Source organism: Micromonospora andamanensis (assembly GCF_016863495.1).
Classification (GTDB): Bacteria; Actinomycetota; Actinomycetes; order Mycobacteriales; family Micromonosporaceae; genus Micromonospora; species Micromonospora andamanensis.
Genome location: NZ_BOOZ01000011.1, coordinates 170,640 through 227,180, shown reverse-complemented (window position 1 = coordinate 227,180; position 56,541 = coordinate 170,640). Strand labels below are relative to the sequence as shown.

The 56,541-nt window shown below is 72.4% G+C and carries 54 protein-coding genes, 1 pseudogene and 1 riboswitch (2 of these 56 running past the window's edge); of the genes and pseudogenes, 31 read left to right on the top strand and 24 right to left on the bottom strand.

The genetic code is table 11. The features are described from left to right. Positions 1–1,278, bottom strand: the 5' portion of a protein-coding gene (locus Van01_RS12355; protein ID WP_204006018.1) for a glycoside hydrolase family 3 protein. 456 nt of this gene lie to the left of the window's left edge; 1,278 of the gene's 1,734 nt are visible here — the first part of the coding sequence; its start codon is at positions 1,276–1,278; the stop codon falls past the left edge of the window. Between the two features lie 62 nt (positions 1,279–1,340). Beyond that, on the bottom strand, positions 1,341–1,832 hold the full coding sequence (locus Van01_RS12350) for a DUF3145 domain-containing protein (RefSeq protein WP_204006016.1): 492 nt from the start codon (positions 1,830–1,832) through the stop codon (positions 1,341–1,343). A 305-nt stretch (positions 1,833–2,137) separates the two neighbouring features. On the opposite strand from Van01_RS12350, the gene Van01_RS12345 reads away from it, so the two are divergent. Next, positions 2,138–2,467 (top strand): hypothetical protein, encoded by a 330-nt coding sequence (locus tag Van01_RS12345; RefSeq protein WP_204006014.1) that lies wholly within the window; start codon positions 2,138–2,140, stop codon positions 2,465–2,467. A 91-nt stretch (positions 2,468–2,558) separates the two neighbouring features. On the opposite strand, the gene Van01_RS12340 is transcribed toward Van01_RS12345, so the two are convergent. After that, a complete protein-coding gene (locus Van01_RS12340; RefSeq protein WP_204006012.1) occupies positions 2,559–3,212 on the bottom strand; it encodes a carbonic anhydrase in 654 nt (217 codons plus the stop codon). A 148-nt stretch (positions 3,213–3,360) separates the two neighbouring features. On the opposite strand from Van01_RS12340, the gene Van01_RS12335 reads away from it, so the two are divergent. From Van01_RS12335 to surE, 6 genes are all read left to right on the top strand, one after another. Further along, positions 3,361–4,284, top strand: a complete 924-nt coding sequence (locus Van01_RS12335; protein WP_204006010.1) for an alpha/beta fold hydrolase — start codon at positions 3,361–3,363, stop codon at positions 4,282–4,284. A 122-nt stretch (positions 4,285–4,406) separates the two neighbouring features. Beyond that, a complete protein-coding gene (locus Van01_RS12330) occupies positions 4,407–6,515 on the top strand; it encodes a HelD family protein (protein WP_204006008.1) in 2,109 nt (702 codons plus the stop codon). 81 nt (positions 6,516–6,596) lie between these two features. Beyond that, positions 6,597–7,514: a cation diffusion facilitator family transporter gene (locus Van01_RS12325; RefSeq protein WP_204006006.1), complete on the top strand. Its 918-nt coding sequence runs from the start codon at positions 6,597–6,599 to the stop codon at positions 7,512–7,514. A 151-nt stretch (positions 7,515–7,665) separates the two neighbouring features. Further along, positions 7,666–7,797, top strand: a riboswitch (cyclic di-AMP (ydaO/yuaA leader). A gap of 4 nt (positions 7,798–7,801) precedes the next feature. Beyond that, positions 7,802–8,902, top strand: a complete 1,101-nt coding sequence (locus tag Van01_RS12320; RefSeq protein ID WP_204006004.1) for a coiled-coil domain-containing protein — start codon at positions 7,802–7,804, stop codon at positions 8,900–8,902. A gap of 218 nt (positions 8,903–9,120) precedes the next feature. Next, positions 9,121–10,101, top strand: a complete 981-nt coding sequence (locus Van01_RS12315; RefSeq protein WP_204006002.1) for a 1-phosphofructokinase family hexose kinase — start codon at positions 9,121–9,123, stop codon at positions 10,099–10,101. After that, positions 10,098–10,922: a 5'/3'-nucleotidase SurE gene (gene surE, locus Van01_RS12310; protein WP_204005993.1), complete on the top strand. Its 825-nt coding sequence runs from the start codon at positions 10,098–10,100 to the stop codon at positions 10,920–10,922. The genes Van01_RS12315 and surE overlap by 4 nt, the downstream gene beginning before the upstream one ends. A 15-nt stretch (positions 10,923–10,937) precedes the next feature. Here surE and Van01_RS12305 read toward each other — a convergent pair whose 3' ends face one another. Continuing rightward, positions 10,938–11,303, bottom strand: a complete 366-nt coding sequence (locus tag Van01_RS12305; RefSeq protein ID WP_099850669.1) for an STAS domain-containing protein — start codon at positions 11,301–11,303, stop codon at positions 10,938–10,940. A 336-nt stretch (positions 11,304–11,639) separates the two neighbouring features. On the opposite strand from Van01_RS12305, the gene Van01_RS12300 reads away from it, so the two are divergent. The 4 genes from Van01_RS12300 to Van01_RS12285 all read left to right on the top strand — a co-directional run bounded on the left by Van01_RS12300 (position 11,640) and on the right by Van01_RS12285 (position 13,954). After that, entirely contained in the window at positions 11,640–11,783 is a 144-nt protein-coding gene (locus tag Van01_RS12300) for a hypothetical protein (RefSeq protein ID WP_204005991.1), read from the top strand. Between the two features lie 200 nt (positions 11,784–11,983). Beyond that, a complete protein-coding gene (locus tag Van01_RS12295) occupies positions 11,984–12,397 on the top strand; it encodes a hypothetical protein (protein WP_204005989.1) in 414 nt (137 codons plus the stop codon). Positions 12,398–12,641: 244 nt separating this feature from the next. Then, positions 12,642–13,331 carry a BON domain-containing protein gene (locus Van01_RS12290; RefSeq protein ID WP_204005987.1) on the top strand — a complete coding sequence of 230 codons (690 nt, stop codon included), beginning with the start codon at positions 12,642–12,644 and terminating at the stop codon, positions 13,329–13,331. A gap of 77 nt (positions 13,332–13,408) precedes the next feature. Next, positions 13,409–13,954, top strand: coding sequence for a DsbA family protein (locus Van01_RS12285; RefSeq protein ID WP_204006192.1), 546 nt, complete (start codon positions 13,409–13,411; stop codon positions 13,952–13,954). An 85-nt stretch (positions 13,955–14,039) separates the two neighbouring features. On the opposite strand, the gene Van01_RS12280 is transcribed toward Van01_RS12285, so the two are convergent. After that, the gene (locus Van01_RS12280) at positions 14,040–16,853 is read right to left on the bottom strand and encodes a helix-turn-helix transcriptional regulator (RefSeq protein ID WP_373306242.1); all 2,814 of its coding nucleotides are present in this window, start codon (positions 16,851–16,853) and stop codon (positions 14,040–14,042) included. Positions 16,854–16,998: 145 nt separating this feature from the next. On the opposite strand from Van01_RS12280, the gene Van01_RS32995 reads away from it, so the two are divergent. From Van01_RS32995 to serS, 5 genes are all read left to right on the top strand, one after another. Then, positions 16,999–17,433, top strand: coding sequence for a hypothetical protein (locus tag Van01_RS32995; RefSeq protein ID WP_373306241.1), 435 nt, complete (start codon positions 16,999–17,001; stop codon positions 17,431–17,433). Next, positions 17,430–18,584: an alcohol dehydrogenase catalytic domain-containing protein gene (locus Van01_RS12270; protein WP_204005981.1), complete on the top strand. Its 1,155-nt coding sequence runs from the start codon at positions 17,430–17,432 to the stop codon at positions 18,582–18,584. Before Van01_RS32995 ends, Van01_RS12270 begins: the two co-directional genes overlap by 4 nt. Positions 18,585–18,626: 42 nt before the next feature. After that, positions 18,627–19,814: a saccharopine dehydrogenase family protein gene (locus Van01_RS12265; protein WP_204005972.1), complete on the top strand. Its 1,188-nt coding sequence runs from the start codon at positions 18,627–18,629 to the stop codon at positions 19,812–19,814. Between the two features lie 45 nt (positions 19,815–19,859). Further along, positions 19,860–20,939, top strand: coding sequence for a DNA polymerase III subunit beta family protein (locus tag Van01_RS12260; RefSeq protein ID WP_204006190.1), 1,080 nt, complete (start codon positions 19,860–19,862; stop codon positions 20,937–20,939). Positions 20,940–21,042: 103 nt separating this feature from the next. Then, positions 21,043–22,323: a serine--tRNA ligase gene (gene serS / locus Van01_RS12255; protein ID WP_204005960.1), complete on the top strand. Its 1,281-nt coding sequence runs from the start codon at positions 21,043–21,045 to the stop codon at positions 22,321–22,323. Here the strand turns inward: serS and Van01_RS12250 are convergent. The 4 genes from Van01_RS12250 to Van01_RS12235 form a co-directional block, all read right to left on the bottom strand. Beyond that, entirely contained in the window at positions 22,320–23,273 is a 954-nt protein-coding gene (locus tag Van01_RS12250) for a cytochrome c biogenesis CcdA family protein (protein ID WP_204005958.1), read from the bottom strand. The genes serS and Van01_RS12250 overlap by 4 nt on opposite strands. Then, on the bottom strand, positions 23,273–23,851 hold the full coding sequence (locus Van01_RS12245) for a TlpA family protein disulfide reductase (protein ID WP_204005956.1): 579 nt from the start codon (positions 23,849–23,851) through the stop codon (positions 23,273–23,275). The genes Van01_RS12250 and Van01_RS12245 overlap by 1 nt, the downstream gene beginning before the upstream one ends. 62 nt (positions 23,852–23,913) lie before the next feature. Then, on the bottom strand, positions 23,914–25,374 hold the full coding sequence (locus tag Van01_RS12240; protein ID WP_204006188.1) for an NADH-quinone oxidoreductase subunit NuoF family protein: 1,461 nt from the start codon (positions 25,372–25,374) through the stop codon (positions 23,914–23,916). A gap of 2 nt (positions 25,375–25,376) precedes the next feature. Continuing rightward, on the bottom strand, positions 25,377–27,188 hold the full coding sequence (locus tag Van01_RS12235) for a ferric reductase-like transmembrane domain-containing protein (RefSeq protein ID WP_239099018.1): 1,812 nt from the start codon (positions 27,186–27,188) through the stop codon (positions 25,377–25,379). A gap of 232 nt (positions 27,189–27,420) precedes the next feature. On the opposite strand from Van01_RS12235, the gene Van01_RS12230 reads away from it, so the two are divergent. Both Van01_RS12230 and Van01_RS12225 read left to right on the top strand, forming a co-directional pair. Continuing rightward, positions 27,421–28,869 carry an alpha-amylase gene (locus Van01_RS12230; RefSeq protein ID WP_204005953.1) on the top strand — a complete coding sequence of 483 codons (1,449 nt, stop codon included), beginning with the start codon at positions 27,421–27,423 and terminating at the stop codon, positions 28,867–28,869. Positions 28,870–29,015: 146 nt separating this feature from the next. Beyond that, positions 29,016–29,930 (top strand): L,D-transpeptidase family protein, encoded by a 915-nt coding sequence (locus tag Van01_RS12225; protein WP_239099017.1) that lies wholly within the window; start codon positions 29,016–29,018, stop codon positions 29,928–29,930. A gap of 38 nt (positions 29,931–29,968) precedes the next feature. Here Van01_RS12225 and Van01_RS12220 read toward each other — a convergent pair. Continuing rightward, a pseudogene (locus Van01_RS12220) lies at positions 29,969–31,981 on the bottom strand (prolyl oligopeptidase family serine peptidase); the annotation flags it as partial. 68 nt (positions 31,982–32,049) lie between these two features. Next, entirely contained in the window at positions 32,050–32,853 is an 804-nt protein-coding gene (locus Van01_RS12215) for a hypothetical protein (protein ID WP_204005952.1), read from the bottom strand. Positions 32,854–32,988: 135 nt separating this feature from the next. Between Van01_RS12215 and Van01_RS12210 the strand changes: the two genes are divergently transcribed. Further along, a complete protein-coding gene (locus tag Van01_RS12210; protein ID WP_204005950.1) occupies positions 32,989–34,128 on the top strand; it encodes a site-2 protease family protein in 1,140 nt (379 codons plus the stop codon). A gap of 41 nt (positions 34,129–34,169) precedes the next feature. On the opposite strand, the gene Van01_RS12205 is transcribed toward Van01_RS12210, so the two are convergent. Continuing rightward, positions 34,170–35,405 (bottom strand): FAD-binding protein, encoded by a 1,236-nt coding sequence (locus Van01_RS12205; protein WP_204005948.1) that lies wholly within the window; start codon positions 35,403–35,405, stop codon positions 34,170–34,172. A gap of 59 nt (positions 35,406–35,464) precedes the next feature. Between Van01_RS12205 and Van01_RS12200 the strand changes: the two genes are divergently transcribed. Continuing rightward, positions 35,465–35,893 (top strand): hypothetical protein, encoded by a 429-nt coding sequence (locus Van01_RS12200; protein ID WP_204005939.1) that lies wholly within the window; start codon positions 35,465–35,467, stop codon positions 35,891–35,893. An 86-nt stretch (positions 35,894–35,979) separates the two neighbouring features. Here the strand turns inward: Van01_RS12200 and Van01_RS12195 are convergent, their stop codons facing one another. Further along, positions 35,980–36,909: an LLM class F420-dependent oxidoreductase gene (locus Van01_RS12195; protein WP_204005937.1), complete on the bottom strand. Its 930-nt coding sequence runs from the start codon at positions 36,907–36,909 to the stop codon at positions 35,980–35,982. Between the two features lie 246 nt (positions 36,910–37,155). Here Van01_RS12195 and Van01_RS12190 point away from each other — a divergent pair, with 246 nt between their 5' ends. Next, positions 37,156–39,318 (top strand): carbohydrate-binding module family 20 domain-containing protein, encoded by a 2,163-nt coding sequence (locus Van01_RS12190; protein WP_204005935.1) that lies wholly within the window; start codon positions 37,156–37,158, stop codon positions 39,316–39,318. A gap of 131 nt (positions 39,319–39,449) precedes the next feature. Here Van01_RS12190 and Van01_RS12185 read toward each other — a convergent pair whose 3' ends face one another. The 3 genes from Van01_RS12185 to Van01_RS12175 are packed head-to-tail and all read right to left on the bottom strand — an operon-like array spanning position 39,450 to position 41,421. Beyond that, positions 39,450–40,145 (bottom strand): ABC transporter permease, encoded by a 696-nt coding sequence (locus tag Van01_RS12185; protein WP_204005927.1) that lies wholly within the window; start codon positions 40,143–40,145, stop codon positions 39,450–39,452. After that, positions 40,142–41,065, bottom strand: a complete 924-nt coding sequence (locus Van01_RS12180) for an ABC transporter ATP-binding protein (RefSeq protein ID WP_204005925.1) — start codon at positions 41,063–41,065, stop codon at positions 40,142–40,144. Before Van01_RS12180 ends, Van01_RS12185 begins: the two co-directional genes overlap by 4 nt. Then, positions 41,062–41,421 carry a GntR family transcriptional regulator gene (locus Van01_RS12175; protein ID WP_204005923.1) on the bottom strand — a complete coding sequence of 120 codons (360 nt, stop codon included), beginning with the start codon at positions 41,419–41,421 and terminating at the stop codon, positions 41,062–41,064. The genes Van01_RS12180 and Van01_RS12175 overlap by 4 nt, the downstream gene beginning before the upstream one ends. Positions 41,422–41,573: 152 nt before the next feature. Between Van01_RS12175 and Van01_RS12170 the strand changes: the two genes are divergently transcribed. After that, entirely contained in the window at positions 41,574–42,101 is a 528-nt protein-coding gene (locus Van01_RS12170) for a SigE family RNA polymerase sigma factor (protein ID WP_204005921.1), read from the top strand. Beyond that, a complete protein-coding gene (locus Van01_RS12165; RefSeq protein WP_204005919.1) occupies positions 42,098–43,249 on the top strand; it encodes a hypothetical protein in 1,152 nt (383 codons plus the stop codon). The genes Van01_RS12170 and Van01_RS12165 overlap by 4 nt, the downstream gene beginning before the upstream one ends. A gap of 91 nt (positions 43,250–43,340) precedes the next feature. On the opposite strand, the gene Van01_RS12160 is transcribed toward Van01_RS12165, so the two are convergent. Further along, positions 43,341–44,378, bottom strand: coding sequence for a hypothetical protein (locus tag Van01_RS12160; RefSeq protein ID WP_204005917.1), 1,038 nt, complete (start codon positions 44,376–44,378; stop codon positions 43,341–43,343). After that, on the bottom strand, positions 44,378–44,647 hold the full coding sequence (locus Van01_RS12155) for a hypothetical protein (protein ID WP_099850638.1): 270 nt from the start codon (positions 44,645–44,647) through the stop codon (positions 44,378–44,380). Before Van01_RS12155 ends, Van01_RS12160 begins: the two co-directional genes overlap by 1 nt. Before the next feature lie 269 nt (positions 44,648–44,916). On the opposite strand from Van01_RS12155, the gene Van01_RS12150 reads away from it, so the two are divergent. From Van01_RS12150 to Van01_RS12140, 3 genes are all read left to right on the top strand, one after another. Beyond that, on the top strand, positions 44,917–45,285 hold the full coding sequence (locus Van01_RS12150; protein WP_204005915.1) for a YciI family protein: 369 nt from the start codon (positions 44,917–44,919) through the stop codon (positions 45,283–45,285). Beyond that, positions 45,282–46,535: an RNA polymerase sigma factor gene (locus Van01_RS12145; protein ID WP_204006175.1), complete on the top strand. Its 1,254-nt coding sequence runs from the start codon at positions 45,282–45,284 to the stop codon at positions 46,533–46,535. The genes Van01_RS12150 and Van01_RS12145 overlap by 4 nt, the downstream gene beginning before the upstream one ends. 101 nt (positions 46,536–46,636) lie before the next feature. After that, a complete protein-coding gene (locus Van01_RS12140) occupies positions 46,637–47,440 on the top strand; it encodes a dihydrofolate reductase family protein (protein ID WP_204005913.1) in 804 nt (267 codons plus the stop codon). Here Van01_RS12140 and Van01_RS12135 read toward each other — a convergent pair. After that, positions 47,335–48,573 carry an acyl-CoA thioesterase/bile acid-CoA:amino acid N-acyltransferase family protein gene (locus Van01_RS12135; RefSeq protein WP_204005911.1) on the bottom strand — a complete coding sequence of 413 codons (1,239 nt, stop codon included), beginning with the start codon at positions 48,571–48,573 and terminating at the stop codon, positions 47,335–47,337. The genes Van01_RS12140 and Van01_RS12135 overlap by 106 nt on opposite strands. A 68-nt stretch (positions 48,574–48,641) precedes the next feature. Beyond that, positions 48,642–49,550, bottom strand: a complete 909-nt coding sequence (locus Van01_RS12130) for an aminoglycoside phosphotransferase family protein (protein ID WP_204006173.1) — start codon at positions 49,548–49,550, stop codon at positions 48,642–48,644. 295 nt (positions 49,551–49,845) lie between these two features. On the opposite strand from Van01_RS12130, the gene Van01_RS12125 reads away from it, so the two are divergent. Then, positions 49,846–50,934: a hypothetical protein gene (locus Van01_RS12125; RefSeq protein WP_204005904.1), complete on the top strand. Its 1,089-nt coding sequence runs from the start codon at positions 49,846–49,848 to the stop codon at positions 50,932–50,934. Positions 50,935–51,024: 90 nt separating this feature from the next. On the opposite strand, the gene Van01_RS12120 is transcribed toward Van01_RS12125, so the two are convergent. Further along, complete coding sequence (locus Van01_RS12120) at positions 51,025–51,933, bottom strand: LysR family transcriptional regulator (protein WP_204005902.1); 909 nt, start codon at positions 51,931–51,933, stop codon at positions 51,025–51,027. A 70-nt stretch (positions 51,934–52,003) separates the two neighbouring features. Here Van01_RS12120 and Van01_RS12115 point away from each other — a divergent pair, with 70 nt between their 5' ends. From Van01_RS12115 to Van01_RS12105, 3 genes are all read left to right on the top strand, one after another. Further along, the gene (locus tag Van01_RS12115) at positions 52,004–52,882 is read left to right on the top strand and encodes a dihydrodipicolinate synthase family protein (RefSeq protein ID WP_204005893.1); all 879 of its coding nucleotides are present in this window, start codon (positions 52,004–52,006) and stop codon (positions 52,880–52,882) included. 124 nt (positions 52,883–53,006) lie between these two features. After that, positions 53,007–53,414 carry a YciI family protein gene (locus tag Van01_RS12110; protein WP_204005885.1) on the top strand — a complete coding sequence of 136 codons (408 nt, stop codon included), beginning with the start codon at positions 53,007–53,009 and terminating at the stop codon, positions 53,412–53,414. A gap of 6 nt (positions 53,415–53,420) precedes the next feature. After that, on the top strand, positions 53,421–54,566 hold the full coding sequence (locus Van01_RS12105) for an RNA polymerase sigma factor (protein WP_204005883.1): 1,146 nt from the start codon (positions 53,421–53,423) through the stop codon (positions 54,564–54,566). Positions 54,567–54,604: 38 nt separating this feature from the next. On the opposite strand, the gene Van01_RS12100 is transcribed toward Van01_RS12105, so the two are convergent. The 3 genes from Van01_RS12100 to Van01_RS12090 are packed head-to-tail and all read right to left on the bottom strand — an operon-like array spanning position 54,605 to position 55,769. Continuing rightward, complete coding sequence (locus Van01_RS12100; protein WP_204005881.1) at positions 54,605–54,961, bottom strand: nuclear transport factor 2 family protein; 357 nt, start codon at positions 54,959–54,961, stop codon at positions 54,605–54,607. After that, positions 54,958–55,425, bottom strand: a complete 468-nt coding sequence (locus Van01_RS12095) for an SRPBCC family protein (protein ID WP_204005879.1) — start codon at positions 55,423–55,425, stop codon at positions 54,958–54,960. Before Van01_RS12095 ends, Van01_RS12100 begins: the two co-directional genes overlap by 4 nt. Continuing rightward, the gene (locus tag Van01_RS12090; protein ID WP_204005877.1) at positions 55,422–55,769 is read right to left on the bottom strand and encodes an ArsR/SmtB family transcription factor; all 348 of its coding nucleotides are present in this window, start codon (positions 55,767–55,769) and stop codon (positions 55,422–55,424) included. Before Van01_RS12090 ends, Van01_RS12095 begins: the two co-directional genes overlap by 4 nt. Positions 55,770–55,926: 157 nt before the next feature. Between Van01_RS12090 and Van01_RS12085 the strand changes: the two genes are divergently transcribed. Then, positions 55,927–56,541 carry the 5' portion of an aminoglycoside phosphotransferase family protein gene (locus Van01_RS12085; protein WP_204005875.1) on the top strand. 168 nt of this gene lie beyond the right edge of the window, so the window shows 615 of its 783 coding nt (coding positions 1–615); its start codon is at positions 55,927–55,929; its stop codon lies beyond the right edge, outside the window.

Sequence of the window (56,541 nt, the reverse complement as noted above, 5' to 3'; positions counted from 1 at the left end):
CGCGGGCGCGTCGCCCAGGGTGAACTTCATGGTCAGCACGCGGGTGGCCGCCTCGACCAGCCGGCCACGGGGCAGTGTGCCGTCGCGCAACGCGGTGAGCAGCCCCTCGTACGCCTTCCCGACGTGCGGAGGCATCAGGATCAGGTCGTTGCCGGCCTTCAACGCCCGTACCGCGGCCTCACCGGGCTCGTAGCGACGGGCCGGCGGCATGTTCATCCCGTCGGTGATCACCACACCCTGGAAGCCCAGTTCCCCGCGCAGCACCTCGGTGAGCAGCTTGTACGAGAAGGTGGCGGCCACGCCCGGGTCGATCGAGCGGACGTCGAGGTGGGCCGACATCACCGCCAGCGCGCCGGCCTCGATGCCTGCGGTGAACGGCGGCCACGCCTCGGCCGCCAGCTTGCCGCGGGACTGGCCGAGCCGGGGCAGGTCCTTGTGCGAGTCGACCGCGCTGTGACCGTGCCCCGGGAAGTGCTTGAGAGTGGCCGCCACCCCGGCGGTCTGCAACCCGCGTACCGCGCCACCGACCTGGTCGGCCGCCCGCCCGGGATCCGAGCCGAACGAGCGGGACCCGATCACCGTGCTGCGGGTCACCAGCACGTCGGCCACCGGCGCGAAGTCGACGTTGATGCCCATGGCGGCAAGTTCGGTCCCGGCGACCCGCCAGGCGGCCTCGGTCAGCTCCGGGTCACCGGCGGCCCCGGCGCCGAGCGCGCTGGGCAGCATGGTGACCCCCTCGGTGATCCGGGTGACCACCCCGTACTCCTGGTCGGTGCCGATCAGGAAGGGCGCCGCGCCCGCCGGGAGCCGCCCGGCGGCCTCGCGCAGCCCGGTGGTCAGCTCACGGACCTGCTTCGGGTTGTCGACGTTCGTGGTCTCCTGGTTGGTCTGGGTGGGGTCGTCCGCGCTGAAACCCACCAGGATCAGCCCGCCGAGCCGGTACTTCTCGATCATCTCGGCCGGCGTGTCCACCCCGCCCAGTGCCCGGTTGCCGGCGGCCGAGCCGGCCGACACCTTCGTCGCCTGGTCGCCGTAGGCGTACGGCATCAGCACCTGGCCGACCAGGTCCTCGTCAGAGAGTTCGGCGACGAGGGCGGCCGCCTTGGTGGCCGGGTCCTCGGGCGGGGCGCTCGACGGCGGCGCAGACTCCGTCGCCGGAGTCGAGGCGGGGCCCGCTGCGGGGCGTTGACCAGCCCCGGAGCAGCCGGCGACGAGCAGCGCGGTCACCAGGACGAACACGGCGGTGACGCGCCGAGGGGTAGTCGACACGCGGACCATCCCACCAGTTCACCGCGTACCGGGCAACTCGACCTCTCCTCGGCTGGACCGACCCGACCGGCCTACCCGACCTGGGTGAGCAGGGTCACCGGCGCGCCGTCCCCGGCGTGGCGGTACGGCTCCAGTTCGGCGTCCCAGGCGGTGCCGAGCGCCTTGTCGAGGGCGTGCGCGAGGGCCTCCGGCGCCCGCGCACCGGCCATGATGCTGCGCAACCGGTCCTCGCCGAGCTGGATGTCTCCGGCAGCGCCCACTGTCGCCCGGAACAGGCCCCGGCCCGGCACGTGCATGAAGCGCTCGCCGTCGAGGCCCGGGCTGGGGTCCTCGGTCACCTCGAAACGGATCATGGGCCACTGCCGGAGGGCAGCGGCCAGCTCGGCGCCCGTCCCCGGGCTACCGGACCACCCGCACTCGGCCCGGCGGGCGCCGGGATCGACGGGCTGGGCCGTCCACTGCAGGTTGACCGGCGCGGCGAGGACGCGCGCGATCGCCCACTCGACGTGCGAGCACACGGCGAGCGGGGTCGAGTGGACGTATACGACGCCACGCGTTGGCACGGTGACCTCCCGGAGTGCGAGGTGCGTCTTCCCCTACGACCTCGCCCGACCCGGGCTTGTGGAACACATGATGACTCCTGTGACGGATGGTACGCCAGGGAATCGGCAAATCCGCCGCCCGGAATACCCGGACAGGTGACCGCGGTTCCACCTCGTGACGCCGCGATGACCAGCCGGCATCGTGGGTCGTGTACAGTTCCATCGGCGGCCTGTGCCGCGTAAGCCTCCGCGGGTCTCGCCTTCCACGGCGCCCGCAACAGCCCCCGGACGTTCCGTCCTCCGTACGTCTTGCAAGGAGTACCTCCGTGGCGAGCAACACCTCTAAGACCGCGCGCGCGTCAGTCCGGGCCGGCCAGGCTGGCCAGGGTGGCGCCCTCAGCGTGCTGGGCGAGTTCAAGTACGTCATCCCGCTCAACGGCGGCAAGCACGCCTACGTGCGGAACCTGACCAACGGCAAGACGGCGCACCTGCGCACCGACTCCGAGGCTTTCATCGAGGAGATCCGGGTGCTGGCCGCCGCCGGCCACGCCGCCAAGATCCGGGCCGAGCTCAACGGTCTCAACGCCGCCCACCCGGGTGACGGCTGGGACGCCACCGAGAAGCGCCTGGTCGAGGCCGGCGTCTTCGAGGCCTGATCGACCGAGGGCAGCGCGCCCTCTCCGCAGCACCTGTGAACGCCCGTCGGGTCACCCCCGGCGGGCGTTCACCGTCTCGGCCCGGCCCGATTCACCTGCCCGGCGGGTCGAGCAGCGCGACCTCGCCGGTGGCCAGGTCGTAGAGCGCTCCGGCGACGGCCACCCGGCCGGCGGTGATCGGCGGCATCAGCCGTGGGTCGGCGCGCAGCGTGGCCACGGTACGCACCACGTGCCGGCGGACGGCCGCCGGCAGCACGTGCCGGTCGTCCACCCCCACCTCGGCGACGGCCGGCGCGATCCGGTCGACCAGATGGGCCAGCTGGCCCTGCGGACGCCGGCCGGTACGCAGGGCGTCGACTGTCGCCTGCACCGCACCACACCGCTCGTGCCCCAGCACCATCACCAGCGGTACGCCGAGTACCTCCACCACGTACTCGATCGAGCCCAGTACGGCCCGGTCCAGCACGTGCGCCCCGGTACGGATCACACAGATCGCGCCGAAAGTCTGGTCGAAGATCGCCTCCAGCGGCACCCGCGAGTCGATGCAGCCCAGGACCACGGCGTACGGCTGCTGGTCGCCGGAGGCGGTCGCGGCCGCCGCTGTCACGTCGTGCCCGTGCACCGGCTGCCCGCTGACGAAGCGCCGGTTGCCGGCGAGCAGTTCGGCCAGGGCCGCACGCGGCGTACCCCCGCGGGCCTGGCCGGCGAGCGCGGAGCCGGCGGGTAATCCGCCCGTGTCTGCCATCTCCTCAGCCTGGCCGGGACGGCGCCAAGGCGGAGCCGATCGACGAGATCTTCTCAACACCCCGGTTGGCGTGTTGTCATGACGGGTAGCCGGTGTTACCACCGGGTATCCCCGGTGTTACGCATCCGTGCGCCCTGGGGAGGTGGCGATGCCGGAGCCGACCGAGGTACGGCTGGGCGACGACGTACGCCTGCACGTGGAGACGGCAGGCCCGTCCGACGCCGAGGTGACAGCCGTGCTGCTGCACGGCTGGACCCTGGACGGGCGCAGTTGGCACCGGCAGCTGACAGCCATCCGGGAGCTGTTCGGTTCGGTCCGGGTGGTCACCTATGACGCCCGTGGGCACGGCCGGTCCAGCTGCATGGCCCTGCCCACGGCCACCCTGGCCCAACTGGGCGACGACCTGGTGGAGGTGCTGGACGCGGTGGCTCCCACCGGGCCGGTGGTGCTCGTCGGCCACTCGATGGGCGGCATGACGATCATGGAGTACGCGCACCGCCACCCGGACCACTTCGCACGGCGCGCCGCCGGCCTGGTCTTCGTCTCCACCACCGCCGAGGGGCACACTCACACCGTCTACGGACTTTCGCCCCGGATCGCCCGGATCATCCGGTTGGCCGAGACCACCGGGGCCGGGGTCCTCGCCCGCTGCGGCGCCTGGCGACCGCCCCGCGCCCTGCTGCGCGCGCTACGCCCGAGCATCCGTTGGATGCTCTTCGGGGACCGCTGCGACCCCACCGACATCCGGCTGGTCACCTCGGCGGTGGCCCGCGCCTCACTGCGCTCGATCGGCGGGTTCCGGGCCTCCATCGGCACCCAGCACCGGCTGACCACGCTCGCCGCGCTGGCCCACCTGCCGGCGGCGGCACTCGTCGGCGACCGGGACCGGCTCACCCCGCCACCGTGCGCGGAGTCCATCGCCGCCGCGCTACCGGCCACCGAGCTGACCGTCTGCCCCGGCGCCGGTCACATGCTGATGATGGAACGCCCCGAGGAGGTCAACGGCGCCCTGGCCAACGTGTTGCGCCGGGTCCTGGACGCCCTCCCGGCCCGGCGGTCCGTCACCGGCTGACCGCCGTCCGCCGCCCTTTCCCGGGGTCCGTCGCAGGTCGGCGAAGATCCGGGGGACGCGCACCGGAACGCGGGGCGTAATCTCGTGCGGTTGGCCGGGCGGCGTCACGAGGAGAGCGAGCGGTGGATCAGAGCACCCTGGATCAGGAGATCGCCGCCGAGCAACGGCATCTCGACCGGGTGTACGCGCGACTGGCCGAGCTGCGCCGATCGGCAGTGCACGCGGAGCGGGAAGGCTACCGGCTCGCCCGGGTCGGCAACTTCGGTGCGCTCGTCGAACGCGACGCGATGGTCTTCCACGCCGCGCAGCGACGCCATGTGCTCGACGCCGAGTACGAGGGGCTGGTCTTCGGCCGGCTCGATCTGCGCGACGGGCAGACCCTGTACGTCGGGCGACTCGGCATCCGCGACGAGGACGCCACCACGCTTGTGGTGGACTGGCGGGCCCCGGCCGCCGCCGCGTTCTACCAGGCCACCCCGGCGGAGCCGCTCGGCGTCGTCAGGCGTCGCACCATCCAGTCCAGCGGTGAGCGGGTCACCCGGATCGAGGACGACCTGCTGGACCCGGACGCCGCCCCACCGGACATGCCTGTGGTCGGCGACGGCGCGCTGCTGGCCACGCTGTCCCGAACCACAGGTCGCGGCATGCGGGACATCGTGGCCACCATCCAGCGCGAGCAGGACGAGGCGATCCGCTCCCCCGGCTCGGGGGTGACCCTCGTCTCCGGCGGCCCCGGCACCGGCAAGACGGCTGTGGCGCTGCATCGCGCGGCGTACCTGCTCTACGCCGACCGCAGCCGGTACGCCGGCGGGGGCATCCTGGTGATCGGTCCCTCCTCGGTGTTCGTCGAGTACATCGCCTCGGTGCTGCCGTCGCTGGGTGAGGACACCGCCACCCTGCACTCGCTGGGCAGCCTCTTCCCCGGGGTGGTGGCCACCCGCACCGACCCGCCCGAGGTGGCGGCGATCAAGGGTTCGCTGCGGATGCGCCGGGTGCTGGAGCGGGCGGCCCGGGACGCGGTGCCCGACTCCCCCACCGAGCTGCGCCTGCTGTACCGGGGCACGCTGCTGCGGCTGGAGCGGGCCGAACTGGACGCCATCCGGGACCGCGCGTTGCCGCGTGGCGCCCGTCGCAACGAGGTGCGTCGGGCCGGCTTCGACGGCGTGCTCGCCGCCCTCTGGTCGCAGGCCCGCCGGCTCGGCATCACCGGGCTGCCCGAGCAGCGCGCCTTCGAGGACGAGCTGATCGACCGGACGGACTTCCGCGACTTCCTCAAGGCGTGGTGGCCACGGCTGCATCCGCGGCACGTGCTCGCCTGGTTGGCCGAGCCGCGGCGGTTGCGCCGGTACGGCGGGGGCCTGCTCTCCGGCACCGAGATCCGGCTGCTCGGCGCGGCGTACCAGGGGTCGGCGAGTCTGTCCGTCGCCGACGTCGCGCTGCTTGACGAGTTGGACGCGCTGCTCGGCAAGCCGATGCGCCCCGCCCGCCAGAAGCGGGACCCGTTCCAACTGGCCGGTGGGGTACGTGAGCTGAGCACCTTCGCCGATCGGCAGCGGGCCGCCCGGCAGGCGGCCCGGGAACGTCCCGAGGACTACCGCGACTACGCCCACCTGGTGGTCGACGAGTCCCAGGACGTCTCACCGATGCAGTGGCGGATGGTCGGCCGACGCGGGCGGCTGGCCTCCTGGACGGTGGTGGGTGACCCGGCACAGACCGCGTGGACGGGGGATCCGCAGGAGTTGGCGCGGGCCCGCGACCAGGCGCTCGGTCGCCGTCGGCGGCACCGGTTCACCCTCACCACGAACTACCGCAACTCGGCGGAGATCTTCGCGGTGGCGGCGGCCGAGATCCGGCGGGCGTACCCCGATCTCGCGTTGCCCACCGCGGTCCGCTCCACAGGCATCGATCCGGTCCAGCTCGTGGTGCCGGCTCCGGAACTGGAGGCCACAGTCGTCACGGCCGCCAGCGCGCTGCTCGGTGAGGTGGAGGGCACCGTCGGAGTGATCACCCCGGTGCCCCGCCGGGACCAGGTCGCGGCCTGGCTGGGGGCGATCGGCGGGGAGCGGTTGCAGGTGGTGACCAGCCTGGAGGCCAAGGGCATGGAGTACGACGGGGTGGTGCTCGTCGCCCCAGGTGAGATCCGGGCGGAGCCGGGCTCCGGCGTGCGCACCCTCTACGTCGCGCTGTCCCGGGCCACCCAGCGGCTGACCACCATCGACCCGACCGGTTGAGACCGCGAGCCCGGCTATTGCACTCATAGCAATGTTGGCATAGATCCGTCCCCGGCTCGGCGGACGACGGAAGGTGTCTGGGTGGGCGCCGGTCATGACCACCACCACGCTGCGGTGTCGACCGCCGCGCGCCGCCACTCCGGCCGGCTGTGGGCAGCGTTCGTCCTGCTCAGCACGCTGATGGTGATCGAGGCAGTTACCGCGTTGCGGACCGGTTCGCTGGCCCTGCTCTCCGACGCCGGGCACATGTTCACCGACGTACTGGGCATCGGGATGGCTCTCGCGGCGGTCGCCGCCACCCGCCGGACCGACACCGACCCGCAACGCACCTTCGGGCTCTACCGGCTGGAGGTGCTGGCCGCCCTGGCCAACGCGGTACTGCTCTCCGGCGTGGCGGTGTACGTGCTTGTCGAGGCGGTACGCCGGTTCGGTGACCCGCCCGAAGTGCTCGCCCGCCCGGTGCTGGTGGTAGCGGCGCTCGGGCTGCTCGCCAACGTCGCCGCGTTCGCCCTGCTGCGACCGGGGGCGCGGGAGAGCATCAACCTGCGCGGAGCGTACCTGGAGGTGCTGGCCGATCTGCTCGGCTCACTGGGCGTGATAGCGGCCGCCCTGCTGATCACGGTGACCGACTGGTGGTGGGCCGATCCGCTGGTGGCGGTCGTGATCGCCACCTTCATCCTGCCCCGGACCTGGCGCCTGGGCCGGGCGGCGGTACGCATCCTGGTCCAGGCCGCGCCGGAACACCTCCAGGTCACGGCGGTGCACGACCGGCTGGCCGCGGTGCCCGGGGTGGCCGGCGTGCACGACCTGCACGTCTGGACACTGACCTCCGGCATGGAGGTCGCCTCGGCGCACCTGACCGCGACCCCCGGCGCGGACGTCGGCGCCGTGCTGGCGGCGGCCCGCTCGGCGCTGCACGAGGACTTTCAGATCGAGCACGCGACCCTCCAGATCGAGCCGCGAACCGACCCGGGGGACTGTGGGGCCACGCAGTGGTGACCGAGCAATCGGCCGAAAAGGGTTTTTGTCCGCTTTTGGTCTGGTCTACTAGTCAACAACTGAACACCAGGAGTAACAGCAGCTGCACCGGTCACATGGGCACCGGTAGGCTCGGACCCGGCCTCCGCCAGGCGGCACCCACCGGTGCCGGCGGCGGCCGCCGCCTAATCGCCCGTCAGGGCGAACCGGGGAACCATGTTCCTGGGGTGTATCCGCGTCAGCGGTAGGGATCTTCCGTCCCGAACCCGTCAGCTAACCCGGTCGGCGGCTGACGGAAGGACATGTGCATGCCAGCAGTGGCAACGGTAAGACCGGCCGCCCGTACGGCGGCCCTGATCGCCGCCGCGCTCGCCCTCACCCTCGGCGTCGCGCTGGCCCCCTTCACCTCCGCCGCCGCGGCACCGCAGCCGCTGCGGGCGGCGGCTCCGGGCGATGTGGACGACGAGGGTGGCACCCCGGCACTGCGGGCCCAACTGGAGGCCGCCAGCAAGGGCTACCTCGACGCCAAGACCGCGCTCGACCGCTCGGTGAAGCGGCAGAATCAGCTCGCCGAGCAGCTCAAGACGACAGAGAGTCAGGTCGCCGAACGGGGCACCAAGGTCGCCGAGATCGCCGCACAGGCGTACCGGACCGGACGGCTGGGCGCCGCGTCGGCACTGCTCCACAGCGGGTCACCGGCCGGCTTCATGGACCGGGCGGCGGCACTGGACGCGGTGGCCGCCAACTCCGACCGCGCGCTGCGGGAACTTCAGACGGCCCGGGACGAGGTCAGCGCCACCAAGCAGGCGCTGGACGCGGAGATCCAGGAGCAGCGCAAGCAGGTGGCCGTGATGGCCAAGCGCAAGGACCAGGCCGAGCGGGCGCTGACCGTCGCCATCGAACGCGACGAGGCGGCCGAGCGGGCCGAGGCCGCCGAGCGGGCCGCCCGGTCACCGTCGCGCAGCGGGTCGAGCCCCACCGCCAAGCCCGCACCCCGCAACTCCGACGGGTCATGGCCCTCGGAGTCGTGCAGCGTCAACGACCCCACGCCGGCCAACGGCTGCATCACCCCGCGCACCTTGCACGCGCTCAAGCAGGCCAAGTCGGCCGGCTTCACCCGGTACGTCTCCTGCTACCGCTCCGGTGGCTCCGGTGAGCACCCGAAGGGTCGGGCCTGCGACTTCGCGGCACAGAAGAACGGCTTCGGCGGGGACGCCACGGGTGGCGACCGGACCTACGGCAACAACCTGGCGGCGTACTTCGTGAACAATGCCGACCGGCTCGCCGTGCTCTACGTGATCTGGTACAGGCAGATCTGGCTGCCCAGCAGCGGCTGGAAGTCGTACAGCGGCGCTCGGGGCGACCCGTCCAGCGACCACACCAACCACGTGCACCTGTCGGTGTACTGAGTTCATCGTCGCGCCGGGTGAACAGCTCTTCACGAGCGGTTCACCCGGCGTCGCGTTTCCACAGTTCGTCGGCGGGGCACCGTCCGGTCGACGCGCGCACAGGCGTCCCCTTGGTTACGGTCTTACCAGGAGGCGGATGTTTGTCCGCTATCGGGAGGAACGCGAATGAACGAGCGAATCGTCAGGCTCAGCGCCGCCGCCGACAGCGGGGTGCGGTCATGACCGGCCACGTGATGATCTTCGCACCGACCCCGCTGTTGACGGTCACCATCGATCAACCGAGCGACTCGCCGGAGCTGCACCTGCACCCGGGCGGCCAGGGGGTGTGGCAGGCCCGGATGGTGCTCTCACTCGGCGTCGACGTGGTGCTCTGCGCGGCGCTCGGCGGCGAGGTCGGGCAGGTCCTGGAGCCGCTGCTGGTCAGCGAGGGGGTCGACCTCAAGGTGGTGGCCCGCGACTCCGGCGGCACCGGCGGGTACGTGCACGACCGCCGCGAGGGCACCCGCCGGGAGGTCGTCGACGTGACCGGCCAGCCGTTGAGCCGGCACGAGCTCGACGAGTTGTACAACCTCGCGCTCGGCGAGGGACTACGTGCGGCGGTGAGCGTGTTGAGCGGGCCGAACCATCCGTCACTGGTCCCCGCCGACCTCTACCGGCGCTTCGCCGCCGATCTCGGCGCCAACGGCGGCCGGGTGGTGGTGGACCTCTGCGGCGAGCACCTCACCGCCGTCCTGGAGAGCGGCGTCTTCTTCCTCAAGGTCAGCCACGAGGAACTGCTCGCCGACGGACGGGCGGCGGGCGACGACGAGGAGCAGCTCACCCGCGCGATGTACGACCTGCACGCCTCGGGCGCCGAGAACGTCGTGGTCAGCCGGGCCGACAAACCGGCGTTGGCGCTTGTCGACGGCGAGGTGTTCGAGGTGCTGATGCCGCGACTGGAGGCGGCCGACCCGCGTGGGGCCGGTGACTCGATGACCGCGGGTGTGGCCGCCGTGGTGGCCCAGGGTGGCGATATCCGCACCGCGATCCGTACCGGCGCGGCGGCCGGCGCGCTGAACGTCACCCGACACGGCCTCGGCACCGGTCGCCTCGACTCGATAAACGGTCTGGTCGACCGGGTCCGGCTGGAACCGGCGGGCAGCCGTCCGCAGGAACGCACCACCCCCGACGAGCTGGCGCAGCGGGCGGGCGGCCGATGACGCTCCGGGTGCTCATCACCAACGACGACGGGATCGCCGCGCCCGGCATCCAGGCGCTGGCCAGGGCGGCCGTCGACCGGGGCCTGGACGTGGTGGTGGCAGCCCCGCTGGAGGAGGCGAGCGGTACCAGTGCCGCGATGAGCGCCATGGAACAGGACGGGCAGGTGGTGGTCCGTGAGCATCCGCTGCCGGACCTCGACGGGGTGCCGGCGTTCGGTGTCGGCGGCTCGCCCGGGTTCATCGCGCTCATCGCCGTGCACGGTGCCTTCGGACCGCCGCCGTCGGTCCTGCTGTCGGGGATCAACAGGGGCGCCAACGCGGGACGGGCGGTGCTGCACTCCGGCACCGTGGGCGCCGCCTTCACCGCCGCCGCCAACGGCTGCCGGGCGATGGCCGTCTCGCTCGACGTGCTCTCCGCCGGTGAGGCGACCGCGGCCAGCGGCGGCGCCGCGGTGGCGGCTGCCGCCCGGGTACGAGACGCCGAACGGAACTGGGCCACCGCCGCCCGGGTCGCCCTGGACCTGCTGCCCCGGCTGACCGCCGCGCCGACGGAGAGCGTCCTCAACGTCAACGCGCCGGACCTGCCGCTCGACCGACTGCGTGGGGTACGCCAGGGCACCCTGGCGACCTTCGGCCAGGTGCAGATGACAGTCGCCGAATCCGGGCACGGCTTCGTGCGTACCTCGTTGGAGGAACCGGGGCAGGCGGTGCAGCCTGGCACGGATCTGGCGCTGCTCGCCGACGGCTACGCGTCGGTGACCGCCGTCCGGGCGGTCACCGAGGTGGCCGACGTGGACCTGTCCGGCCTCGGCGGAGACTGACCGGCACCGAGCCGGTCAGGCCCCGGGGAGCACCTCGGGAGCCGTAGCGGCCCCGGCATAGTAGGGCTCGGGCGCGCCGAAGAGGCCGAGCAGGCCGGTCACCCAGAGCTGCCGGTGCACGAACCGGCTCGGCTCGGTCACGACCAGCTTCACCCCGCTGACCTCGGCGGTCTGGAAGCCGGCGACCATGGCGCTGATGCCCACCGAGTCGATGAATGTGACCAGCCGCATGTTGAGCTCGATCCGGGCCGGTCGCCCCTTGGCCAGCACCTCGGCGATGGCCTCTTTAACCTCGTACGCGGTGTCGACGTCGATCTCGCCCCGGGGGGCGATCTCGATGACACCACCGGGCCGAACCGTCTGCAGGATCGACAGGCTCACGCGAGCACCTCCACTCGCCCGTACGACGGGCGCCTCATCAGTACGCGGGCCGCGACCGACAGTATTCCTTCAACTGCCTTGGTCGCCACCCCTCGGGATGAGCAATTCACGGACAGGAGCACGACAAATCGCCCTTATCCGAACTTTATTGGCCTTTTCTCTCGACGATCGGCACCCCGACGTCGCCGAACCAGGGTAGCCGCCCGGTGCGACGCCCGTCGTCTCCCGGCACTACCGGCGTGCCCCGGAAAAACGGGGCTGACCTGCGCTCGCCCCGCACTGGTGGCGCGGTGTGCCTAGCATCACGGGTGACCCCTACGACGGGAGGACGACATCATGCTCCGCAGACTCGCTGCGCTCGCCGGTGTCAGTGCCCTACTCGCCCTCGTGCTGGCCTGCGGGTTCGGCGGCGGGGACGGTGACGACGACGATGACGATGACTTCGCCCGCGCGGCGGTGGTGGCTGTCGTCGCCCACTGACCCCTGATCCGCAGGCGGCGACCCCGATTCGCCGCGACCGCACGGTGGATACCACCGGCACCCTCGGCGGTGCCAGGGTGTCGGTGGTTTGCGGCCGGGCCGGCGCGGGCACAGCCTCGGATGCGAACCGCCACCGGCCGGACAACGCCGCCGACAGCTGATGCGTGCACCGGCTCCGGCACCGTCGAGGAGGGAACCACATGTTCGGAACACATCTGCTGGAGCGCCGCAGCAAGCCGGAGCGGATCGCGGACCAGGCGTGGCAACACCTCGTCTCGGCCATGAACAGCGCCGGCGACAGCATCCGCGACACCGCCCGCACCGCCCGCCACAGCTCCGCCGGCTTTGCCGGCGACGCCGGTGACCTGGTCGAGTCGGCCGCCGAGGAGGCCCGCCACCGGGCCAGCCGTGCCTTCGACGCGCTCGCCGGACGCCGCCCTGCGCTGCCCTGGACGCTGCTGATCGGCGCCGCCCTGGTCGGTGCCGCGGTCGGCTGGGCGGCCGGCACCGCCGCCCGCGCCGCTGGGAGCCGCGACCGGGCCATGGAGGACATCGAATTCGTCGACGTGGACCGGCCCGACTCCCCCGCCGACCCGGCAGGTCCCGCCAACTGACGCTCTGCGTGACGACGGGCCCCACCGACCGACGAGGTCGGGCGGGGCCCGTCCGGCTGAGTACCCGCCGCCTCGACTCGCCGGCCTCTCGCCCGTTCCGGGTGAGGCCGACTCACCCGGACCGTCACCAGGCTCGGTCACGGCGGACCTGGTTGCCGACCCGGGCCAGACCGGTGCCGGCGGGTCGGCGCGCCGGTTCGCGCCACGCTGGTTTCGCGCCACGCTGGCGAGAAGGGAGCGACCGATGGCCAGCATCTCGACGATCAACCGCACCGACCAGGACATCCGGTCCGCGGTGCGGGACGAACTCGACTGGGAGCCCCGGGTCCGGCCGCACGAGATCGGGGTGACCGTCACCGAGGGCGTGGCGACGCTTACCGGGCGGGTGGACAGCTACGCCAAGAAGTGGGCGGCTGAGCGCGCCGCGCACCGGGTCACCCAGGTCCGGGCGGTCGCCAACGACCTCGCGGTACGGCTGGTCACCGGCGCCGAACGCAGCGACCCGGAGATCGCCGCCGCGGTTCAGCACGCACTTCAGTGGCAGGCGTTCGTGCCCGTCGACGCGCTCGACGTGACGGTCTCCCAGGGCTGGGTCACCCTGCACGGCGCGGTGGAGTGGGAATACCAGCGCCGCGCCGCCGAGCGGGCTGTCGGCCAGCTGAACGGCGTACGCGGGGTCAGCAACGGCATGACCGTCCGACCACCGGTACGCCCGGACGGCGCCCTGCTGGGCCGACGCATCGTCGACGCGCTGGCCCGCAACCGGGCCACCGACGCGGAACAGGTGACGGTGCGGATACACGGCGACACGGTGCTGCTCGGCGGGCTGGTGCACTCCATACCCGAACGCGCCGAGGTGGAACGGGTCGTCTGGTCGGCCCCCGGCATCCGCGAGGTGCAGAACCACATCGCTGTCGCCCCGGTGCTGCGCTGACCCGGCCCGGAACCACCCGGGTCGGGTGAGCCGCGCTCACCCGACCCGGCCCGAGGCTGGGAGGTATGACCGATCGGCTGACCACGCCCCTGCAGGTCACTGCGCGGCTCCGCACACCCGTCACGGAGCACGACCACATCCGCGGTCCGCTTGACGCACAGGTGACGATCGTCGAGTACGGCGACTTCCAGTGCCCCTTCTGCGGCCTCGCCCACGCCACCCTGACCGAGGTGCTGCGGCAGCGCGGCGACACGGTCCGGCACGTCTACCGCCACTTCCCGATCACCAACATGCACCCGTACGCCGAGCGGGCCGCCGAGGCCGCCGAGGCCGCCGGACGGCGGGGACGGTTCTGGGAGATGCACGACTGGCTCTACGAACACCAGGATCAATTGGATCCGGTGCACCTCACGCTCGGAGTCGAGCAGCTCGGCCTGCCCGTCGACGAGGTGGAGGCGGAGATCGCCCGGCACGCCCACACCGACCGGATCCGACACGACTTCGTCGGCGCCATCCGCAGCGGCGTGGACGCCACACCCACCCTCTTCATCAACGACGTCCGCCACGACGGCGACTTCACCCTGCCCACCCTCCTCACCACCATCGACACCGCCACCCCCTGATCCCGGTTGATCATGAAATTTGTCGTCGCGCCACGCCGAACGGCGGGACAACAACTTCATGATCAACGAGAAGGGTGGGGGTGGGTCAGATGAGGTGGAGTTGGCGGGCGCGGCGGACGGCGTCGCGGCGGCGGGTGGCGTCGAGCTTGCGGTAGATGTTGCGGACGTGGGTCTTGACCGTGTTGACGGAGACCGACAGTTCGGCGGCGATCTCCACGTTGGACAGGATGCTCTGCAGGTAGCGCAGGATCGTCAGCTCGCGTTCGGTGAGCGGCTCGTCGAGCGGTGCCGTCGCGGTGCCGCCCGCCGGCCCGGCCGGCGCGTCCACGACGCGTACCAGGTCACTCACAAGTGACCAGTGGGCGGTGCCGGAGTCGAGGTGGGCGGCGAGCAGTTCCCGCAGGCCCGGTTCGGCCCGCAGGAACGGGCGGCGGTACCCCTCCGGTGCGGCCAGGTCGAGCGCCTGCTCCAGCATCCGACCCGCCCGGCGGTCGTCGCCGGCCCGGACGGCCAGCACCGTGGCCAGCAGCGCCGCGTCGAGGCGTACCGGCAGCGGCCAGTCGGCCGTCGGTGCGGCAGTCCAGTCCGGCAGCAGGCTCTCGGCGGCACGTGCGTCACCGGTCCGCAGTTCGGTCCGCGCCGCCGCGACGGCCAACGCCGCAGCGGCCCCGGTCACCGGCCCGGTCGGCCGGTCGCCGGCCAGTTCCCGGGCGGTCTGCACGTCGCCCCGGGCACTGTGCAGATCCACCTCGGCGGCGCGCAGCCACGAGCCCATCTCGCCGCCGCGCGCGCCCCACCCGGTGCGCGCCTCCACCAGCAGCCGGTGGCCGACGCTGAGCTCCCCCTCGTCGTGTCGCAGGTACGCGCGGCACCAACCGGCGACCGCGTCGGCAATTGGTTCCCCGCCGGCCGGCGCGGCCAGCCCCAGGTGCGCCTCGGCCTCCGCCGGTTGGTCCCGGTGCAGCGCGACGACCGCCAGCGCCAGGTACGCGTACCCGCAGTCGAGCAGCGCCGACCAGCCCTGGCAGGGCGGCATGGCCAACGCCGCCCGAGCCGTCTCCTCGGCCGCTCGCAACTCCCCCCGCAGCGCCGACACCACCGCCCACCGGCTGGCGCAGACAAGTTCGGTGCGCGGACGTGCCGCCGTCCGGGCGGCTGCCAGCGCCTCGGCGAGGCCGGTCGCCGCCCCGGTCAGCTCGCCGTCGTCCAGGGCGAGCAGAGCCAGCGCGGTGCCGGCCACGGCCCGCACGTCGGCGTCCTCTGCGGCGTGACCGGCGGAGGGTGCACCGGCACGGGCGAGCTCCGGGCCGCCGGGCGGGCGTCCACCACCGGTGTCCAGCAGACGAGCGGCGGCGGAGCGTACGGTCTGCGGGTCGCCGGCCAGTCGGGCAAGGGTCAGTTCGACAACGGCGATCAGCCGACCGAACCGGGACCGACGCGGTTGCGGTAGCCGCCCGGCGTGCCCGGTGGCCAGCCGCAGGTACGTCACGGCCGCCTCGGTGTCGCCGTCGAGCGCGCGTTCGGCGGCGCAGGCCAGCGCGAGTTCGGGATCGCGGCCCACCTCCTCCGGCGGGGGTGACGTGGGTGCCGACCCGGCACCGGCCGGCCGCTCGTAGGGCACCAGTTCCGGCCACCTGGTCACGAACAGGTCGGTGGCGGCCGTCCAGTCACCGGCGGCGAGCGCATGGCGCAACGCCTCGGCCGGCCGGCCGTTGCCGGCGTACCAACCGGTCGCCCGCAGGTGCAGCTCGCGCAGTTCCTCCGGGGGCAGCCGGACCAGTTCCCGGTGCAGCAGGTCGGCCAGGAGCGGATGGCACCGGTACCAGACCGGCCGGCCACCGTCGTGGTGGAGCAGACCGCTGTCGTCGGCGAGGGTGCTCAGGCGCTCCTCGGTGTCCGCGTCGCCGCTGAGCGCGGCGGCGAGACCGGCGCAGACGGCGTCGACAATCGCCGCGCGGCGCAGCAGCTCGCGGTCCTTCGGCTCCAGCCCGCCCAGCGGCTCCGCCCGCAGATAGCCGGCGATCTCCGGCTGGTCGGCGCCGAGTTCGCTGATCCAGCGCTCCGGGTCCGGTTGGTCGCGCAGGGCGAGCGCGGCGATCCGCAGCACAGCCGCCCAGCCCCCGGTGCGCTGCCGCAGTCGGGCCACGGCGGCGGCCGGTACCGCCACCCCGTGCGCGGTGAGCAGGTCGGCGATCTCGTCGCCGGTGAACGCCAGGTCGTCCGGGCCGAGCTCGGTCAACTCCCCGGCCAGCCGCAGCCGGTGCACCGCCAGCGGCGACCCGGTCCGTCCGGCCGCCACCAGGCGGAGCCGCTGCTCACTGTGGCGCAGCAGGAACTCCAGCCCGGCCAGCGCCGCCGGCTCGGTGACCCGGTGCAGGTCGTCCACGATCAGCACCACCGGCCGTTCCCGGGCGGCCAGGGCGGCGGCGAGAAGCTCCAACTCGTCCGGACGCGGTACCCGGTCAGGCAGCGGAGGCTCGGCCGGGCCCACCACGGAACGCAGCGCGGCCCCGAGGTACGACCAGAGGCGGTCCGGGTCGTCACCCGCCTCGACCGACACCCAGGCCGGCACCGGGGCCTGTGGGTCAGCGTCCTGCCGGGTCCGCCGCCAGGTGGCGAGCAGGGTGGTCTTGCCCCAGCCGGCGGGGGCCCGGAGCAGGGTGGCCGGGCGGCTCACCGCCTCGTCGAGCAGGCGGGCCAGCCGGGGCCGCAGGACCATCGGTTCGGGCGGCACGGCGGGCGTCAGCCGGGAGGCCAGCAGGGGCGGGCCGCCCGGCACCCGGACCGCCGCGTCGGCCCGGACGGTGCTGCGGTCATCCGGCATCCCGCCCACCCCCACGGACGCGTGCTTCCTCCCCCGGTCCTGCGGCGGGCGGTTACCCGACCCGCGACGGTTCACCCCTTCCGGGGGACCCGGGTTCACCCGCCCGGCAGCGACACTGGCCGTGAGCTGGGCGGACGCACCGCAGGACGCCAGCGGGTCACCCGCCGCGCCGTGGGGTGCGACGGGACGACGCGGCCGGCAGCGGAGGTCGGAGGTACGAGTGGGACGGGTCGGGACAGTTGTCGCGGTGGCCGGTGCGCTCGGTGTGGCAGCGGCCAGGGCCACCCGTACCGCCGTCAGCCGGCAACGGGCCTGGCGGGCCGGGCCGCCGCACCGCTGGCAGGTGGTCACCGTCGACCGGCCGCCGGAGCAGGTGCTGCCCTCGGCTGTCTGGCCGGAACCGCTGCGCCGCCTCGACGGCGCCGTCGAGGTCACGGTGGCACGCGCACCGGGCGGCCGGGGTACCGAACTGGCGGCCCGGGCACGACCGCACGCCGCCTGGCCCGGGCTCTCCGCACACCTGCTGGGCGATGATCCTGGCCTGCTGGTACGACGAACGTTGTGGCAGGTCAAGCAGCTCGCCGAGACCGGTGAGGTGCTACGGGCCGACCGCGCGCCAGGCGAACGCGGGCCGGTCGACAGGCCGCCCCGGTGAGAGCCCTGTGCTGGACCTCCGGCGGCGAACTGGCGGTCGGTCAGGTCCCCGATCCGGAGCTGCGCAACGACCATGACGTGATCGTCCGGGTACGGCGCAGCGCCACCTGCGGTGCCGACCTGCCACTCCTGACCGGGCGGGCGTCCGGTCTGGCCGCCGGTGACGTGCTCGGCCACGAGTTCCTCGGCGACGTGGTCGAGGTGGGTGGTGGGGTACGGCGGCACCGGGTCGGCGACCGGGTGGTCGTCTGCGCGTCGGTGGCCTGCGGCGCCTGCTGGTACTGCCGGCGAGGGCTGCCGTCGTGCTGCGACAACGGCAGCACCGACCCGACCGCTAACGAGGCGGAGTGGGGACACCCGGTGGCGGGCTGCTTCGGCCAGCCCCGGGCGGCGGGCGGCTTCGCCGGCAGCCACGCCGAGTACGTGCGGGTGCCGTACGCCGATGTCGGGGCGTTTCCGGTGCCGGAGTCCGTCGCCGACGACCGTGCCCTGTTCGCCTCGGACGCCGCCCCGGCCGGCTGGCTGGGTGCCGAGGGCGGCGAGGTCCGTCCCGGTGACGTGGTGGCGGTGTGGGGGGCGGGTGCGGTGGGTCAGCTGGCCGCCCGGGCGGCCTGGCTGCTGGGCGCCGAGCGGGTGGTCGTCGTCGACCGGCACCCCGCGCGGCTGCTGATGGCCCGGCAGCACGTCGGCGTGGAGACCATCGACCGGCGGGACACCGATGTGGCGGCACAGTTGCGGGAGTTCAGCGGGGGGCGGGGACCTGACGTCTGCGTCGAGGCGGTCGGCGGGCCGGCCGGCGAACACCTGTCCCTCGCCGACCGGTTCACCGGCCGCGCGCCGGTGCCGGAGGCGGTCCGGGAGGCGGTGTACGCCTGCCGCAAAGGTGGCAACGTCTTCGTCCTCAACGGCGGCACCCGGCACGTCAACGCCTTCCCGACCGGGGCCGTCGTGCACAAGGGGCTGACCGTGCGCGGGGGACGCCAGCACGGCCAGCGGCACATCCCCATGCTGCTGGACCGGATGGCCCGTGACGAGCTGCGTACCGAGCATCTGGCCACGCACCACTTCCCCCTGGACCGGGCCGTCGAGGGGTACGCCCTGTTCCGGGACCGGCCGGAGGAGTGCCTGCGCGCGGTGTTCACTCCGCGCTGACGGCGGCGGGCGGATCGGCGACGACGGTGGCATGATCGCGGGATGGCTGCCCAACGGTCGTACGACGTGGTGTTGTTCGGGGCGACCGGGTTCACCGGCGGGCTCACCGCACGCTACCTGGCCCGGCACGCGCCCCCGGGGCTGCGCTGGGCCCTCGCCGGGCGCAACCCCGACAAGCTGGCCGCGGTCCGGGACCAGGTGGCCGCGATCGACCCGGCGCTGGCCGGGCTGCCCCTGCTCACCGCCGACGTCACCGACCCGGCCTCGCTGCGCGCGGTGGCCGCCGACGCCCGGCTGGTGGCCAGCACCGTCGGCCCGTACGTCCACCACGGCGAGCCGCTGGTGGCCGCCTGCGCCGCCGCCGGCACCGACTACCTCGACATCACCGGCGAACCGGAGTTCGTCGACCGGATGTACCTGCGCCACCACGCCGAGGCGGTGCGCACCGGCGCCCGGCTGGTGCACGCCTGCGGCTTCGACTCGATCCCGCACGACCTCGGTGTCTGGTTCACCGTCAAGCAACTGCCCGCCGACACCGCGATCGCCGTGGACGGGTACGTGCGGGCGGGCGGGCGGTTCTCCGCCGGCACGTACCACTCGGCGCTTACCGCCTTCTCGCGTACCGGTGAGGCGTCGCGGGCGGCCCGCGAACGCCGCGCGGCCGAGCCACGCCCGGCCGACCGGCGGGTCCGGGCCGTGCCGGGCAAGCTGGCCCGCTCGCGGGACCTGCCGGTCTGGGCGGTGCCGCTGCCGACCATCGACCCGCAGGTGGTCCGCCGTTCGGCGGCGGCCCGCCCCGAGTACGGCCCGGACTTCCGCTACCGCCACTTCGCCGCGGTGCGGCGGCTGCCGACGGTGCTCGCCGCAGGTGCGGGGCTCGGTGCCGTGGTCGGGCTGGTGAAGCTGCCGCCGACCCGGCGGTGGCTGCTCGGGCGGCTCACCTCCGGGCAGGGACCAAGCGCCGAGCAGCGGGCGAAATCGTGGTTCACAGTGCGTTTCGTCGGCGTCGGCGGCGGGCGACGCGTGGTGACCGAGGTGGCCGGCGGCGACCCCGGCTACGACGAGACCGCGAAGATGCTCGCCGAGTCGGCGCTCTGCCTGGCCTGCGACGAGCTGCCGGCCACCGCCGGTCAGGTCACGCCGGTCACCGCGATGGGCGACGCGCTGCTGCACCGGCTCACCGCCGCCGGCATCACCTTCCGGGTGCTCGACGAGCAGCCGGTGACTTGACCCTCGACCAGGTCGAGGGGGCAGGATCGGGCCGTGGATGGCGACCTGCGCAGCATCGGTGAGCTGGCCCGGGCCAGTGGGTTGACGGTGAGCGCGCTGCGGTTCTACGACGCCGCCGGGGTGCTGGTCCCGGCCCGGGTCGACCCGGCCACCGGATACCGCTGGTACGCCGACGACCAGGTGGCACCGGCCCGGTTGGTGGCCGGACTGCGCCGGGTCGGCCTGCCGGTGGCCGAGATCGCCCTGGCGGTACGCGCCGAGCCCCCAGTGGTGCACCGGCTGCTCGACGCGCACCTTGCGCGGTTGGCCGACGGGTTGGCCGAGGCGCGGCGCGAGGCCGCCCTGATCCGTTGCCTGCTCGACGACGACCGACCCCCGTCGGCCACCCGGCTCGTGCTGACCGGCGGCGAGCTGTCCGCCGCCGTGGGAGCCGTCCGGTTCGCCGTCGGCACCGATCCGGCGCTGCCGGGGCTGGCCGCCGTACTGTTCGAGGTGACCGAGGACGGCGTCCGGCTGGTGGCGACCGACAGGCACCGCCTGGCGGTGGCGGCGGCCGGCGCGACGGTCCGCGGCCCGGCGGTGCGGGCGCTGCTGCCGGTGGCCGCGGTGGACCGGCTGCGCCGGCTGTCCGACGGCGCGGGGACCGGCGAGGTGCGGTTGACAGTTGTCGGCCGGCAGGTCGTCGCCGACGTCAGCGGGCACCGGTTGCGGATGACGACCCTGGCGTACGACTTCCCCGACTATCACGCCCTGCTGCCCGGAGCGACAGGCGGGCCGGCCCACCGGGTGCCTGTCGACGCGCCGTGGCTGACCGCCGCGTTGCGCTCGGGTACGCCGACGCTGACCCGGGAACATGCGGGCGGCCCACTGCCGGTGACAGTGCTCGGGTTGGCTGGCCGGGACGCGTTACGCCTGCTCGGCCCGGACGAGCTTGCCGACGACCGGGCCGGCCGGGCCGACGGCGAGCTGCGGGTCGGCGTCAACGGCGGGTACCTGCTCGACGCCCTGGCCGCGGCGGGTGGCCCGCGCCTGGTGCTCGAACTGGACGGCCCGGTCACCCCGCTGGCGATCCGCCGGCCTGACGACCCGGCCGCCTTCTCCATCCTGATGCCGATCCGCCTCTGACCGCGGCATCCGGGGTGGGTCGGGTGCGGGAGGCGGGGCGATTCGGGCGCGACGGTAGCATCTGGAGGTCCACCCGAGCCCGGACGGAGGCGTACGGAGCAGCATGCTCGACATGGAGTTGATCCGGAAGGATCGCGACGCGGTGGCGACCGCGCTGGCGAAGCGGCTGGACGCCGCCGAGGTCGACCGGGCGCTGGACGCGATCCAGCAGCTCGACCGGGAGCGTCGCCGGCTGATCAGTGAGATCGACGGGGAACGCCAGCGGCGCAAGGCCGAGGCCCGGGCGTACGCACAGGCGAAGCGGGCCGGTGTCGAGCCGGAGGCCACCTCCGACGACGGCCGTAAGCAGATCGCCGAGTTGGAGGCCGAGCTCGACGAGGTGCAGTCGCGGCTGCGTACCACGATGAGCGAGCTGCCCAACCTGCCCGCCGAGGACGTCGTGTCCGGCGGCAAGGAGGCCAACCGGGTGGTGAAGACCTTCGGCGCGCCACCGGCCATCGAGAAGGTCCGCGACCACGTCGAGCTGAGCCGGATGCTGGGTCTTGTCGACCACGAGCGCGGCGTCAAGCTCGGCGGCTCCGGCTTCTGGATGTACACCGGCCTGGGTGCCCGGCTGGAGTGGGCGCTTGTCAACTGGTTGATCGAGCGGAACATCGAGGCCGGGTACGAGTTCCTTCTCCCGCCGCACCTGCTGCTGGACAGCGCCGGTTTCGCCGCCGGCCAGTTCCCCAAGTTCTACGACGACGTCTACCACCTGGACAGGCAGTCCGCGCCGCGCGGCCAGTTCCTGCTGCCCACGGCGGAGACGGCGATCCTCGGGGCGTACCAGGACGAGATCATGGAGACCGCGAAGCTGCCGCTGAAGGTGTTCGCGTACACCCCGTGCTACCGGCGGGAGGCGGCCGGCTCGCACTCCGACGAGCGCGGCACCGTCCGGGGCCACCAGTTCAACAAGGTGGAGATCTTCCAGTTCACCCTGCCCGAGCAGGCCGACGCCGCGCTGGAGCAGATGGTCACCCACGCGGAGAGCCTGGTCGAAGGGCTGGGCCTGCACTACCAGCGCAGCCTGCTCGCCGCCGGGGACTCCAGCGCGTCGATGCGCAAGACCCTCGACATCGAGGTGTGGATGCCCAGCACCGGCAAGTACAAGGAGGTCTCGTCGGTCTCCTGGGGCGGTGACTACCAGGCCCGCCGGGCGGCGATCCGCTACCGCGAGCCGGGCGGCAAGCAGACCCGCTTCGTACACACCCTCAACGGCTCGGCCCTCGCGACCAGCCGCCTCCTCCCGGCCATCCTGGAGCAGTTCCAGCAGCCCGACGGCTCGGTCCTGGTCCCCGAAGTCCTCCGCGACCGCCTGTCCACCGACCGCCTAACCCCCCGCTAACCAACTCCCCCACCCGCCCCACCGGCCCCACCCGCCCCGTGCGCCGATCTTGCAGTTCTGGTCGCCGAACTGTCCCCTTCGGCATCGTTTGTCGGGGCAGGAAGTGCAAGATCGACGGAGTGGGGGCGGCGGCGGGTGGTCACGAGGGTCAGGGTTGTCAGGGCGGTCAGGGCGATGGCCAGGGTGGTGGGGCCGGCGGTGGTCACGGCGTCGGCCAGCCAGCGTTGGGCTGAGGCGGCGGTGGTGACGAGGGGGTCGGTCAGGGCGTCGCGGTTGCCGGCGGCCAGCCGCGCCTCGTACCAGCCGTACCAGGCGACGTAGCCGCCGGCGAGCAGCAGCACCAGGCCGCTGAGCCGGGGCGCCCAGGCGCCGGCGCCGCGCAGCCTGGCCACCACCTCGCCGCGCAACAGCGCCACGCCGAGCGCGGCCACCGCGACCACCAGCCCCATCCCGAGGGCGTACGCGCCGAACAGCGCCAGCCCTCGTCCCGTCGAGCCGGCCTGGAGGCTTGTCACCACGGTCGCCAGGAACGGCGCAATGGCGCAGCCCAGCGAGGCCGTCGCGGAGGCCATGCCGAACAGCACCATCGACGGCAGCGAGCGGGTCAACCGGGGCGCCCGGGCCAGCGGGCGCAGCGTCGGCAGTCGACGGCCGGCGAGCAGCCAGCAGCCGAGCAGCACCAGCAGCAGGCCCAGCCCCACGGTGAACCAGGGCAGCCGGGGACGCAGCCAGCCGGCGATCGGGGCCAGCGCCAGCCCGAACGCACCGAACACCAGGACGTACCCGAGGGTGAGCGCGCCCGCGGCGGTCAACGCCCGACCGACCGCGCCGCGCGTGTCGGTGGTGCCGGCGACCAGCAGCGACAGGTACGCCGGCAGCATCGCGAAGCCACACGGGTTGACCGCGCCGAGCATGCCCGCCGTCAGGGCGAGCAGCAGCGGCGCTTCCATCAGGCCGCCAGTGCGGTGACCCGGCGGGTGAGGTCCTCGCCGTCCAGCCAACCCTGATGGATCACCCGGCCGTCCCGGTCGATGATCACGAAGGTGCTCTGCTCGACCACCTCGAAACGCCGCCAGATCGCCCCCGCACGGTCCTCGATCTGCGGCATCGGGCCCAGTTCGAACTCGGTGACGAAGTCGGTCATCGCCTTGCGTTCGCCCAGCCCCGCGACACCGATGATCGGCACCTTCTCCCGGAAACCTGGCTCGATCTCGGCGATCGTCCAGGCCTGACTGGCGCAGGTGGCGCACCAGGGGGCCCAGAACCAGAGCACCACCGGCCGGCCGGCCAGGGTGGCGGCGTCGAAGGCGGCACCGTCAAGAGTGGTGCCGGTGAACCGCAGGGTGTCCGGCACCGGTACCGCGCTGGCCGGCCCGGCCGACGGGGACGCGGCGGACGACGGGCCGCCGGCCTGCGGGGCCGCCTCGGCGTTCGGTCCGGTGCCGCACCCGGCGGTCGCCAGCACTGCGGCGAGCAGGGCGGCGGTGACCGTCCCGGTGGACCGTCCCGTGATCGAAACCGACCCCATCCGCGTCTCCTTCGGTTCGCTCGCCCGCCGACCCGGGCAGCCGCGCCGCCCGGTCGGCGGGCTCAGGCCTCGGTCAGCCGCAGCGCCAGCGCCGGGCAGACCTTCACCGCCTTCACCGCGCCCTCCCGCAACCAGGTCGGTACGGGGGTGGGCGGGAAGGCGGGGTATCCGTTCTGGTCGAGCCGGATGAAGTCCGGCACCACGTGAGCGCAGAGGCCATGCCCGTCACAACGGGACCAGTCCAGGACCAGCTTCTGCGGGTCGGGATCGGGGGCGCCGGGCAGGCCCATCATGCCCCTGACCCGCCGACCGCAGCCCTCACCTGTGGTGTGCTTCTTGAGGTCCTCGGCGAAGACCTCCATCGCCGAGAGCGCGAACCGGGACGTACCGTCGGGGTGGCTGCACGCGCCGCGACCCTTCACGTCACCGGCGGCGGCCCGGACCACCTCCACCGGCGCGCTGCCGGAAACCGCCAGGTCAACGGCGCGGGCCAGGTCGGGCAGGCCCCGCTTGCACGGGCCGCACTGGCCGGCGGACTCGCCGGCCAGGTACCGCACCACCTGTGCCGCCTCGCCGAGCGGGCAGGTGTCGTTGGCGAGCGGGACGATGATGCCGGCGCCGAGCGTGCCGCCGACGGCGGCGAGCCCCTTGCGGGAGACCTCGGCCCGCTCCGCCGCCTCCCGGGTGATCCACTTGCCGTGGTAGCCGCCCATCAGGATGCCGGGGCCGTCCGGCACCTCGCAGAGTTCGAGGATCTCGGCCAACGGGGTACCGGCCGCGCACTCCACCACCGCGTGGCGCTTCGCCGCGCCGGTGATGGTGAGCAGCAACGTGCCGGGTTCGTCGTCGGTGCCGAGCGCCGCGTACTCGTACGGACCGAGCCGGGCGGCGATCGCCAGCTGGGCGTACGTCTCGGCGTTCGACAGCAGGGTCGGCATCCCGCCGACGCCGGAGTCGCTTGACCGCTTCTTGGTGCCGGGCGGAATGTGCGGCAGCCCGTTGATCCCGTTGACCAGCGCGCCACCCTCACCGCTGATGAACCGGTGCGGGACCGTCACGACGCTCGTCGGTGCCGGCATCCGGCGTTCGTCCAGGGCCTCCATCAGGGAGTCCCGGCCCACCAGGTCGTCGGCCACGCAGAGCACGATCTCCTCGGCGTCCAGCGCGAACGCGGCAAGCGCGGCACCGTCGAGGATCAGGTGCGGGGCCCGGGTGAGCAGGACCTTGTCCTTCCAACTGGCCGGCTCACCCTCGCTGGCGTTGACCACCACCACCGGCGGCAGGTCCTGACGTTCACAGGACTCCAGCACCGCCCGCAGCTTCCGGGCGAACGGGAAGCCGGCGCCGCCCTTGCCCTTGAGCTGGACGCCCTCGGTCAGCCGCAGCAGGCTGGACGGTTCCATCGGGCTGATCGGGCCGTGCACCATCTCGTGGGCGCGCAGGTCGAGCCGGCCGAATTCGGCGAACCCCGCGGTGAGCCGGGGCTCACCGACGGCGGCTACCGGTGGAACTGTGGTCCGCATGGTCACTTGGCCTCACCCCGCAGCCCGGCCCAGTAGGCACCGTCCACCGAATCCGGGTCAGCCTTGCGGCGACGCCGACTCTCCGCCGACGAGGCCCGGCGGGCACGTCGGGAGGCCAGGTCGACAAGGGTGGGAGTGTCGTCGTCGTCGGCCACGTCGTCCGGGGCGTACCGGGCCGGCGGGCGCCAGTAGTCGGTCTCCGCCTCCGGCAGGTCGTCCTCGGCGCTGTGCCGCCCACCGCCGCTACGCGGTGCGGCGGAGATCGGCGAGCCGGAGATGGGCGCGCCGGAGATCGGACCTGTCGACTCCCACCGGCGCGGGCTGTCCCACGGCTCCTCGGCCTCGTCCTCGACGCGCTGCGGCGGAGCCGAGTACCGGCTACCGGCGTCGACCCGGGACCGGCGGGGACTGTCGTACTCCTCCTCGTCCTCGTCGCGGCGGCGACGGCGCACCGGTGCCTCGTACTCCACCAGGTCCTCGTCGCGACGGGCCGCGCGACGGCCCACCGCCTCGCGTTCCTCCTCGCGACGGGACCGGCGGCCGGTCGGTTCCTCGTCCCGCCGCGACCGGCGGACCACCGGCTCCAGGTCCTCCTCGACCCGTGCCGAACGCCTACCGGTGCGCTCCAGCTCCTCGTCGCGGCGGGCGGACCGCCGCGGCTCGGCATCGCGGCGGCGGCGAGTCACCGGCTCCAGCGCCTCGGTCTCGCGGCGCACGACCCGCTCCAGTTCCTCCTCCTCGCGACGGGAGGCACGCCTGACGACCGGCTCGAACTCCTCCTCCTGGCGATCCCGGCCGGGCCGGACCGGCTCGCGCAGCGTGCCCGGCTCGGGGACCACAGGCACGGTGAACCGTTCCGGGTCGTTGCGCCGGATCGTGGGGCTGGCCCAGGTCCCGGAGGTGCTGTCGGCCCAGCTGGTGTCGCGACGGACCCGCTTCTCGCGACCGTCGTCGGCGGCGGTACGGCGGCCGGTCAGGGTGCCGAGCAGGTTCTTGCCGAGGGTCTCCTCGGTGGACTTGCTGCCGCTCATGACCTCGTTCAGGACGGCCGCCTGCTGCTGCTCGCGGCTGCGTCGTTGCAGGGTGACCGAGAGACGGACCATCAGGGCGACCACGACCAGCAGTACGCAGGCGAAGTAGCTCAGGCCCACCCAGGTGGCGGGCGGACGGCCGGCGAGCAGCCCGTGGAAGATGGCGAACGGCCAGGAGACGTACGCCAGGGAGTGCAGGGCCCGCCACACCCACTTCGGGCCGACGTCGGCGAACCGGGCCCGGATGATGCCGGTCCAGAGCACACTCACCATGAGCAGCGCGGCGATGGTGCCGAGCCCGACGTAGAGGCCCCGGCCACCGACGAACGGTACGGCGGCGTCGGTCACCCCCGCCCGGCCGCTGGCGATCTTCGTGATGACGTGGAAGCCCAGGCCGGCCACGCCGAGGATGCCGGTGGCCCGGTGTGCGGACTGCAACAGCACCCGGTGCCGGATGAGCAGCACCAGCCGGTCGGTGGCGAGCAACCCCATCATCACCGTGAGGCTCAACGCGACGAGCGCGATGACCCCGGCGAAGAACTCGGTGAAGAAGAAGCCCATCGCGTACATCTTCTGGCCCGCGCCGGTGAGCATCGTCAACGCCCACAGGGCGGCGAGCCCGGACGCGGACAGCGCCATGATCTGGCCGCGGGACCAGACGCGGATCCCTCGACTGCTGCTGCTGGTACGAACGGCAGCCGCCTTCTCGTTCTGCGTAGCCCGGGCCATCTGCTCCTCGATCGTCTCGCGGCGGCGCACCGCCGGCCGACCCCTGTTCCCCATTCCAGTACGCAGCGCGGCCCCGGTCGGATCAGTGTCGTAAGAAAAAATCTCGGCGAGTTGTCGAACCGCCCCGCCGCCCGGCGCGTGTAGCGGATCCGCCGCCGGACGTCCCGAGCAGTGCATTGACAGGCATTGAAATGAGCTTGTAACCTTTCCGAAATTTTCAGCCCTGATTGCAAGATCCGGGCAGCCGTACCGCCTCCCCCGTCCCCCGGCACCCCTGGAGCACCCGATGCATCGACGTCGACTCCGCCCGGCGATCGTCGCCCTCGCCGTGATCGCCGGCCTCCTCGCCCCTGGCGTGGTGACCGCACCCCCGGCCGTCGCCGCCCCGAGTGGTGGCAAGAAGGTCATCGCCAACCTCTTCGAGTGGAACTGGCCCTCGGTCGCCAGCGAGTGCAGCAGCACCCTCGGCCCGAAGGGCTACGGCTTCGTCCAGGTGTCACCACCGCAGGAGCACGTACGCGGCAACCAGTGGTGGGTCGCCTACCAGCCGGTCAGCTACCGGATCGAATCCCGCAAGGGCACCCGCGCACAGTTCAAGTCCATGGTCGACACCTGCCACGCGGCAGGCGTCAAGGTGATCGTCGACGCCGTCATCAACCACATGTCCGGGCAGGCCAACGGCGGCACCGGGTGGGCCGGCTCGACCTACCAGCACCACGTCTACCCCGGCATCTACCAGGCGCAGGACTTCCACTACTGCGGCCGCAACGGCAACAACGACATCGTCAACTACAACGACCGCTACGAGGTGCAGAACTGCGAGCTGGTGAACCTCTCCGACCTGAAGACGGAGTCCGACTACGTCCGCTCCCGGCTGGCCGCGTACCTCAACGACCTGCTCTCACTCGGCGTGGACGGCTTCCGGCTGGACGCCAGCAAGCACATGCCGGCGGCGGACATCGCCAACATCCGCAGCCGGCTCAACCGGTCGGCGTACATCGTGCAGGAGGTCATCTACGGCGCGGGCGAGCCGATCACGCCGAACGAGTACACCGGCAACGGTGACGTGCACGAGTTCCGCTACGGCAAGGACCTGGCCCGGGTGTTCCGCTCGGAGCGGCTCGCGTACCTGCGCAACTTCGGCGAGGGCTGGGGCCACCTGCCCAGCAGCGTGTCCTCGGTCTTCGTGGACAACCATGACACCCAGCGCGACGACGGCGGGGTGCTCACCTATCGCGACCGGGGCATCTACGCCCTCGCGAACGCGTTCATGCTGGCCTGGCCGTACGGTTCCCCGACGGTGATGTCGAGCTACACCTTCAGCAGCCGCGACGCCGGCCCACCCTCGGACGGTGGCAACAAGACGCTCAACACGGACTGCTACTCCGGCTGGGAGTGCGAGCACCGCTGGCCGGTGATCGCGAACATGGTCGGCTTCCGCAACGCCACCGAGGGCACCGGGGTCAGCAACTGGTACGACAACGGCAACAACCACATCGCCTTCAGCCGGACCGGCCGGGGCTTCATCACCATCAACGACGAGGGCTCAGCCATCAACGGCCGCTCCTACTACACCGGGCTCCCGGCCGGCCGCTACTGCGACGTCATCCACGGCACCTTCACCAACGGCACCTGCTCCGGCCCGGTCATCACCGTCGACGCCAACGGCTGGTTCGCCGCCAACATCCCCGCCCACGACGCCATAGCCCTCCACCTAAACGCCCGCCTCCCCTAACCACCCACCCCCTCCCCACCCCCTTTGCGCGTTGATCAAGAAGTTCTGGTCGCCTCGGGCCTCAATCCGGACGCAAACTTCTTGATCAACGGCAACGGAGGGTGGGTTTTGGGGCGGTTTGAGGGGTTTAGGGGTAAGGTGGATGGGTGGGGGTTTTGGGCGTTTTGGGGTCGCGGGGGCGGCGGGGGGTCGCTCTCGGGGTGGGCGTGGCGGTGCTGATGGGCGGGGCCGCGTACACCGGGTGGGCGCTGACTCCGGCGCCCGGGCCGGCACCGGTCGCCGGGCACACCGGTGGAGCGGTGGTGCCGACGGCGGAGGTGCCGCCGCCGGCCGACGCCGAGCGGGTGCTGCCGGCCGCCCCGGCACCGGACGGGCTCCCGGAGATCGACTACGACCCGGCCCCCGCCGGCTTTCCCGACGACCCGGACGCACTGGACACCACACCACTGACCCAGGGCCTGCATCCGACCCGCAAGCTCGCCGCGTACGACGCGCCCGGCGGTCGACCGCTGGCGTTCCTGATGCCGACCATCAGCGAGGTCGAGCTGACCGTGCCGATCGCCCGCCGCGAGTCCGGCTGGACAGCGGTGCTGCTGCCCTCGGCCAACCGCAAACTGGCCTGGCTACCACCGGGCGGCTTCCGCACCGTCGCGCTGCGCGACCAGATAGTTGTGGAACGGGTGCCCTTCCGGCTCACCTGGTACCGCGACGGCACCGCGCAACAATCCTGGCCGGTAAGCCTCGGTCAGCGTGGCCAGGAGACCCCACTGGGCCGCACCTTCGTCCTGGGCCGCACGCCACCACCGGAATCGGTCTACGGCGGGGTGGACATCTACGCCCTCGGCTCGATCCCCGACGACCTGGACTCGGTCCCGGCCGGGTTGCGCGGCGCCCACATCGGTATTCACACCTGGTTCCACGACGGTGAACTGGGCCAGCAGACCACGAACGGCTGCATCCGGTTGACCGCCAGCGGCCAGCGTCTGCTGCTGGAGAAGGTGCGGTCCGGGACGCCGGTGGTGGTGGTCGACGAGTTGCCCGATCCGCCCCCGACCGCCTGAGTGGGCACCGCGTACGCCGACGGGGCCAGTTTTCGCCAGAGGAACTCCAGTGACATGGCCTCGATGAAGGCGCGCTGCTCGTTGTTGGCCGCCGCGCCGTGCCCACCCTCCACGTTCTCGTAGTACGACACGTCGACACCGTGCTCGCGCAGCCGGGCGGTCATCTTGCGGGCGTGCCCGGGGTGGACCCGGTCGTCGCGGGTTGAGGTGATGAACAGGACCGGCGGGTACCGTACCTCGCGCCGCACGTTGTGGTACGGCGAGTACTCCCGCAGGTAGGCCCAGTCTTCCGGAACGTCCGGGTCGCCGTACTCGGCGATCCACGAGGCGCCGGCCAACAGCCGGTGGTAGCGGCGCATGTCCACCAGTGGCACATTCGCCACGACGGCGCCGACGAGCGACGGGTAGCGGGTCAGCATCGCCCCCATCAGCAGGCCACCGTTGCTGCCGCCCTCGACACCCAGCGTGGCCGGCGTGGTGATGCCCCGGGTCACCAGGTCGGTGGCCACGGCCGCGAAGTCCTCGAAGGCGCGCGGCCGATCCGCTCGCAGCGCCGCCCGGTGCCACCGGGGACCATATTCACCGCCGCCGCGAATGTTCGCCACCACGTAGGTGCCGCCACGGGCCAGCCAGCCCCGGCCGATGATCCCGTCGTAGCCGGGGGTCAGGGAAACCTCGAAACCGCCGTACCCGTGCAGCAGCGTCGGTCCGGCGGGCGCGGCCGGATCTCCGACCACGAAGTACGGCACCCGGGTGCCGTCGGCGGAGGTGGCGAAGAACTGGCGTACCGCCAGGCCGTCGGGGTCGAAGAACGCGGGTGCCCGCTTGAGCGTCTCGACCTCGCCACCTACCTGCCCGAGCCGCAGCGTGGCCGGCTGGAGGAAGCCCTCCGAGGCGACCAGGTAGGCGTCGTCCCGGTCCGGGTCGGTCTCGACGAGACAAGCCTCCTCGTCCGCCGGTACCCCGGGCAGCGGTTCGCGTCGCCAGCCGCGCTCACCCGGGGTGAGCATCTCCAGCCGGCTGCGTACGTCGGTGAGGGTGGTCAGGATCAGGTGGTTACGGGTCCAGGCGGAGCCGCCGAGTGACGTGTGCTCGTCCGGTCGGAACAGCACGTCGAAGCCCCGCGAGCCGGCGATGAAGTCGTCGAGTCGGATCGCCAGCAGGGCCCCCGCCGGGTGGGTCAGGTCACCGACCGGCCAGGGGGTACGCGGCTGGACCAGCAACCACTCCCGGCGCACTCCCCACTCCGCGTCCTCGGGCACCGGAATCCGGACCCGCTGCCCCGCCCCGGCGAGCAGGAAGCTCTCGGAGCGGTAGAAGTCGAGGCTGCGACTGACGAAGTCCCGCTCGAAGCCGGGCGTGGCGTCCCGCCAGCCGTACGCTCCGACGTCCACCGTGGACGCCTCGAAGACGACCTCGGCCTCGGCCAGCGGGGTACCCCGCCGCCAGCGCAGCACGATCCGTGGATAGCCGGAGTCGGTGAGCGAACCCGGTCCGAGGTCGGTGCCGATCCAGATGTGGTCGGCGTCGATCCAGCAGACGTCGGTCTTGGCCTCGGCGACGGTGAACCCACAGTCGACGAAGCTACGCTCAGTCAGGTCGTACTCGCGGACCACCACCGCGTCCGCACCGCCCCGGGACAGGCTGACCAGGCAGTGCCGGTGCTGCGGCGGCAGCGTCGCCACTCCACCCCAGACCCAGTTCTCGCCCTCGTTTCGGGCCAGCGCGTCCAGGTCGAGCAGGACGTCCCACTCCGGCTCGGATCGGCGGTACTGGTCGAGCGTGGTTCGCCGCCACAGTCCGCGTGGATGGGCGGCGTCCCGCCAGAGGTCGTAGTAGAAGCCGTCACCGCGCCATCCCGGGTACGGGATGCGGTCGTCCGCGTCGAGCACCTGCCGGATCTCGGTCTGGCGGGCGGCGAACGCGGGGCCGCCGGTCAGCGCGGCGACGGTCTCGGCGTTGCGGTCGCGGACCCACGTCGCGGCCTCCGGGCCGTCCAGATCCTCCAGCCAGAGGTACGGGTCGTCGCTGTCATCGGTCGAGATCGCCACCCTCGAACTATGGCTGAACTCCGACGCGGCACCCGATACCCGGCTGCTGTCGACATCGCGACTGGCGCTCAGCCGCGGGGACGCGGTACGTGAGTAGTGAGGCCGTCGCGTTCCCGGCGAATGCCGTCGGCGTGAGCGCGGAAGGCCGGGCCGTGGTGTGCGATCGCGGCGGAGACCGCCTCCGCCCGGTCGAGCAGGTGGGCGGCCAATCGCAGGTCGCCGGCGACCGTCACCAGTCGGCTGATGATCCGCAGGACCTGGGCCAACTCGCTGGCCTCGAAGACGCCGTCGGCGGCGTGCCGCTCGAAGACCGCTACCGTCCGGGTCGCCCGATGGATCATCTGATCGAGGTCGTCGGCGATCTCCGCACGCCGTCCCGCGATCACGGCCTGGGCGAAGTCGTCGGCGGTGGCCGTGAAGAGGAAGATCTCCAGTCGAGCGCTCGCGTGCTCGCCGTGCGGGCCGGTGGCTCGGTCGGCCGCCTCGGCGACCCGCTCCATCACCTCTGCGGCTTCCGCCGTCCGGTGGGTCGTCATCAGCACCGGAACGACGACACCCAGCCAGTACGCGATCCGTGCCACGACCCGGTTCTGGTCCTCGGCGGGGTCGGGTCGTTCCAGCAGTGAGCGGCACACCGTCCACCAGCGCAAGGCGTACTCCTGCGCGGTCTGGGGGTTGCCGGAGTTCGCCGCCGTCAGCCGCCACAGGGACCGGGCCAGGCGGAGCCGCCCGCCGGGCACGCCGTCGGCGGCGAGCGCCTGCGCGGCCGTGACGGCGTCGCGCGCCGCGCCCACCGCCCGCGCGGATGACGGCTCGGACCGCGCCAGCTCATCGGCGTGGTCGGCCATCGCGTCAACGGCCTCGATTCCCACCCCGCCATTGAAGCAACGGCGGGTACGACAGCGGTACGCGAGCGAGAGCCGGATTGACGACAGGAAAGTGGCGCTGCACCGTTCGGTGACGTTCGGCCCTGGCATGGGAACGGGCTGCGGGGGTATGACCGAGACATGAGGGCGAGTTTCCGGCTCGGCCGGATCGTGGGCGTACCTGTCGGGGTCAACTGGAGCGTCCTGGTCATCTTCGCGCTGATCTGGTGGGGGCTGTCGGCCAATCTGTTCCCCGAGTCGTACCCGGATCGGTCGGTGTTCGCGTACCTGCTGGCCGGGCTGACCGCCGCGGTGGTCTTCTTCCTCGGCCTGCTCGCCCACGAGGTGTCCCACGCGGTGGTGGCCAAGCGCAACGGCCTGGGCGTGCAGGGGATCACCCTGTGGCTCTTCGGCGGGGTCGCCGAGCTGCGCGGCGAGGCCCGGTCGCCCGGTGCCGAGCTGCGCATCTCCGGGGTCGGGCCGCTGGTCAGCCTGATCATCGGCGCCGTTTTCGGGGCGATCGCGATGCTGCTCGCGCTGGCCGGGGTGCAGGGGTTGCTGCTGGGCGTGATGGCCTGGCTCGGCGGCATCAACCTGCTGCTTGCCGTGTTCAACATTCTGCCCGCCGCGCCGCTGGACGGTGGACGGCTGCTGCGGGCAGCGGTGTGGAAGGCCACCGGCGACCGGACCCGCGCCACGGTGGTCGCGGCGCGGGCCGGTTGGGTCCTCGGCCTGGCGCTCATCGGGTTCGGGCTGTGGCGGTTCCTCACCGGTGCCGGCGTCGGCGGGCTGTGGCTGGCCCTTATCGGCTGGTTCCTGATCGGCGCGGCAACCATGGAGGAGCGGCAGGCCCGGGTGGGCGACGCGTTGCGCGGCATCCGGGTCGCCGACGTGATGACCCCGCAGCCACAGACCGCTTCCGGCGAGCTGACGGTGGCCGACTTCGTGGACAACTACCTTTTCGCGTACCGGCACACGGCGCTGCCCCTGATCGAGGATGGTCGGCCGGTCGGGCTGGTCACCCTCGACCGGGTCCGTGGCGTGCCGTTCGACGAGCGGGGCAGCACCACCCTGGCGGCGGTGGCCTGCCGCGCCGACGACCTGGTGCTCGCCTCCCCCGACGAGCCGCTGACCGACCTGCTGCCCCGGCTCAGCGACTGTGCCGACGGCCGGGCGCTCGTGGTCTCCGACGGTCGTCTGGTCGGCATCGTCTCCCCCAGCGACATCAGCCGCGCCGTGCAACGCAGCAGCATGCGCGACCAACTCACCACCGGCCGCTAGGTTCCCGCGCGGCAATGCGGGACGGCCGCCGTGGGGGGGGGTCAGCGGGGGAACAGGTGGTCGAGTTCCTCGGTGCGGAACGTGCCCGCGGGGTCGAGGCGGGTCACAAGCGCGGCGAAATCGGCCCAGCGGGGGTAGGTGGCGGCGATCGTCCCGGTCGGTGCCGTGAAGACCTTGCCCCAGTGCGGCCGGGGCGCGAAGGGGGACAGCGCCCGCTCGACCTCGGTGAGGACCGGCAGCACCGCACTCGCGTCGGCGATCCAGGTGAAGTGCACAGCGAGGCTGTCGCGGTCGTGCTGCGGGCTGAGCCACAGCTCGTCGGCGGCGATGGTGCGCAGCTCGCTTGTCTGCGCGACCGGGGCGACCAGGTGCGCCACCTCGTCCAGCGCGGCGAGCGCGTCGGCGGCCACCGCGCGGGGCAGGTGGTACTCGGACTGCAACTCGTCGCCGTTGCTGGGGGTGAAGCCGAGCCGGAAGTGCGGCAGCCGCTCGTGCCAGGGGCCGGGCACGCCGAGCTGCTCGGTGCAGTTGACCACAGGCATGCCGGGTACCGGATGCCAGGGCCGGTCCGCCGCCGTGGTGCCGAGCCAGTCCGCCGGGGGCGCGGGCTGGTCCGCGAGCTGCTTGCGCCAGACCTGGGTGCCGCGGGTGGAGCGCCAGTCGGTGAAGACACTGACGCTGTACGCCGAGGCGAGCGCCTCGTCCAGCGCCTCGCGGGGCAGGTCGAGGCGGACGTACTGGCGTACTTCGAAGGTGGGCACCACGTCCAGGGTGAGCCGGGTGACGATGCCCAGCGCGCCGAGGGAGACCACCATGCCGGCGAACTCGGGGTCGGTGCGGTCGACGGTGAGCAGGTCACCGGCGGCGGTGACCAGTTCCAGGGCGGCGACGGCGGTGGCCAGGTTGCCGATGGTCTCGCCGGAGCCGTGGGTACCGGTGGCGACCGCGCCGGCCACCGAGATGTGTGGCAGCGAGGCGAGGTTGGCCAGCGCGTACCCGCGCTCGTGCAGCCAGCTGGCCAGGTCGCCGTAGCGCACCGCGGCGGGCACGTCCACCGTCCGCCGCTGTTCGTCGAGTCGCACGGTGTCCGGCAGCCCGGCCAGCGTGACCAGCTCGCCCGTGGTGTCGCCGAGGCGGTTGAACGAGTGTCCGCTGCCCACCGCCCGGATCCGGTCGCTGCCGGCGACCAGCTCACGCAGCTCGTCGACCGACGATGGCCGGTGGAACGCCCGGGCTGCGTACTCGACGTTGCCGGCCCAGTTGCGGTGCGTCGACACTCCCGACCCCCTCTCCGTGCCGGCGGTTACCGCCAGCTCCGTCGGGGAACCCTACGCCGATGAGCAGCTACCGTGATCCCGCCCCACGCGGCGACGTCTACCCGTCCGAGGAGGAGATCGACCCGGCCGGCAGTGGCGTGTACCCCGCCAGCGGTCCCACCGGCACCGTCGAGCCTCCCCCGGTCACCTGGAGCGATTCCGGGCCATCGGCGAGCCAGCCGGATCCGCAGCCCAGCCCCGCCCCGGAACCTGTACCGGCGCCACCGCCCACCCCCGGACCGCCGCCCCGGGTCGAGGGTGGTGCCCGGTCGATCGTGACCCGGCACATGGACGGTTCGGTCCAGGTGGTCACCGACTTCGACGGCGACGGCGTGGCCGACGTGGTGCAGTTCGACCTGGACGGCGACGGGCTGCCGGACGTCACATACCTCGACCGCGACCGGGACGGCCAGCTCGACACCGTGCTGCGCGACGAACACCGGGTCTGAGATCGACTCCGATTGCGGCATGCCGGTGTCTCCGGGGCCGCTGACACCCCGGCTTGCCGCAATCGGAGCCGCCAGGCGTCCGCCGGTCAGAGCTGGCGCATCACCTCGGTGGCGACCAGATCGAGGTGGTCCAGGTCGGTCAGGTCGAGCACCTGGAGGTAGAGGCGCTGGCTGCCGACCTCGGCGTACCGGCCAATGGTGTCGATGACCTCGGCGGGTGTGCCGGCGAGGCCGTTGGCGCGTAGCTCGTCCGGTTCGCGGCCGATAGCCGCGGCCCGCCGCGCCACCTCGGCGTCGTCCTTGCCGCAGCAGAGCACCAGCGCGTTGGACCAGGTCAGCTCGGCCGGGTCGCGGCCGATGTCGGCGCAGGCGGCACGGACCCGCTCGAACTGGGCCACCGTCTCGTCGATCGAGACGAACGGCAGGTTGAACTCGTCGGCGTAGCGGGCGGCGAGCTGCGGGGTACGCTTCGCGCCCTTGCCGCCGAGCAGGATCGGCGGGTGCGGACGCTGGACCGGCTTGGGCAGTGCGGGCGAGTCGGTCACCTGGTAGTGCCGGCCGGTGAAGTCGAACGTCCCGCCCGACGGGGTACGCCACAGACCGGTGATCACCGCCAGCTGCTCGTCCAGCCGGTCGAAGCGCTCCCCCAGCGGCGGGAACGGAATCCCGTACGCCCGGTGCTCGGCGTCGTACCAGCCGGTGCCGATGCCCAGCTCGACCCGCCCGCCGCTCATCTGGTCGACCTGCGCGACGGTGATCGCGAGGGGGCCGGGCAGTCGGAACGTCGCGGCGCTCATAAGCGTGCCGAGCCGGATGGACCGGGTGTCCCGGGCCAGCCCGGCAAGCGTCGTCCAGGCGTCGGTGGGGCCGGGTTCGCCGCTCACCGACCCCATCTTCAGGTAGTGGTCCGAGCGGAAGAAGGCGCCGAAGCCGGTCTCCTCGGCGCGTCGGGCCACGGCGAGTAGGTCGTCGTAGCTGGCGCCCTGCTGGGGTTCGGTGAAGATCCGCAGTTCCATGGGTCGAGCATAGAAAGCCGCCGGCTGTGGCGCTCGCCGACGACTTCCGGAATCAGCGCCGGAAAGTCTTGCAGACATTGCAGACGGTCGCAAGAGCCCTTATCTCGTTGCAGCGGGTTGTGAACGATAGGTTCCCAACAATCGATGCGACTGTTACGGTCACGCAACAACCGCAAGTTCTTGCACATCTTGCAGGAACCTTGACTGTCACCGGCGTCTGCCTGACCGTCCCCCGAGGAGGGCACCGTGCGCATCCCCCGTCCCCGCGCCGCGATCCCCGCGGCCCTGGCCGCGATACTTGTCGCGGTCGGTCTCACCACAGTCACCGCCGGCACCGCCCCCGCCAGCGCGGCTGACGTACGTGCCAACGGCGACGCGATAGTCCACCTGTTCCAGTGGCGGTGGAGTTCCGTCGCCGACGAGTGCGAGCGCAACCTCGGCCCCAACGGTTGGGGTGGTGTGCAGGTCTCCCCGCCGCAGGAGCACGTGGTACTGCCCAGCGCGGAGGGTGCCACCTACCCGTGGTGGCAGGACTACCAGCCGGTGTCGTACCGGCTCGATCAGACCCGGCGGGGCACGAGGGCCGAGTTCGTCGACATGGTCCAGCGCTGCCGCGCCCAGGGCGTGAAGATCTACGTGGACATGGTGCTCAACCACATGAGCGGCACCGGCTCGGCCGGCAGCGGCCCGGGCAGCGCGGGCACCGTCTACAGCAAGTACAGCTACCCGAACCTGTTCAACGACGGCTCGGGCGACAGCTACGGCTACGGCGATTTCGGGCCCTGCTACCGGCGGATCAGCAACTGGGGCAACAAGCAGGAGGTGCAGGACTGCGAGCTGCTCGACCTGGCCGACCTCAACACCGCCGACCCCGAGGTACGGCGGAAGATCGCCAAGTACATGAACACGGTGATCGACCTCGGGGTGGCCGGGTTCCGGGTCGACGCCGCCAAGCACGTGCAGGAGGCGCACCTGGCCGACATCATCAGCCGGCTACGGGACGTGCCGGGGTTCGGCGGCCGGCCGGACCTGTTCCACGAGGTGTACGGCGACGGAACCATCCCCTACACCGCGTACGCGCCGTACGGCGGGGTGACCAACTTCGACTACCAGCGGGCCGTGTCCTCGGCGTTCCGGGACGGCAACATCGCCCAGCTGGGCAGCCTGCCCAACTACGGCGGGCTGACCGCGCAGCAGGCTGTCGTGTTCATCGACAACCACGACACGCAGCGGGAGAACCCGACGCTCACCTACAAGAGCGGCGCCCGCTACTACCTGGCGGACACCTTCATGATGGCCCACCCCTACGGCCGGCCCCAGTTGATGTCGAGCTACGCGTACGGCTCGGTGCACGGTCAGGGTCCGCCCAGCAGTTCCAACGGCACCACCCTGGCCACCGACTGCGCCAGCGACGCGTGGATCTGCGAGCACCGCGACCCGGGGGTGGCCGGCATGCCGGGCTTCCGTAACGCGGTCGCCGGCACCGGCATCGGGTCGGTCACCACCGACGGCAACGGCCGGCTGGCGTTCGGCCGGGGCGACCGGGGGTACGCCGCCTTCAACGCCACCGGCAGCACCTGGAGCCGCAGCTTCACCACCTCGCTGCCGGACGGCCGCTACTGCAATGTCGGCAGGGGTGCGTACGACCAGTCGACCGGGGCCTGTCCGGGCGGCGCGGTGACCGTCGCCGGTGGCAGCTTCACCGCCGCCATCCCCGCCGACCAGGCGGTGGCCATGCACGTCGGAGCCCGTCTCGACGGCGTCACCCCGAGCCCCACCCCGACCGCCACGCCGACGCCGACCGCGAGCCCGTCCCCGCCGGCCGGGTCGACCCGGTTCACCGCGACCGTCTCCACCGAGCCGGGCCAGGAGGTGTACGTCGTCGGTTCGATTCCGCAGCTCGGCTCCTGGAACCCGGCCAACGGGGTGAAGCTGTCCACCACGTCGGGCAGTTACCCGAGCTGGACCGGGTCGGTGGACATTCCGGCCGGCACCGCCTTCGAGTGGAAGCTGGTGAAGGTCGGCAACGGCACGACGCAGTGGGAGAACGACCCCAACCGGACCGGCACCGGTGGCACCGCCGTCACCGCCACCTGGAACCAGCAGGCGAGCAGCCCACCCGGCGATGCCACGGTCTCCGTGCGGGTCACCGCCAGCACCACGTACGGGCAGGAGGTGTACCTGGTCGGCGACCTGCCCGCCCTCGGCGGCTGGGATCCGGCCCGTGGGATCCGGCTGTCACCGACGGCGTACCCGGTCTGGACCGGTGCGGTGAACCTGCCCGCCGGCACGACGTTCTCCTACAAGTACGTCAAGCGCACCGACTCCGGGCCTGTGGTGTGGGAGTCGGGTGCGGACCGCACCGCCACCGCCTCCGGCGCGGTGACGCTCACCGACACCTGGCGCTGAGCCACCCGAGTGCTGACCGTCCCGCACCGTGCGGCCCCTCCCGACCTGGTCGGGAGGGGCCGCCCCCGTCGTGCCACGGTGCGTCGGGCGGCCGGCGTCCGCCCCACCTCGGGCGCCGGCCGGGCCGACGGTCAGGGCGTCGCGCGTCGGATGGTCAAGTAGCTGAGGCCGGCGAGCAGCAGGGTGAGCAGCGCCGGCCAGCCGACCAGCATGGCCCAGCCCGGCTGGTCGGCGAACCAGCCGCCGATCGCCGACCACCAGCCCTGCCAGGTGGCGAGCACGACGAGCCCACCGATCCCGGCCAACGCGACGGTGCTCAGCATCAGCAGGCCGTTGATGCCCCAGCGCTTGAAGACCAGGCCGATGGCGATGCCGATGAAGCCGAGCAGCAGGAACGGGAGGGCGAAGCCGAGGAACCTGAGCACCGGGTTGTCGACCATCAGGAACGGCAGGCCGAAGAAGGTCAGGTTGACGCCCCACCCGTCGGTGGCTTCCTCGATCACGGCCAGCAGGTAGAGCACCGCCGCGTAGCTGATCGCCTGGCCGGCGAAGTGGAGCACGTTGCCGAGATAGAAGCTGCGGCGTGAGACGCCCAGCCCGAGCGCGAACGGGAAGTCCTGGGTGATCGCGTTGACGCTGGCGACGAACATCACCACGTAGATGCTCATCAGCCCGCCGGTGCTCGGCTCGAAGTCGTCGGCCTCGTTCATCGCGCTGAACAGCGCCACGTTGATGAGGAAACTCAGTGCGAGGATGCCCCACGGCCAGCCGACCACGCTGCGCCAGCCGACGAACTGCAGGCGGGCCACGGTAAATGCGCGGTTCATCGGACAGCCTCCTTCTTGTCTGCCGCGGCGGCGCTGCCGGTCGCGTGCCCGTTCTGCGACGTGGTCAGGCGTACCACGATGTCCTGAAGCGAGGACGCTTCGAGGTCGAGGCCCAGGGACCGGGCGCGGTCGTGCGCGGCCGGGCCGAAGTCGCCGCGTACGGTGACCCGGGCCGTCCCGCCGAGCGACGCCCGGTGCAGTTCGGTGCCGGTACGGGAGAACTCGTCGACGGCCGCGACCGGGCCGGAGACGGTGACCACCTGGCCGCGCAGCGCCTCCGCCTCGACATCAAGCAGGAGTCGACCCCTGTCGATCAGCAGCACGTGCTCGATCAGGTCGCTGACCTCGTCGATGAGGTGGGTCGACAGCACGATGGTGCGGGGGTGTTCGGTGTAGTCGGCAAGCAGGTGGTCGTAGAAGATCTGCCGGGCCACCGCGTCCAGGCCCAGGTAGGGCTCGTCGAAGAAGGTGAGTGGGGCACGCGAGGCGAGCCCGACCACGATGCCGAGCGCGGAGAGCATGCCACGGGAGAGCTTGCGGACGTTGCGACCGCGCGGCAACTGGAACACGTCGACGAGCCGTTGGGCGAACTCCTCGTCCCAGCCCGGATAGACCAGGCGGGCCGCGCGCAGGACGTGCGTGACCCGAAGGTGCGACGGATAGGTCTGGCTCTCTTTGATGAACGAGATCCGGGAGAGCACCTGCTCGTTCTCGTACGGGTGCTGCCCGAAGACGGAGATCTCCCCGCTGGTGGCGAAGTTCTGCGCGGTGAGGATCTGCATCAGGGTGGTCTTGCCGGCCCCGTTGCGTCCCAGCAGGCCGTGGATCCGGTTCTCGGCGAGCGAGAAACTGACGCCGTCCAGGGCGGTCACCCCTCGGTACCGCTTGGTCAGCTCGGTGACCGTGACGACCGCGCTCATCGGCCCTCCTCCCAGGTGTCGATCATGCTCTTGAGTTCGGCCGGTTCGATGCCGAGCTTGCGCGCCTCGGTCAGCAGCGGCCGGACGTACTGCCTGGCGAACTCGTCGCGGCGCCGGCCGCGGAGCTTCGCTCGGGCACCGGATGAGACGAACATGCCGATTCCTCGCTTTTTGTAGAGAGTTCCGTCGTCGACAAGCGTGTTGACCCCCTTGGCGGCGGTCGCGGGGTTGATCCGGTGAAAGGCGGCCAGCTCGTTCGTCGAGGGCACCTGGCTCTCCTCGGGGAACGTCCCGTCCAGGATCGAGTTCTCCAGCAGCTCCGCGATCTGGAGGAAGATCGGTCGGCCGTCCTCCATCACGTCCACCATTCCCAGTCGCCACACTGGTTGGCTGGTTCATTACTCATGTAACTAACCATGCAACCAAGGTACGGCCGGTGTCAAGGGAGACGGACGACCGGCGTTAACCTTCCGGCCCGGCCGGCGCGTCTATCTGTCGGGAGGTACGCATGACCGACAGGTACCCGGCACCACCTGAGGGCTTCGCCGACTTCGTGGCGGCCCGGTCCGGTGCGCTGCTGCGCTCAGCCTGGCTGCTCACCGGCGACGCCGGTCGCGCCGAGGACCTGCTCCAGACCGTGCTGGCCGCCGCCTGGCGGCGCTGGCCGACAGTGGTCGCGGCCGGGCATCCCGAGGCGTACCTGCGTCGGGCGCTGTTCACCACCTACGTCTCGTGGTGGCGTCGGCGGTGGCGGTCCGAGTTCCCGGCCGCCGCACCGCCGGACCACTCCCGGCCCGGTGACCTGGCCCGGGAGTCGGCCGACCGGGACGCGGTCCGCCGGGCGCTGGCCCGGCTCAGCCGCCAGCAGCGGGCGATCGTGGTGCTGCGCTACGTCGAGGACCTCTCCGTGGAGCGGACCGCCCAGGTGCTGGGCTGTTCGACGAACACGGTGAAGGTGCAGTCGTCGCGCGCCCTGCGCAGCCTGCGTACCGATCCGGACCTGAACCTGTTCACCAACCGGGAGGTCGTACCGTGACCCGCGACGACGAGGACATCCGAGGGCTGCTCGCCGGGGCCGTACCACCGCTTGCCGCACCGCCGGACCGGGTCGCCGAGGTCGGCGTCCGGGTACGCCGGCACCGCCGCCGGATGGCCGGCGGCGCGGCGGCGGTCGCGCTCACCGTCGGCCTGGGCATCGGCCTGCCGGCGCTGGTGGCTGGTCCCGGACGCGACGACGTCATCCCACTCGTCACCCCCGGCCCGCGCGGTGACGCCAACTGCCCGACCAGCCTCGACGGGCGTCCGGACCTGAGGTTCGTGCGCTACGGCGACGACGAGCCGCTGGTGCCGACCGGCGCGGTGGAGGTCACCAGCTGCCAGGTGCCGGTCGCTGGCGGACCCCATCCGGCGAACCGGATCGGCCCCCGGACCCTCACCACCGGCGTCGACGAGATCGTCCGGCTGCTCAACGCCCAACCACCGACTCAGCAGGACGGACGGGGTCGGCCGCTGCCGGACGGCCAGCAGATGAGGTGCACGCTGAAAGCCACCTACGAGGAGACGGTCCTGGTGCTGCGCTACCCGGACCGGGACCCGGTCACGGTCTGGACTGACGAGAACTGCCGGGTGGCGGTCACCGCGACCCACGGCCGGGGGATTGATTTCGGGGTGATCAGGACGTTCCTCGACAGGTACCGGGCGCAGCTCGTCGCGACCACCGACCCGGCCACCGTGACCACCCCCGCCTGCGCGGCCACGTTTCCGGTGCAGCGGATGCGGAAAGGCTCGGAGGACGGCCCACTGGACCGGATCGATTTCAACAACAGCGATCCGTACCTTGCCCTGCCGACGCCGCTGATCGAGGTCACCGCCTGCCGGTACGAGGTGCGCGGCGAGACCGGCGAACTGGTCGGACAGCAGCGGCGGCGCGCGGGCGCGGACCAGTTGCGGGCCGTGCTCAACCAGGCTGTCGGCCGGTCGGCGGAGCGCAGCGACTGCGGCGACTGGCCGGACTACGAGGAACCGACCCTGTTCGACACACTTACCGTCGCCGACGCCACCGGAGAGACCGCCGAGTTCTGGATCCGGCACGAGCCGTGCCGCAGCGTCAACTTTCTCCATGCGCTCACCCCGGAGTTGCGGGACGCCATGACCGACCTGCTCGGCCAGCCGCCGTCGCGGTGAGCCGGCGCCACGCGGGTCGGACCTGACGGGGGTCGGCCCGCCGCGCGTACCGGCCCGGTCCGGAGCACACCGGACCGGGCCGGCGCCGGGATCAGCCGTACGGCGGCCGGGCGTACGCGGCCCGCAGCGCGGCCAGCCCTGTCGCCTTCGGGCTCAGGGTGCCCCAGCCGGAGTTGAAGTAGTTCGTCCGGGCGATGAGGGGGCCGCGTTCGGCGTTGAGTCGGGCGATGGCCGGCGGCACGGTGGCGATCCAGGCCGCCTGGTCGGGGATCTCGATGACCCGGACGCCCCACTCGGCGATGAGCACCGGACGGGACAACGCGACCGGACCGAGGTCGGCCACCGCCCAGTCCTTGGTGCGCCGGAACCGCTCCAGCGCGGTGTGGCTGGGACTTGTCGCGTAGACGTTCCACTGGAGGTAGTCCAGCCGGGTCATCAACGCCTCCGGGTGGGTACGCCGGAAGCAGTCCCGGTTGAAGCCACCGAGCCCGACCGAGAAGGTGCTGCCCTGCGGCAGCCCTCTGGCCCTGAACCAGTTGACGATGTACGTCACCGCCTGCACCGCCCGGGCGTCCGACTCGGCCCAGGTGTACGCCCTGCCGGCCTCCGTGGTGCCGAACTCATGATCCGTGTCCAGTTCGGAGGCGAGCTGGATGTTCACCCCGAAACCCATCGTCCGGTACTGCGACAATGCCCGGGCGAACAACCCGTCGCACTGTCCGGCGATGACCTGGCCGTAGCCGTACGCCCTCGGCCAGACCGCGCCGGGCCGCTGCTGGATGGTCATCGCCGGTGCCGGCACGGTGTACGTCACCCCGTCCACTGTGAACGTCTGTGGCCCGGTGTCGGGCGCGCCGTAGTGCTTCAGTTCGAGCACCATGTTGACCTGCACCCCGGCCCGTCCCAGAGTGACCAGCCAGGGCCGCTGGTAGCCGGGAAAGATGAAGGCGTCGGCGAAGCTGCGGTACTGGGTAAGCGACCGGAAGTTGCCGCCGGCCATGTCGGCGGTCGGGTCCGCGCCGCCGGAGAGGTAGTAGCCGCCCAGCACGGGTGGTAACACCGTGTAGGCGACTGTGGCGCTGGCGGTCCGGCTGGCGGAGTCCCGCACGGTGACTGTCACCCTCGGCATCACGCCACCGCCCGGTAGACAGCCACCGCGCCGCTGTCGGAGACCCGGGACCAGGTGCGCCCCGAGTCGTCGACGACGGTGATGGTGAGCGGGTCGATCACGGCGGTCACGGACACGGGAGCACTGCGGTTGCCCTGCGCGTCGGCCACGGTGACAGTTACGGTGAGCCGCTGGTTGTCCGCGTCGCCGTAGTTGACGGTCAGCAGCATCTGCTCGCCTGGCGAATAGGTGGTGGAGTTCATCGAGGCGTTGGCGGTGGGAGCGGCCATGGCGGCTCCTTCCTGGCTTGGTCGTCGCGACCAGCTGTGCAACACCGTCGGTGCGGCTGGTCTGCGACGGCGGGCCGGAGCCGGACGGCGCGGCGGCGCGACCCGGCGGTTGCCGTACTGGCGGCCGGCGGGACGTCACGCTCCCGACCCGGCCCGAGGATCGGATGTGGCCCGCCATCCGCGGCCTCTCTACCTGCTACAACAATGCGTCGGGGCAGGCCACACCGTCCTGTCCGTTTCCGGACATATCGACCTTTATGGAGACGACCGTGAAGTATCTGATGTTGATCTACGGCAATGAGGAGATCTGGGGCAGCCTGCCGGACGGCGATCTGAGCACCCTGATCGGTCAGGTGGACGCCTTCAACCAGTCGCTGCGGGCCTCCGGTGAGTTGGTCGACGTGCAGGGCCTGGTGTCCCGCCCCAGGTCGGTGCGGATCGTCGCCGGCACGCCTGTGGTGACGGACGGCCCGTACCTGGAGGCCAAGGAGTATGTCGGGTCGTACTTCGTGGTCGACGTCGACGACGAACAGCGGGCGTTGGAGATCGCCCGCGAGTATCCGGGGGTGCGGTTCGGCTCCGCCAGCGGCGGCATCGAGATCTGGCCGTTGATGGCCGGCGACGGAGCGGAGCACTGAGCCTCGACCAGGCCACCGTCGACCTGCTGCGCCGGCTCGCGCCGCAGGTGCTGGCCACGCTCGTCCGCAGGTACGGTGACTTCGGCCGGGCCGAGGACGCCGTGCAGGAGGCGCTTGTCGTCGCCGTCGAGCGGTGGCCGCTCGACGGCGTTCCCGAGCAACCGTCAGGCTGGCTGCACACCGTCGCCGCCCGCCGCTACGTCGACCTGGTACGCACCGAGTCCGCCCGCACCCGCCGCGAACGTACGGCGCTGGACCTCACCCCGCGAGACGCGCTCGTCGCCCCGCCGCCCGACGTCGCGGCGCCCTGCGACGACCTGCTGGAGTTGTTCCTGCTCTGCTGCCATCCGGCGCTGCCCGCGCCCGCGCAGCTGGCACTGACCCTGCGTGCGGTCGGTGGGCTCACCACCGCCGAGGTCGCCGCCGCCTTCCTGGTGTCGGAGCGGACCATGGGGCAACGGATCTCGCGGGCCAAACAGCGACTCCGCGAGGCGGGCGCCCGGTTCGCACCGCCGCCTGAGGCGGAACGCGACGCACGGCTGGCCGTGGTACGCCAGGTGCTGTACCTGATGTTCAACGAGGGGTACAGCGCCAGCAGCGGCCCCCACCTTCGTCGCGCCGACCTGACCGGGCAGGCCCTGCGGTTGACCCGGCGGCTGCACGAGCGACTGCCCGACGACGGGGAGACGGCCGGCCTGCTCGCGCTGATGCTGCTCACCGAGGCCCGGGCGGCGGCCAGGGTCGGCCCGGACGGTGACCTGGTGCCGCTGGCGGAGCAGGACCGTCGCCGGTGGGACCGGGCGGCGATCCAGGAGGGATGCGCCCTTGTCGAGCGGACCCTCGCCACCTCGCCACCGGGGCCGTACCAGGTCCAGGCCGCCATCGCGGCGGTGCACGCCGAGGCACCGGGCACCGAGGCCACCGACTGGCCGCAGGTGCTCGCCCTGTACGAACTGCTGGAGCGTCTCGCGCCCAACCCGGTGGTCACGCTGAACCGGGCGGTGGCGGTGGGCATGGTCCACGGTCCCGCCGCCGGGCTGACCCTGCTGTCCGAGTTGGAGTCGGGGCTGCTGGCCGGGCACCACCGACTGCACGCCGTCCGCGCCCACCTGCTGGAACTCGCCGACGACCAGGCAGCCGCCGCAGCACAGTGGCGGACCGCCGCGACGCTTGCCGGCAGCGAACCCGAACGGCGGTACCTGCTGCGCCGAGCCGCCGCCGCGAGCGACCCGAGTTCCGCCGCGATGTGACAGGGGTCACCGTCGAAGCCGGTAGAAGCGGCAGGTCCGGCTCCGATCCACAGGTGGGTCGGCACCCGTCGTGGGTGCCGCCGGATCCGGGAGGAACGGACATGACGAAGGTGACCGCTCAGCTGTCGGTGTCGGTGGACGGCTACTACGCCGGCCCACAGCACGACGGCGACGGCGACTGGCTGCGGTCGGCGGAGAGCCACGGGTTCTTCCGGGTGACCCGGTGGGCCACCGAAGCGATGGCGTGGCGCGAGCGGCAGGGCTTCGCCGGCGGCCGGCACGACGCCGACTCCGAGATCATCGCCGAGTCGTTCGCCACGGCCGGCGCGTACGTGATGGGTCGCCGGATGGCCGACGGCGGCGAAGTGCCGTGGGGCGACGAACCACCGTTCCGTGCTCCGGTCTTCGTGGTGACCCACCGGCCCCGCCCGACCCTGCACCGCCAGGGTGGCACCAGCTTCACCTACGTCACCGACGGGGTGGCCAGCGCGGTGGCCCAGGCCCGGGCCGCGTCCGGTGCCAGGAACGTCGCGGTGGCCGGCGGTGGCAGCCTGGTCCGGCAGGTGCTGCGGGCGGGGCTGCTCGACGAGTTGGAGCTGCACGTGGTGCCGGTCGTCCTCGGTGCCGGGCTACGCCTCTTCGACGACCTGGGCCTCGACGACTTCGAGGCGATCGAGCTGGCCCCCGAGCGGGTTGTTGCCAGCCCGCAGGTCACCCACGTCAGGTACGCGGTGCGCGGTCGCGCCCCGCTGGTCCTCGACGACCGCGGCCGCGGTACCGACACCCGTAGGGCGTGCCGTCAAAGGGTGGCGAGGAAGGTGAGCACCTCCGACCACCCGTCCCGGCGGGCGGCGGCGTCACCCGCCCGGGACCCGCCGTGTGTCTGCTCGCCGGTGCGCCCCTGATGCACCGTCTTCGACGGCAGGTACGGGAAGGTGCCCACGCCGTGACCGGCGTCCGGGTAGAGCAGCACCCGGTGAGGTGAGCCACCGAGCGCCAACAGCAGCTCGGCGGCGTAGCTCGGCGCGTCCCAGAGCAGGTCGTCCGCCCCGGCGATGGCAAGTACCGGTCCGTCGACCCGGTCGACGGGGATCGGGCCGGTCGGCACGGGCCTGCCACGGTAGGTCCAGGCGGGCGCTCCCGAGTACGGGTATCCGGGGTGGACGACGCTGCTCGGCGCGTAGACGACGACGGCGCGGACCAGGTCGGGACGCTGCTGCGCCAGCAGCAACGCGGCCTCGGTGCCGCGTGAGTAGCCCGTCACCACCACCTCGCCGCCGGAGTTCGGGGCGAGCAGTTCGGCGGCGGTGGCGAAGTACTCCAGCGGAATGTCGTGCAGGCTGTCCGGCAGCCCCGAAGCCCCGAAGTAGCCCAGGCACAACACCGGGTGCCCACGGGAGGCGAGCAACGGTGCGTCGTACAGCCCGCCGACGCCGCCCTCCGAGCCACCGAGCCACAGCACCCCGCGCCGTCGAGGCACCTCCGGCGGGGGAAGGACGAGCAACCCGCGTACCCCGTGGGCCGTCGGGGTCAGCTCGGTGAACGACACCTCGCCCGCCGTCCAGTCCCGCCGTACGGTGACGGCGGCCGGCTCGCGCCCGCCGCTCACGGCCGACAGCCGGACCGCGAAGGCACGGCGTATGTGCGGCCAGACCGGCGCGAAGTAGGAGGCGTCGCCGTCCAGCGGATCCATCGACCAGAACAGGCCCATCGGGTCCACGCCCGAGTAGGAGCCCTCCACCGGGGCGTCCCGGGACACGTCCACGACACCGTTGGCGTCGGCGACGAACGTCACCTCCGCACGCCACAGGTGCCCCGCGTGATCGTGGGCCTCGGCGGCGACCACCACCCGCTCCCGGGCGGCCAGGCCACGCACGCGTACCCGGAGCGGCTCGTCGGCGAGCGCGACGGCAGGCGACACATCCAGGTGCAGGCGCGGCGCGCCACCCCTTCCCCGGTCGCCGCTGAGCATCGTCGCGACCAGCAGTCCCACCAGGACGGCGGGCAGGATCCGGGACGTGCTCGACCAACGCGGCATCGATGACACGATATCCGTAGCGGTCCACCACCCCAGACCTCGCCGACCGTCCGCCCGGCACCGGCCCGTCAGGACGTGCGCTCGTCGGTGAGGATCGCCTGGAGGCGGGCCCGGCACTCGGCCACGAACGCCGGGTAACTGTGCTGGTAGTACGGGATGCCGCTGGCGGCCACGCCGATCGCCCAGGCCCGGGCGCGTACCCAGGTCGAGTCGTCGATGTCGATGGCGTGGCGGCAGGCGTGCCGGGCCTCGGGCGGCAGGTCCCACACCGGGGCGTGCTCGGCGTCGGGCAGGCCGACCGACAGGCCGCCGAAGTCGATTACCGCGTGCAACCTGCCGTGCCGTGCCAGGAGGTTTGTGGGCCGGAGATCGCCGTGCAGCCACACCTGCGGCCCGGACGGCTCGGGCAGGGCCAGCGCCGTCCGCCACAGCCGTTCCAGGGTGTCGACGTCGATCTCCGTGCCGACGATGGCGCGGCAGTCGGACAGGGCGCGCCCGACCCACTCGGCGCAGGCTCGCAGCTCGCCCCCTCGATACCAGCTCAGCTCGCCCGTGCGGGTCGCTCCCATGAGGTCAACGCCGTGCAGTTCCCGCACCACGGCCGCCAGGTCGGTGCCGAAGGCCGCCCAGTCCGAGACGGTAGCCGGCCCGACCTCGTCGCCCTCGATCCACCGGTAGACCGACCAGGGCAGCGGAAAGACGCCTGTCGGTTCGCCGCTGTGCACCGGTTCCGGGATGCGGCAGGCGAGCAGCGGCGCCAGCCGGGGCAGCCATCGCTGCTCCTTGCGCAGCGACGGTGCCTTGTCGGCGGTACGCGGAAGTCGGACGAGCAGGCCGGTGCCGAGCCGGTACATGGTGTTGTCGGTGCCCGCACCCGCCCGGTACAGCGACAGATGTGCCCACTGTGGGCACTGCTCGGTCACCAACGCCCTGACGACATCCTCGTCGACCGGAATCTCACAGTGATGCAGCGTCACGTCGAGATCCTCGCGCCGGGCGCGCGGGTGAGCCACCCAATTCCTTCGCGTGCAGGAGGTTGTGAAGGGGGGTCACGTGGTGGAGCTGTCACAGCGGCCGGGGCGGCGGCATCAGCCCGGTTCGGACCCGAACCCTTCACCGGCTGAGCGATCCCCACCCCGGCGACGGGTGTCGGCAGGTCGACCGCGCGGGTGCCGGACACCCGTCCGCCGGTTGTAGGCAAGCCGACTGTGACCTTGACCGGCACCCGGAACAGTGGCAATAAGCATCGATCACTGCCGATAGGGGTGGACCATGTCTCTCCGTCTCCGTCCCCTCTCCGCCGCCATCGCCGTGGTGCTGGCCGCGACGCTGTCGATCCCGGGCGCACCTGCCGCAGCCGCCACCGCCGACCGCTTCGGGTTCGCGTACGTCGACGATCCGACGGCGCCGATCTGGACGCCGTTGCCCGCGGCCTACCAGTTCGGCAGCTGGGCACCAGGGCCGACGGCCACCGGCGGCAAGGTGGCCCCCGGCCGGTTCCTGGTCCGGTTCCCGGGCATCGGCCTGGGTTCCCGTGGCAACGCGCACGTCACCGCCGTGGCCAAGGACGGCCGCTTCTGCCAGCTCGTGCGGTGGGGCAGTTCGGGCGCCGACGAGATCGTCGACGTGCAGTGCTTCCGACCCGGCGGCACCCCCGCCGACACCCCGTTCACGGTGCTGTGGACGGTCAGCTCGGGCCTCCTGCCTGCCGGCGTCGGCGCGTACGCCTCGGCGCAGGTGTTGTCGAACGTCCTCGCCCAGTCGTACAACTCGACAGGCGCGCCCGTCACCGTCGCCAACGTCGCGGTGGGCATCTACGACGTGCGTTTTCCGGCGGTAGGCGCGCCACCCGGCGTGCTGTCCGGGAACGTGCAGGTGACCGCCCAACAGCCGAACGCACAACCGCGCCGATGCAAGATCCTCCGCTGGGGTGCGTCCGGCCCGGACGCGGTGGTCTACGTCGCCTGCCACAACCCGGTCACCGGCGCCTTGATGAACAGCGACTTCACCGTGTCCTTGCATCGGGAGCGCTCGGTCTACGCGTCGTTCGGCCCGCCGAAGCACTTCGGGTACCTCTCGACGCCGTTCGGCGGCCCGACGAACTACTCGTACCCGCTCGGTGTCGGCGCCAACGGCTTCGGACCCACCGGCCCCGGCACCTTCGTCGTCAAGTTCCCGGCTCTGCACGAGAAGAGCACCACCGCGCAGGTGACCGCGATCGGTGACGGCCCCTCGTACTGCACCCTCCAGGAGTTGTGGGCGCAGTTCGGCAGCGATGCGGTGGTGCCGGTCGCCTGCTTCAGCAACGCCGGTCGTCCGCAGGACGTCGCGTTCAGCTCGACCTTCTCGTCGAGCGTCTGAGCCCGGCGGTCCCCGCCCAGGCACACCTGGGCGGGGACCGACGGCGGGTACGGCGGCGGGTACGGCGGCGGGTACGGCGGCGGCGTCGGCTCAGGATCCGGCCGAGTGCTCACCGGGCAGGTCCCGGGCGGCGGCCCGCAGCGCGGCGACGCTCGCGGCCACCGCGGGATGCCCACCCGCACCCTGCCGGTAGGCGATCCGGGTTCGGCGTCGGATGGTGAGGGGAACCAGGGCCACCCCGGTGGACGGCCGCCCGAGCGCCAGTTGAGGCACCAGACCGACGCCCTGACCGGCGGCGACCAGGGCGAGCACGGCGGTGAAGTCGTCCGCGTGGTGCCGCACTGTCGGGCGGAAGCCGGCCAGCTCACACGCGTGCAGGGTCACCGCGTGACAGAGCGTGCCCGGGCTGCCCACGATCCAGTCCGCGTCGCGTACCGACCGCATCGGGTCGCCGGTGTGGTGCCGGTCCGTCCCGACGGCGAGGTACACCGTCTCGTCAAGCAGTGGCACCGAGTCCAGCGCCGGATCCGGCTCGACCGGCACGATGTCGTAGTCATGCACGAGCGCCACGTCGAGGCGGCGATCGCGCAGCGCGTCGGGCACCGCGACCGGGTCCAGCTCGGTGACCATCAGGTCGAGCGCGGGGTGGTCACGGCCGAGCGCGACCAGGGCGGGCAGCAGCAGCGTCCGCACGGCACTGGGGTACGCGCCGATGCGTACCGTGCCGGAGAGCCCGCCCCGCGCGGCGGCCACTGTCGCGTCCGCCGCCTCCAGCGCGGCGAGGACGACCTCGGCGTGCCGGACCAGCGCCTCCCCGGTGGGGGTCAGGGTGACCCGTCGGCCGGCCCGTTCCAGGAGCGCGACGCCGGCCTGCCGTTGCAGCGCGGCGAGTTGCTGGGAGACGGCGGACGGGGTGTAGGTGTGCGCCTCCGCCACGGCGGCGATGGTGCCGAGGTGGGACAGATCCCGCAGCAGGCGGAGCCGACGGACGTCAAGCATCAGTTCAGCTTACGTATTCGGTGAGTAATCGGAACTGGTACTTCACCTTCTGCTGTCGGAGGCTGGCAGCATGACACCTGCCGGGCTCTACGTACCCATGATCACGCCGTTCGACGAGAGCGGAGCTGTCGCCCTCGATGCGCTCAGCGCCCTCGCCCACGAGGTGCTGGCGGCCGGCGCGGTCGGGCTGGTCGCCCTCGGCACCACAGCCGAGCCGCACGCCCTCAGCGCCGTCGAACAGCAGACGGTGGTCGACACGATCGCCGCGGCCTGCCGGGAACACCGGGCCGGTCTCCTGGTCGGCGCGCACACCGCACCGGAGCTGCGGGCCCTCGCCGAGCGCCCCGGGGTGACCGCGGCGCTCTGCCTGGTCCCGCCGTTTCTCCGCCCCGGCGAGGAGGCCGTGCTCGCGCACTTCGCCAGGTTGGCCGAGGACTCCCCGGTGCCGCTTGTCGCGTACCACGTGCCCTACCGCACCGGACAGCAGCTTGGCGTCGGCACCCTGCGCCGTCTCGCCGGGCTGCCCGGCCTGGTGGGCGTCAAGCACGCCGTCGGCGGGATCGACGCCGACACCATCGCGCTGCTCGCCGATCCGCCACCCGGCTTCGCCGTGCTGTGCGGCGAGGACGCGTACGTCTCGCCGCTGCTGGCCCTCGGCGCGGCCGGCGGCATCCTCGCCTCCGCGCACCTCGCCACCGCCGACTACGCCGATCTGGTCTCGGCCTGGCAGTCCGGCGACATCGCCCGGGCCCGGCCGCTCGGCCACCGGCTCGCCACCCTCTCGGCCGCGCTGTTCGCCGAACCCAACCCCGCTGTGGTCAAGGCGGTGCTGCACGCCCAGGGACGTGTCCCGACGCCGCTCGTCCGCCCGCCGCTGCTGCCCGCCACGTCGACGGCCAGCGCCCGGGCGCTGGCCTGCCTGACCGGGGTGGCGGCGGTACCGGCCTGACCACAGCGCGTTGTCGCCGGGGCCGGTCGGAAACTTCTCCCGGCGACATGTCGAGAAGCCGGGTCGGGCTCCGTCCTCGCTGCGAACGCGGCCACAATGGCCCGTACCTGACAAGGAGCATCCGATGGCCAAGTACCTGCTGCTCAAGCACTACCGTGGCGGCCCGACCCCGCTGCACGACGTGCCGATGGACAAGTGGACGCCCGAGGAGATCTCGGCCCACGTCCAGTACATGCGCGACTTCGCGGCTCAACTCGAAGGCACCGGCGAGTTCGTCGAGGGTCAGGCGCTCTCCCCGGAGGGAACGTTCGTCCGCTACGACGGCGAGGGGCGACCGCCGGTCACCGACGGCCCGTTCGCCGAGACCAAGGATCTGATCGCCGGCTGGATGGTGATCGACGTCGAGACCTACGAGCGGGCGCTGGAACTGGCCGGTGAGCTGTCCGCAGCACCGGGTGCCGGCGGTAAGCCGCTCCACGAGTGGCTCGAGGTACGACCGTTCCTGACCGTGCCGCCGACCATCTCTGAGTGACGCACGGTGGATGAGGCCGTCCTGCGGACCCTTACTCCCACTGTGATCGGCATCCTCGTCCGTCGCGGAGTCGACTTCGCGACGGCCGAGGATGCCGTGCAGGACGCGCTCGTCGAGGCCGTCCGGGCATGGCCGACCGACCCGCCGCGCGACCCCAAGGGCTGGCTGATCGCGGTGTCCTGGCGGAAGTTCCTCGACGCGGCCCGCGCGGACAGCTCCCGGCGGCGGCGCGAGGCGCTCGTGGAGGTCGAGCCTCCGCCCGGCCCGGGCGAACCGGTGGACGACACGCTCGCGCTGTACTTCCTGTGCGCGCACCCGTCGTTGACCTCCGCCTCGGCGGTCGCGCTGACGCTGCGGGCGGTGGGCGGCCTGACCACGCGGCAGATCGCCCGGGCCTACCTGGTGCCGGAGGCGACGATGGCTCAGCGGATCAGCCGGGCCAAGCGGACCGTCTCGGGCGTCCGGTTCAACCAGCCAGGTGACGTCGCCACCGTGCTGCGCGTGCTCTACCTGGTCTTCAACGAGGGCTATTCGGGCGATGTCGACCTCGCCGCCGAGGCGATCCGGCTCACCCGCCAGCTCGCGGCGAGGATCCGGCACGAGGAGGTGGCGGGCCTGCTCGCGCTCATGCTGCTCCACCACGCCCGTCGGGCGGCTCGGACCGCCGCCGGCGGCCGGCTGGTGCCGCTTGCCGAACAGGACCGCAGCCGCTGGGACACCAGCCTCATCGCCGAGGGCGTCCAGGTGCTCCAGAACGCGCTGGCCCGCGACCGCCTGGGCGAGTACCAGGCCCAGGCCGCCATCGCCGCGCTGCATGCCGACGCCCGCACGGCAGCGGAGACCGACTGGGTGCAGATCGTCGAGTGGTACGACGAACTGATGCGCCTCACCGACAGCCCGGTGGCGCGCCTCAACCGGGCTGTCGCGGTCGGCGAGGCCGACGGGCCACGGGCCGGCCTGGCCGCCCTGGCCGAACTCGACCCCGCGCTGCCCCGGCACCGCGCTGTCGCCGCCTATCTGCACGAGCGTGCCGGTGAGCTGACGACTGCGGCGCGGCTCTACGCCGAAGCCGCCCGACTGGCGCCCAGCCTTCCCGAAATCGACCATCTCACGCGGCAGGCCGCCCGACTCAACGCGGACCTACGCCGTTGACCGGCCCCGAACAACTCGGCTGAACGCCCGGCAGCCCGTCAGGGCAGTGGGACGACGTAGGAGTCGACGCGGGCGATCAGCCCGTCGCGGAAGGTGAACAGATCGTTGAAGGCGAACCGGAACGGTCCGTGCTCGACGCTCGTCCCACGCCCCTCGCCGGTGGTGACGACCACCGGACCGTCCTCGAACACGCGCTGGACGTCGAGTTCAGGGCTGCCGGCGAACGCCGGATTCTCGATCTCGCTGTCGAACTCGGCCTTGCCTCGGGTGGTCCGATGGCCATGGATGACCCACTCGACGTCGTCGGTGACGGTGGCGAGGATGCGCCGATGGTCACTCGTCCGGAATCCTTCGAAGTAATCCGCGACGAGGTCGCGCTGGGTCTGCCCGGTCATCGTGTGCTCCGTCCTGGTGTGACATCGTGGAGTCGCAGGTGGGCCGCCAGCGCGTCGAGGATCGAGGCGAGCCCTTCGGCCGCCTGGGTCGTGCGCAGCTCGACGGGCAGCCGGCGCTGGTGCACCGTGAGATCCGTGCCGCCGGCAGCGGGCCGGATGCTTACGGTTGTCCGCAGCCCGGTCAACGGCTCGTCGAACACGAGCTCGTGCGGTGCGCTGACGCCCACGTAGACGAACCGGAGTCGGCGGGTGGCGCCGTCCGGTGCGCGGGTGTCGAGCGCGAACTCCCCGCCGGGGCGCAGGTCCACGAGCACGGACTCGGGCGGCACGACGGCGTGGGAGCCGCCCCAGAACGCCGCGATGCCCGCCGGTGAGGTGAAGGCGGCCCAGACGCGTCCGGGGTCGGCCGGGAGGTGGCGGCTGGCGATCAGCTCGTCGCCGCGAAGCTGGGAGCTGGCGGTCACCGGACCACGTCCTGGTCGACGAGGTGCCGTTCAAGCGCGTCGAGCCGGTCGTCCCAGACCCGGCGTTGGTCGTCGATCCAGGTACGGAGCAACGACAGGTGCTCGACCTTCAACCGGCAGGGCCGCCTCGTGCCCTCACGCCGCTGCTCGATGAGACCGCACCGGCGCAGAACCCCGACATGGTGCGAGATCGCCTGTGGGGTCAGGTCGAACGGTTCCGCGAGCTCCCCCACCGTGGCGTCACCGTGCGCGAGGCGGGTCACCAGGGCACGCCGGACGGGGTCGCCCAGGGCGGCGAAGGCGGAGTCGAGCTCCGGGGCGGGTACCGCCAGCGAGGTGGACATGCCCCACGGTAACACAAACAGTCATTTGCGCAATGGATTGTTTGTATAGTCGTGGTGTCCCCGCCAGCCGGTCCGCCACGCCACAGTCCGAAGCCGGTTCGTATCGTCGTACGGTCAGGGTCGGCTTGTCGGACGGCGTGGCAGTGGAGTGGGGCGGATGGTCGAGCGGGAGATCCTGACCGGCGGTGGCGTCAACGAGGTCGTTCGGATCGGCGACACGGTGCGCCGCCCCACCGGCCCCTGGTCCGCGCGGGTCCACGAACTGCTGCGGCAGCTCGCCGCCGAGGGCTTCACGGCGGCGCCCCGGATACGCGACACCAGCGAGCCCGGTTTCGAGATCCTCGACTTCCTGCCCGGCGAGGTGTCGAACTATCCACCCACCGCCGCAGCGGCCTCGACGGAGGCGCTGGAAAGTGCGGCACGGCTGCTGAGGGCGTACCACGACGCGACTGCCGAGTACGCGCGGCGGGCGCCACGCGACGGCTGGCAGGTGCCGGCGACCGAGCCGGTGGAGGTCATCTGTCACGGTGACTACGCGCCGCACAACTGCGTGCTGGACGGCAACCGGGTGGTGGGCATCATCGACTTCGATCACGCCCAGCCCGGTCCCCGGGTCTGGGATGTCGCCTACGCGGCCTACCGATGGGTGCCGATGACCGCGCCGGGGAACACCGACGGCTTCGGCACCACCGGGGAACAGGGCGCCCGGCTCCGCACGTTCTGCGACAGCTACGGGCTCGACGGCACCGCCCGGGCCGGCCTGGTCGACGTC

What these genes read in the sequence shown, in the direction of transcription:
- Van01_RS12340 (WP_204006012.1), bottom strand. Translation starts at nt 3,212, where the DNA reads ATGGCAGACACGGGCGGATTACCCGCCGGCTCCGCGCTCGCCGGCCAG.
- Van01_RS12335 (WP_204006010.1), top strand. Translation starts at nt 3,361, where the DNA reads ATGCCGGAGCCGACCGAGGTACGGCTGGGCGACGACGTACGCCTGCAC.
- Van01_RS12320 (WP_204006004.1), top strand. Translation starts at nt 7,802, where the DNA reads ATGCCAGCAGTGGCAACGGTAAGACCGGCCGCCCGTACGGCGGCCCTG.
- Van01_RS12315 (WP_204006002.1), top strand. Translation starts at nt 9,121, where the DNA reads ATGACCGGCCACGTGATGATCTTCGCACCGACCCCGCTGTTGACGGTC.
- surE (WP_204005993.1), top strand. Translation starts at nt 10,098, where the DNA reads ATGACGCTCCGGGTGCTCATCACCAACGACGACGGGATCGCCGCGCCC.
- Van01_RS12300 (WP_204005991.1), top strand. Translation starts at nt 11,640, where the DNA reads ATGCTCCGCAGACTCGCTGCGCTCGCCGGTGTCAGTGCCCTACTCGCC.
- Van01_RS12295 (WP_204005989.1), top strand. Translation starts at nt 11,984, where the DNA reads ATGTTCGGAACACATCTGCTGGAGCGCCGCAGCAAGCCGGAGCGGATC.
- Van01_RS12290 (WP_204005987.1), top strand. Translation starts at nt 12,642, where the DNA reads ATGGCCAGCATCTCGACGATCAACCGCACCGACCAGGACATCCGGTCC.
- Van01_RS12265 (WP_204005972.1), top strand. Translation starts at nt 18,627, where the DNA reads ATGGCTGCCCAACGGTCGTACGACGTGGTGTTGTTCGGGGCGACCGGG.
- serS (WP_204005960.1), top strand. Translation starts at nt 21,043, where the DNA reads ATGCTCGACATGGAGTTGATCCGGAAGGATCGCGACGCGGTGGCGACC.
- Van01_RS12250 (WP_204005958.1), bottom strand. Translation starts at nt 23,273, where the DNA reads ATGGAAGCGCCGCTGCTGCTCGCCCTGACGGCGGGCATGCTCGGCGCG.
- Van01_RS12245 (WP_204005956.1), bottom strand. Translation starts at nt 23,851, where the DNA reads ATGGGGTCGGTTTCGATCACGGGACGGTCCACCGGGACGGTCACCGCC.
- Van01_RS12240 (WP_204006188.1), bottom strand. Translation starts at nt 25,374, where the DNA reads ATGCGGACCACAGTTCCACCGGTAGCCGCCGTCGGTGAGCCCCGGCTC.
- Van01_RS12235 (WP_239099018.1), bottom strand. Translation starts at nt 27,188, where the DNA reads ATGGGGAACAGGGGTCGGCCGGCGGTGCGCCGCCGCGAGACGATCGAG.
- Van01_RS12230 (WP_204005953.1), top strand. Translation starts at nt 27,421, where the DNA reads ATGCATCGACGTCGACTCCGCCCGGCGATCGTCGCCCTCGCCGTGATC.
- Van01_RS12210 (WP_204005950.1), top strand. Translation starts at nt 32,989, where the DNA reads ATGAGGGCGAGTTTCCGGCTCGGCCGGATCGTGGGCGTACCTGTCGGG.
- Van01_RS12200 (WP_204005939.1), top strand. Translation starts at nt 35,465, where the DNA reads ATGAGCAGCTACCGTGATCCCGCCCCACGCGGCGACGTCTACCCGTCC.
- Van01_RS12195 (WP_204005937.1), bottom strand. Translation starts at nt 36,909, where the DNA reads ATGGAACTGCGGATCTTCACCGAACCCCAGCAGGGCGCCAGCTACGAC.
- Van01_RS12185 (WP_204005927.1), bottom strand. Translation starts at nt 40,145, where the DNA reads ATGAACCGCGCATTTACCGTGGCCCGCCTGCAGTTCGTCGGCTGGCGC.
- Van01_RS12180 (WP_204005925.1), bottom strand. Translation starts at nt 41,065, where the DNA reads ATGAGCGCGGTCGTCACGGTCACCGAGCTGACCAAGCGGTACCGAGGG.
- Van01_RS12175 (WP_204005923.1), bottom strand. Translation starts at nt 41,421, where the DNA reads ATGGAGGACGGCCGACCGATCTTCCTCCAGATCGCGGAGCTGCTGGAG.
- Van01_RS12170 (WP_204005921.1), top strand. Translation starts at nt 41,574, where the DNA reads ATGACCGACAGGTACCCGGCACCACCTGAGGGCTTCGCCGACTTCGTG.
- Van01_RS12160 (WP_204005917.1), bottom strand. Translation starts at nt 44,378, where the DNA reads ATGCCGAGGGTGACAGTCACCGTGCGGGACTCCGCCAGCCGGACCGCC.
- Van01_RS12155 (WP_099850638.1), bottom strand. Translation starts at nt 44,647, where the DNA reads ATGGCCGCTCCCACCGCCAACGCCTCGATGAACTCCACCACCTATTCG.
- Van01_RS12140 (WP_204005913.1), top strand. Translation starts at nt 46,637, where the DNA reads ATGACGAAGGTGACCGCTCAGCTGTCGGTGTCGGTGGACGGCTACTAC.
- Van01_RS12135 (WP_204005911.1), bottom strand. Translation starts at nt 48,573, where the DNA reads ATGCCGCGTTGGTCGAGCACGTCCCGGATCCTGCCCGCCGTCCTGGTG.
- Van01_RS12125 (WP_204005904.1), top strand. Translation starts at nt 49,846, where the DNA reads ATGTCTCTCCGTCTCCGTCCCCTCTCCGCCGCCATCGCCGTGGTGCTG.
- Van01_RS12120 (WP_204005902.1), bottom strand. Translation starts at nt 51,933, where the DNA reads ATGCTTGACGTCCGTCGGCTCCGCCTGCTGCGGGATCTGTCCCACCTC.
- Van01_RS12115 (WP_204005893.1), top strand. Translation starts at nt 52,004, where the DNA reads ATGACACCTGCCGGGCTCTACGTACCCATGATCACGCCGTTCGACGAG.
- Van01_RS12110 (WP_204005885.1), top strand. Translation starts at nt 53,007, where the DNA reads ATGGCCAAGTACCTGCTGCTCAAGCACTACCGTGGCGGCCCGACCCCG.
- Van01_RS12100 (WP_204005881.1), bottom strand. Translation starts at nt 54,961, where the DNA reads ATGACCGGGCAGACCCAGCGCGACCTCGTCGCGGATTACTTCGAAGGA.
- Van01_RS12090 (WP_204005877.1), bottom strand. Translation starts at nt 55,769, where the DNA reads ATGTCCACCTCGCTGGCGGTACCCGCCCCGGAGCTCGACTCCGCCTTC.